The organism is Rathayibacter sp. VKM Ac-2928 (assembly GCF_022815545.1).
Taxonomy (GTDB): domain Bacteria; phylum Actinomycetota; class Actinomycetes; order Actinomycetales; family Microbacteriaceae; genus Rathayibacter; species Rathayibacter festucae.
This window is the reverse complement of record NZ_JALGRU010000006.1, coordinates 1-57,671: the sequence shown is the minus strand read 5'-3', so window position 1 is coordinate 57,671 and position 57,671 is coordinate 1. Positions and strand designations below refer to the sequence as shown.

Below are 57,671 nucleotides of genomic sequence, written 5' to 3'. Positions count from 1 at the left end.
ACCCTCGAGGAGGGCTACCTCGCCCTCGTCGACCGGTGCCGAGGAGGGCGGGAGTGATCGCGGGGCTGCAGGAGGGCGCTTTCCACCTGCGGCTGCTGCTCCGCAACGCCTACTTCGTTCAGGCCGCTCTGATCGCACCGGTCGTCTTCGTCGTCCTGCGCGTCGAGGCGGGTCGGGGCGGGCCGGCGCTGGGAGTCGATGGAGCCGTCGTCGGCGTGTGGACGGTGACCGCGGCGGCGGTCGGGATCCTCGGCTACCAGCGGTCGCAGGGGACGCTGGAGCAGATCGCGCTGACTCCTCGGCCGCTGGGCGGTGCGCTCGCGCCGATCTCACTCGCCTGCGCCGGCGTCGGGCTGCTGTCAGTCCCGGCCGCGGTCGTGGCCTCCCGACTCCTCGGCGTCGAACTCGCGCCGCACTCCCCCGCCCTCGTCGCGCTCGGCCTCGTCCTGCTCCTCGCCGCGTGCGGGACGACCGCGCTCGTGCTGTCCGGCCTCTTCGTGCTGACACCGCACGCGACGGTCTACGAGCCGGTCCTCGTCGCTCCCGTCCTCCTCCTCTCCGGCGCCGTCATCGACCGCGCGCAGCTGCCGGTGCCGCTGCAGCTGCTCGGGGTCGTCGATCCGCTGACCGGTGCAGTGCAGATCCTGCACGCCGGAGTCTCGGGTGGCGCGCCCGGCGACGTCATCGCGCTCTGGAGCGCGCAGGGGCTGATCACGTCTCTGCTCTCCTTGCTGCTCGCCCGCCTGATTCTGCGGACGGCCCTGCGGCGGGCGCGGCTCGCCGGGACGCTGGCGCTGTCGTGAGCGGGCTCGTGGCGGCGTCGATCGTGGTCGCGCTGCGGTCGTTCGACGCCACGCGGACGCGCCGGACGCTCCTGGTCGCGGTCGTGCTCGGGCCGGTGCTGCAGGTGCTGTACTTCGCGGCGGTGGCGGGGTCGCGCGGGTCGCCGTCGCTGGTGGTCGGCGCGGGTGCGAGCCTCCTCCTGGCCACTCTGACCGCGGTCGACAGCGTGACCGTGTCGCTCACCCGGATGCGGCACGACGCGGTGCTCGGGAGCGTCCTCCTCAGCGCCCGGCCGGCGGCCCTGCTCTGGAGCGGGGTCGCGCTCGCGGGGGCGGCGGTCGGGTTCGCCGCGGGTCTCGTCTCGCTGGTCTGGGCGCTCCTGCAGTTCGGGCAGGGCGTCTCGTGGCAGGTCGCCGCGGGCGTGATCGCGCTCGCCGGCTGCGCGGCTCTGGCCGGCGGCGGCTGCGGGTTCGCGGTCGGGGTGCTCGGCCTGCGCTCGCGCGACGGGCTGGCCTGGGTCGGGCCGTTCACGGCGGTCCTGACCGTCCTCGGCGGAGTCGTGGCGCCGGTGGCCGAGCTGCCGCCGGTCGTCGAGGCCGTCGCCCGGGTGCTGCCGCTGATGTACGCCACCGACGCCCTGCGGACACTGCTCGGCGAAGGATCGATCGGCGCGCTCGCGGTGCAGACCGGCGCTGTCGTCGTGCTCGGCGCCGCGTGGTTCGGGCTGGGGCTGCTCGGCTGGGGCCTCGCCCGCAGGACGCTGCGGCGGACGGGCGGCACGGATCTGCTGTGAGGCCTCCTGGCGCAGCGCATAGCAGGGCCGCGCCGATCCGGGCAGGGGGCTGCCGTCCCGCCGCGCCCCTGATGGGATGGCGTCATGTCCGACTCCGCTGCTCGCCCGTCCCAGGACGACGACCTCCGCTCCATCGTCTACGCGAGCCACACCGCCGCCGGCCTCGAGGAGGCGGACCTGCCCGCACTGCTCGAGCAGTGCCGCGCGAACAACGAGCGCCTCGGCCTGACCGGCATCCTGCTGTTCCGCGACGGCCGGTTCCTGCAGCTGCTCGAGGGGCCGGCCGCGACGCTGCGCGAGCGGATGGCGATCATCGCCGACGACCCCCGGCACGCCGGGCTGCGCGTGCTGCTCGAGGAGGCGCCGGCGCAGCGGCTGTTCCCCTCCTGGACGATGGCGTACGAGGCGATCACCGACTCGATGACGACCGAGCTGCCCGGCTACCGCAGCACCTTCGAGGACATCGACACCGACGTCGACGCGAGCGCGACGCTGCCGGCGCTGCGCGAGCTGATCCGCTGGTTCCAGGTGCGCCACTGACGCCGAGCGGTGCAGCGCGCTCGCTACAGTGACGGCGTGAACGAGGACGACGGGCGGGACGACGACGGCGAGCGCGAGGTCGCGGCCGAGTACCTGCGGGCCGAGCTGAGACCCCGGACGCTGACCTGGCTCCGGATGACGATCGACGCCCTGCTCGGCGGCGGCGTGATGACGACGCACGACCTCGTGGTCACCCGCCTCGACACCGGCGCCGAGGTCATCCGCACGCCCGCCGACATCGGCGACCCGTACGTCCTGCTCGAGCAGATCGAGCTGGAGCTCGAGACGAAGACCACCGCCGAGTTCCTCGAGGAGTGGCGACGGGAGTAGCACTCTCCTCCACAGACCCGATCTCGCGGAGTTGTCCGAGGGTTCCTCCCGGCGACCGCTCGGGTGTCGGTGGTCCCTGGTTCAATACGCGTATGGATGAGCACAGCGACCCGGGAGCGGCAGGACAGCCGAGCGCGCTCGCCGCCGTCGACGCGCTGACCGACATCGCCGCGGAGATCGGACGCACCTCCGCACAGCTTCTCCTCTCCCGCGCGCAGACCCTGCACCTCGCCTACCGCGCGGCGGTCACCGTCCCCGACGCGTTCGCCCGCGGCAAGTCACTCTCCCGCAGCGAGGCGCACTCCCTTGTCGAGCGGTCCATCCGGGCCGAGTTCGCGGTCAAGCTGCGCCAGTCCGAGCGGGCCACGGAGACGGTCCTCGAGCACGCCCGGCTGCTCGTCGAGGACCTCCCCTGCATCCGCGCCCTGCTGGCCGAGGGCCGGCTGCTGTGGGACTCGAGCGAGATCGTCTGCGCGACCGCCGCCACCCTGCCCGCCGCCTCCCGCGCCCGCTTCGACGAGCGCGCCGCCGAGGTCGCACCGGAGGTGACCCCGACGCAGCTGAGAAGAATCGTCGCCCGGCTCCGCGACGAGCTGCACGAGGAACCGCTCGCCCAGCGGCACGTCCGCGCCCGGCAGGACCGCGCCGTCTGGGTCTCGCCGGAGGTCGACGGCATGGCGACACTGTGTGCACTGCTGCCCGCGCCGGACGCGATGGGCATCGCCGAGCGCGTCGACCGCATCGCCCGGTCCCTCCGCGAGGGGGGCGATGAGCGCACGCTGGCGCAGCTGAAGGCCGACGTGCTCACGGATCTGCTGCGCGACGGCGACATCGCCGGCACCACCCCCGCAGGCGACGGACCTCAGGTGTCGGCGTCGTACGTGCCCGGGATCCGTGCGGAGGTGCGCCTCACCCTCGCTGCATCCACCGCCGTCGGTCTCGACGACGCGCCCGCGGACCTCGACGGCTACGGCCTCATCCCCGCCGACCTCGCCCGCGCCCTGGTCGCGACCGGTGCGTCCTTCACCCTAGTGCTCACCGATCCGGACACCCGCGCCGTGAGGTCGGTCGGCCGCACCTACCGGGTCCCGCCGCCCCAGATGCGTCTGCACCTCCAGCTGCGCGACCAGACCTGCCGCTTCCCCGGCTGCACCCGCACCGCGTCCCGGGCGGAGGCCGACCACACTCTCGAATGGCGCAACGGCGGAGAGACGTCCCTCGAGAACCTCGTCTCCCTCTGCACGTCCCACCACCACGTCCGCCACGGCGACCGTTGGACCTACGTCCCCCGCAAGGACGGCAGCATCGTCTGGACCACCCCCACCGGCCGCCGCATCACGATCCGCCCACCTGCACTCGCCGGCGCCCCACCGGGCCCGCGCTTCGAGGACGCACCGCCCCCGTTCTGACGGACGCCGGTCTCGATACGCGCCGCCTCATGCTGATCGAGTAGCCCTCCGAGAGGGCGTATCGAGATCCACCGTCGCCTGATGGGTGGGTCTCGATACGCGCTTCGCGCTACTCGACCAACATGGGTCGCTCATCCCTGCCCAGCACACCTGCCCTGATCCATGCTGATCGAGTAGCCCTCGCAGAGGGCGCATCGAGACCCACCATCACCCGACGGGTGGGTCTCGATACGCGCTGCGCACTACTCGACCAGCATGTTCGCGTCAGCCGCAGGTGCGGGCCGTGTACGGGGACTGCAGGGTGGCGCCGCCGGCCGTCGCGGTCAGCGTGCCCGCCGGGACGGACGTGGCGCGGGTGGTGAAGGCGTGGGTCGCGTTCGCGCCGGGGGCCGCGGTCAGCGTGGGCGAGGTGCCCCAGGCCGAGCGGATCACGACGGACAGCGGCGAGGTGCCGGTGTTCTTCACGACTCCGGTGACGACGACCTTGCCTGCTACGCAACGGGTGGACGACGTCAGGGTCGCCGTCGCCGCGGACACGACCACCGTCGCGGTCACCCGCACGGCCGTCGAACTGGAGAGCACGCGGTTCGGCGCGTTGTACGCGGTCGATCCGCCCGCTCCGACCCACTGGTTGTCGTTCGCGCCGATGGTGCGCACGACTCCGGTGACCGGGTAGCGGCCGGGAGCGGTGCCGACGGAGGACGTGTCCCAGGTCACCGGCTGCGAGGCGGTGCCGCGGTCGTAGGCGAGGACGACGTCGGCCCGGGCGGGCAGCGCGGCGACGGAGCCGACCTCGCCGAGGTCGGAGCGCACGGCGGTCGCGGCGTCGGCCGCGCGCACCTCGGTGTACTGACCGGCGGTGAGCGAGACGATGCCGCCGTGCTTGGTCGACGGCGCCAGCGAGAAGCCGGGGTCGTTCAGCTGGGTCCAGCCGGCGTCGAGGTCGGTGGTCACCATCGGCCGGTAGCCGGTCGAGGGGATGACGTCGACGTAGAGGTACCAGCGGTCGGCGTCGTGGTCCTTGAAGACCGCGGGCCCCTCCACTCCCCCGGCGTTGCCGCCGGCCCAGACGGCGCCGATGCGGTCCTGCAGCTGCGTCCACGCGGTGGACGGCAGCCACCACTGCTTCGCGGTCGTGGACTCCATGTAGATGCCGCGGCCGGTGCCGTTGTCCTTCGAGATGCGGTAGGTCGTGCCGCCGTCCTGGATCATCGTCGTGTCGATGACGTCGGCGCCGGTGTCGATGAAGGTGCCGCCGTAGGAGTACGTGGCCTGGGTGAAGTCGGTGGTCGCTCCCCAGAGCACCCGCGAGGCGCCGGTGCCGGGCGTGTGCGCGGCGTTCGGGTACACGGTCGAGGACCAGTAGACGACGAACGCGCCCTTGCCCGCTCCGTTGTAGTCGGCGACCCAGGTGGCCTCGGGCGCCCACATCATGCCGGCCTCGAGCTGCTTCGCGCCGGCCGCATCGAGCGCGACGTCGAACTGGCGCAGGTCGCTCCAGGAGACGAGGTCGCTCGACTCCCAGACGTTCATCTTCGTGCTGCCCTGCGTGGTCCAGTAGCACCAGGTGGTGCACGAGCCCGAGCCCTGGTCGCCGCCGAAGACGCGGAGGTCGGTGGCGATGATGTAGTACTTCTTCGTCTCGGGGTTGTAGGTGAGGTACGGGTCGCGGACGCCGGTCGTGCCGAGGTCGGACGCGAGGATCGGCTTCCCGCCGTTCAGCGGGTCCCACTTCTCCGGGTCGTCGCCGCGGGAGACGTCGAGGTAGATCTTCTCGGCGTAGCCCTGCGCGTCCTCGACGAAGTGCACCATCAGATAGCCGTAGGGGGTGTCGACGCCGACCTGCGGCTCGACGGTGACGGCGACGGCACGGGACTGCGCGACGCCGCGGATCGACGCGGTCGCGGTCAGCGACGACGTGCGGGCGGCCTGGCCCGCGGCGGGGCGATCGGTGGCGAGCGTGCGGCCGTCGGCGGAGACGCGGAGGGTGGGGTCGTTCGAGGCCCAGGTCACGGTGCCACCGTAGTCGGGCAGGTTCGTGGTCGATTCGTCGATGGTCAGCGCAGTGACGCCGTCGAGCACGGCCGCGGTCAGCGGCGCGAACGACGAGGCGTGCAGCTTCGCGTCGACGGTCGACACGGTCGCGACCTCCTCGCCGGTGAGGGCGCGGTCGTAGACGCGGAACGTCGACACCTCCCCCTTGAAGAAGGGGTCGGGGTAGGGCGCGCGGCCGATGGCGTTCAGCGACTGGTCCGCCACCGAGGCGGGCCGCAGCGCGGTGGGCGCGGAGGCGACGCGGGTGCCGTCGACGTAGAACGAGATCGTGCCGGCGGCGCCGTCGATCACCGAGCTGAGGCTGTACCAGCGGTCGGCCGCGATGCCGGACGCGCTGCGGGCGTTGTTCTCGCCGCCGCCGCCGGTGGTCGTGATCGCGGTGCGCACCTTGTCGCGCACAGAGGCGAACCAGTACTGCGAGGTGCTGTCGCTGCCGATGTTCCAGAGGAAGTGGAAGTTCGAGAGCATCGAGGCGTCGGCGCGGGTCTCGATCGTGACCGTCCCTGACGTCTTGCCCGTGAGCAGGTCGTCGGGCAGCTCGACCCAGGGGGCAGCGCTGGTCTTCGCGCCGCCGGTGAGACGGAGTGACGTGCCGGTCCAGAGCGCGTCCGTCCCGTTCACGACGCGCGCGGCTCCCACAGCTCCGCCCGCCGAGTTGGGGACGGTCGCGCCGGTCGTCTGGCTGAAGCGGTAGTCGGCGAGGAGGCCGGCGGTGGGGACCGCGGCGTCGGCGGCCGTCGCGGTGGGGGCGACGAGGCCGGCGGCGAGCACCGCCCCGAGGCCGAGGGCGGCGAGGGCCGCGCGGAAGGGCGCGCGGCGGGTGGGGGTGGGCATGGTGCTCCTTTGCACGGGGGGCGGGTGTGTGGTGGGTGGGTCTCGATACGCCCGCTGCGCGGGTTACTCGACCAGCAAGAAAAGGGGGCGCCCCATGCTGGTCGAGTAGCCGCGCAGCGGCGTATCGAGACCCCGGTCGTCAGCAGGTGATCGCGGGGTAGGCGGCCGACTGCGTGGCCGCGCGGCCCGCGTCGTCGACTCCGGCGCCCGTCACCGAGGCCGAGCCGGCGGCCAGCGCCGGCTGGCGCACCGTGAAGCTCGCCGTGGCGTTCTTCCCGCCGGCGACCGCCGGGAAGGTCTTGGTGCCGGAGGCGGTGGTGACGGTGATGTCGGCGGGCAGGTCGTCCGCGTTCTTCACGGTCGTGGTGAGCACCGGCTTGCCCGCGACGCAGCGCACCGACGAGGTGGCGGCGAGCTGCAGAGCGACCGGAGCGGCCGGCGCACCGAGCGAGACGCGGAAGCGCTGGCAGTCGTTGTTCAGCACGCTCCACTGGCCGATCCGGGTGCCGTTCTGGTCCGAGCAGTTCGACAGGTCGAGGGCCTTGCCGCTGTGCGCGGCGCGCAGCTCGACGGTGCCGTCGTTGCCCGGGCGGAGCCGCCAGCTGCTGCCGGTCACGCCACACGCGCCCTGCGTGACGGTCGCGCCGTCGGCGGTGGAGCCTCCGGTGACCGCGAGGCACTTGGCCGCGGCCGAGACGGGGTGCAGCTCGACGGCGCCGTCCGCGGCGGCCGTGAACGTCACGCGCTGGCACGGCGAGCCGAGCCACTCCCGCTGCTGCAGCACCGCGCCGTCGGCGGTGGAGCAGTTCGGCAGGTCGAAGGCCTTGCCGGTGACCAGCGAGGTGACGGCGACCGCGCCGACCGGGCGCAGCGCCCACTCCTGCGAGGCGGCGGCGCTCGGCGTCGACTGGCGGATCGCTCCGGAGACCGCGTCGAGCGCCTTCTCGCCCGTGCGGTTCGTCAGCGTCGAGTAGCCGCCGGAACCCGGAGCCACCCTCCACTGCTGGCAGGAGGTGGTCAGCCACGCGGACTGCTGCAGCGACGCACCCGAGGCGGTCGAGCAGCCGACCGGCCCGAGCGACTTCCCGCTGCTGGCGTTCACGATGCGCACGAAGCCGTCGCCGGTGCTGTCGAGCGTCCAGCTCGCGCGGGGCGTGGCGCAGGAGCCCTGCACGACGCCGGCGCCGTCGCCGCTCTGGGCGGAGGACACGGTGGCGCAGAGGCCGGTGCTGCGGCTGACCAGCTGCCAGGGCGCACCATCGACGCGGGCCGTGATCGGCGCGTTCTCGCCGCTGGGCACGGGGATCCGGGCGGCGGTGCCGAGCGGCGTGCCGAAGTCGGGCTCGCCCTCGGCGGTCCAGTCCACGAGGTGCGCGCGGGCCGAGCGCTGGCGGCTGCAGCCGTCGTTCGGGCCGGGGTTCGCGTGGTACAGGTTCCAGGTCTCGGTGCCGTCGGGCGAGTCGAAGAAGTCGTTGTGGCCGGTGCCGTACTCGCCGTTCGCCTTCGAGAAGACCGGGCCGTCGCTCTTGGTCCAGGAGGAGGCGAGCACGGGGTCGCCGGTGCCGTCGTACTCGAGGGTGCCGAGCTGGTAGTCCTCGGTGCCGCAGAAGCTCGCCGAGTAGACGATCCAGGTGCGGCCGTCCTTCTGCAGCGGGATCGGACCCTCGTTGACCGGCATGCCGATGGTCTCCCACGGCTCGACCGGCTCGGACAGCACGTTCAGCGGGCCGACCGCGGTCCACGGGTCCGACATCCGGGCGATGTAGTTGCTCTGCAGCCCGTTGCCCGGCTGGAACGCCGACCAGGTCATGAAGAGCTCGCCGTTCAGCTGCAGGTAGGCGCCGTCGATGTTCCAGGAGTCGACCGGGACCGGCCGGCCCTTGTAGCTGTACGGGCCCATCGGGTCGTCGCCCGCGCTCTCGATCACCTGGAGGTGCTGGCCGTCGAAGTTCCCGGCGGTCCCCATCGTGTACATCAGGTACCACCGCCAGCCGTTCGGGCCCTCGAGCCGCTGCAGCTCGGGCGCCCACATGTTCGCGTTCCGGCCCGGGTTCGTGTCGGAGTAGACGGTCACCGGAGTCGCGGTGCCGAGCGCCGCGAGCGTCGGCGCCTTGCGCATCACCACGCGGTTGTCCCAGGTCGTGGCGACGAGGTAGTAGTTCCCGTCGTGGAACTCGATCGTCGGGTCGGCCGTGTCCGGCTCGAGCGGATTCGTGAAGGTCGACTCGCCGATCGCGGCCGCGGGGCTCGCGGCGGCCAGCGGCAGCGCCACGATCGCCGCCAGCAGGATCAGGAGACCGGCGATCAGCCGGCGGCGCAGGCCCGGTGCGGGCGCGGTCAGGTGCATGGATGACTCCGTCGTCGATCGTGATGCGGGCGCCCCGTCGGGCCGCGAGAGCGCGGCCCCCAAGGCCGGGGCGAGAATTTGTTCACGGTAACAGCGGCAGTTGCGCAAGGTCAAACCCCTCCGAGCAGCCCTTCCCCGGCTCCTTCCCACCACTGGGGCGAAACGTTTCGCTTCCGCCCTTGATCCCTCCCGCACACCCCGCCTAGAGTCCGAGGCGAACGTTTCGTGCGATCGGAGATCCCCCATGTCAGCGCAGACCCTCTCCTGGCGCGCCGGGCCGCTCGAGCTCGAGTTCCGCCGCTCCCCCGACGCCCCCGTGAGCCTCGTGCGACTCGTCTCCGGCGAGCTCGAGATCCGCTTCGAGCACGCACTGCCGCTGGTCGGGATCCTGACCGCCGGCCGGGGCCACGTCACCTCCACCGACCGGCTCGTGCAGACCGCGATCGGCGACTCCCTCCGCTACGTCTCGCACGAGGCCGGGGGCGAGGGCGGGGGCGGGGCGACCGTCCTTCGGATCGTCTCGGCGAGCGCCGACGGCCTGCGCGCCACGACCACGATCGACGCGCTCGGCACCGCCCTCCGCGCGAGCACGACCGTCGAGAACGCGGGCACCGGGCCGGTGCTGCTCACCGCCGTCACCAGCTGGGCGATGCCGCTCGGCACCCGGCTGGACGTCGGCGCCGCCGCCGACCCGGCCGCGGACTGGGAGCTGCTCGAGGGCCGCAGCGAGTGGCTGGGCGAGGGCCGCTGGGAGGCCCGCGAGCTGCGCGCACTCCTGCCCGACCTCCATCCGGAGCACACCGAGCAGCCCCCGCGCGAGTCGGTCGTCCGCACCGCGACCGGCACCTGGTCGACCGGCGGCGCCCTCCCGCTCGCCGCGCTCCGCTCACGGCGGCAGGACGTCACCTGGCTCTGCGAGGTCGCGCACAACGGCCCGTGGCGCTGGGAGGCCGGCGAGCAGATCGGCGACGCCTACCTCGCCGCCTCCGGCCCCACGGACCGCGACCACCAGTGGTCCGTGCTCCTCGCGCCCGGCGAGTCCTTCACCTCGGTGCCGGCGCTCGTCGCCGTCGGCACCGGCCTCGAGCACGCCGCCGCGGCCCTCACCCGGGCGAAGCGGTCGGCCCGGCGCGCCCACCCCGACGACCGCCGCCCCGCGCTGGTCTTCAACGACTACCTGAACACCCTCGGCGGCGACCCGACGACCGCGAAGCTCCTGCCGCTGATCGCCGCGGCGGCCGAGGTCGGCGCCGAGGTGTTCTGCGTCGACGCCGGCTGGTACGCCGAGACCGAGTCCTGGTGGGACACCGTCGGCGAGTGGACGCCGTCGACCCGGCGCTTCCCGGGCGGACTCGGCGAGGTCGTCGACGCGATCCGCGGCCACGGCATGGTGCCCGGGCTCTGGCTCGAGCCCGAGGTGATCGGCACCGGCAGCCCGCTCGCCCGGTCCCTGCCCGACGGGGCGTTCCTCTCCCGCTCGGGGATCCGGGTGGAGGAGAGCGGCCGCCACCACCTCGATCTGCGCCATCCTGCAGCCCGTGCGCACCTCGACGAGACCGTGGACCGGCTCGTCCGCGAGTTCGGCATCGGCTACGTCAAGCTCGACTACAACATCGATCCGGGCCCCGGCACCGACCGCGACGCGACGAGCGCCGGCGCGGGACTCCTCGAGCACTCCCGCGCGCACCTCGCCTGGATCGACGGCGTGCTCGACCGCCACCCGCAGCTGATCCTCGAGAACTGCGCCTCCGGGGCAATGCGCGCCGACTCCGCGATGCTCTCCCGGCTGCAGCTGCAGTCGACCTCCGACCAGGAGGATCCGCTGCTCGCGCCGCCGATCGCCGCAGCGGCCCCGCTCTCGATGCTCCCCGAGCAGGCCGCGAACTGGGCCTGCCCGCAGCCGGAGATGAGCGACGAGGCGATCGCCTTCACGCTGGTGACGGGCCTCGCGGGCCGGCTCCTCCTCACCGGCCACCTGGATCGGATGACGGCGCAGCAGCGCGCGCTCGTCGCCGAGGCCGTGCGCACCGCCGGCGAGCTCCGGGCGCACCTGGTCGCGTCGGTGCCGCTCTGGCCGCTCGGCCTGCCGGGCTGGACCGACCGCTGGGTCGCCTCCGCGCTGCGCGGACCGGACGCGATCTCCCTCTCGCTCTGGGACCGCGGCGACGACGCGGGCGAGACGACCCTCGCGTTCCCGAGCCTCCTCGGCCGCGCCGTCGAGGTGAGCACGGCCTTCCCCGCCGGGCTCCCCGCCTGGCGCACGAGCTGGGACGCGGGGACCGGACTCCTCACCGTCCGCTCCGTCGCCGGCGAGCCGGGAGCGCGGTCGCTGATCCTGAGCGTCACCGGCTGAATCGCCCCGGAGCCGATCCCCGGGCCCGCTTGACTATGCTGAACGGACCCGCGATGTCGAGCCCTCGTCATCCCGCCGCACCGAGGGTGCCCGGCTCTCCCCTCAGGGGAGCGGAGGAGGTCCGCGCCATGGCCGATCGGCCCAACCTCCGGCATGTCGCCGCGGTCGCCGGCGTCTCGCACATGACGGTCTCCCGCGTGCTCAGCGGGCACCCGAACATCAAGGAGTCGACCCGGCAGAAGGTCCTCGAGGCCGTCTCCGAGCTCGACTACCGCCCCAACATCGCGGCGCGCTCGCTCGTCACCCAGCGCACCGACCGCATCGGCGTGATGATCGAGAGCGGCGCCGAGTTCGGCCCGTCCAGCACCCTCCGCGCCATCGAGCGGGCCGCGCGCGAGAAGGGCTACTCCGTCACCTCCGTCGCGCTGCGCGACGACCAGGACATGAGCCCCGTCGACGCGATCCGGCACCTCTCCGGCCTCGGGATCGACGCGCTCTGCGTGATCGCGCCGCGCTCCTCCTCCGTCGCGACGCTCCGCACCGTCGAGATCGGCGTGCCGACGCTCGTCGTGAAGTCCGACAAGGACGCGAACTTCCTCACCGTCTCGGTCGACCAGCAGGCCGGGATGAGCCAGGCGGTCGACCACCTGGCCTCGCTCGGCCACCGCGACGTGCTGCACATGTCCGGCCCGCTCGACTGGCTCGACGCCCGCGCCCGCGAGCGCGCCTTCCACAGCCGGGCGAAGGCGTGGGGGATGCGCGAGCGCCCGATCGTCATCGGCGACTGGACTCCGGACTCCGGCTACGAGTTCGCCCGCAGCCTGCAGTCGGTCCCGGAGTTCACCGCGATGGTCGTCGCGAACGACGAGATGGCGCTCGGCGTCATCCACGGTCTCGTCGAGCGCGGCATCCGCGTGCCGCAGGACGTCAGCATCGTCGGCTTCGACGACCTGCCCACCGCCCGGCACTTCCTGCCCCCGCTGACCACGGTGCGGCAGGACTTCGACAAGCTCGGCACCACCGTCGCCGAGGTGATCCACGCGCGGATCCGCGGCCAGGAGATCCCGCAGCGCACCCGCATCCCCACCGAGCTCGTGGTGCGCGAGTCGACGGCGCCGCCCCGCAGCTGACGCTCGCGACCGGCGCTCGCGTATCATCGGCGGCACCCCTGGCGCGACGCTCCCCCGGCGCCGCCCCGCACACGAACCGAGGACGGCACGTGTCAGTTCAGTCGACGACGACTCCCGCACGCCCCGGTCCCGCACGCCCGGACCCGGTCGTGGAGATGACGGGCATCCACGTCTCCTTCTCCTCCGGGCCCGCGCTGGCCGGTGCGCGGCTGCGCCTCGTGCCGGGCGAGATCCACGGCCTGATGGGCGAGAACGGCGCGGGCAAGTCCACGCTGATCAAGACGCTCACCGGGATCCACCAGCCCGACGCCGGTGAGATCGTCGTCGACGGCGTCGCCCGGCGCTTCAGCGGACCGGCCGACGCGAAGGCCGCCGGCATCACCGCGGTCTTCCAGGACGAGCGGCTGACCGACAACCTCAGCATCGGCGAGAACGTGATGATCGGGCACGAGATCCGCGGGCGCCTCGGCATCTCCTGGTCGCGCACCCACGCGCGGGCGGCCGAGATGCTGGCCGAGCTGGGTCTCGAGGACCTCGATCCGCGCCTCCCGCTGCGCTCGCTGTCGCCCGCGATCCGGCAGCTGGTCGCGATCGGCCGCGCGATGGTCGACCGGCCGCGGGTGCTGATCCTCGACGAGCCGACCTCGAGCCTGGACCTCGGTGATGTCGCCCGGCTCTTCACGGTGCTGCGGCGGCTGCGCGGCCAGGGCGTCGCGATCGTCTTCGTCTCGCACTTCCTCGAGCAGGTGCTCACCCTCAGCGACCGCATCACCGTGCTCCGCGACGGCTGCACCGAGGGCGAGTACCCGGCCGGGCGGATGGACCGGGCCGAGCTGATCGCGAAGATGATCGGCAAGGACATCGACGCGCTCCGGCAGATCGGCTCCGACCGCCGCGAGCACCGCCGCCAGCCCACCGGCCCCGCGATCTACCGCGCGGTCGGCATCGGCCGCCGGGGCGCCGTCTCCCCCACCGACATCGAGCTGCACCGCGGCGAGATCGTCGGCTTCGCGGGCCTCCGCGGCTCCGGACGCACCGAGCTGGCGTCGCTGCTCAGCGGCGTCGAGCGGCCGGACAGCGGCGAGGTGCTGATCGACGGCGAGCACGCGGACATCGTCGACCCGGTGTCGGGGCTGCGGAACCGCATCGCGCACTCCAGCGAGAACCGCCGCGAGGACGGGATCATCGGCGACCTGTCGCTGCGCGAGAACCTCGTGCTCGGGCTGCAGGCGCTGCGCGGCTGGGCGCACCCGCTGTCGGCGGCCGAGACCGACACGCTCGTCGCCACCTACGTCGAGGCGCTGAACATCACGCCGGCCGACCCCGACCTGCCGGTGAAGTACCTCTCCGGCGGCAACCAGCAGAAGGTCGTCCTGGCGCGCTGGCTCGCCACCCGGCCGCGCCTTCTGGTGCTCGACGAGCCGGCCCGCGGCATCGACGTCGCCTCGAAGGTCGAGATCCAGGCGCACATCGCCCAGCTCGCCAAGGAGGGCGTCTCCATCGTCTACATCTCCTCCGAGCTGGAGGAGGTGGTGCGCCTCAGCGACCGCATCGTCGTCTTCAAGGACCGCGAGAAGATCGGCGAGGTCAGCAACGGCCCCTGGCTCACCGTCGACACCATCGTCGAGATGATCGCCGCCGACACGACGGACGACGACGCCACCGACGACGGCTGGTGACCCGGGGTCTCGATACGCCGCTACGCGGCTGCTCGACCAGGGTGGGTGAGTCGGCCGGGCAGGTGGTTGACCCCTGTGAAACGTCTCACGTAGGGTGGCGCGGGACCGGGGAAAGCGCATTCCTGCATCCCGGACCATCGATGCCGAGGGATTCAATGCCGAATTCACGTCCGTTCCGTCCGACCACCGCCGCCGGGGCGCTCCGCTCCGGCCTCGGCCTCGCGCTCGCCGCGGGGCTCGCGCTGACCGGCGCATCCGCTGCCGCAGCGCAGACCACCGCGCCGCCCGCCGTCCCCGCCAACCCCGTCCTCACCGCGCAGCTCGAGGACCTCGACCGCGGTGTCGTCGCGCTCGCCTCGCCCGACGGCGGCGTCTTCGTCAGCTGGCGGCTGCTCGCGACGGAGGTGACCGGCTCCTCCGACAGCGGGATGGTCGGCGCCGACTTCGCCGTCTACCGCGGGGCGGAGCGGATCGGCGTCGTCACCGACAGCACCAACCTGCACGACCCGGTGGGCGCGCCCGGTGACGAGTACCGCGTCGTCCCGCTCGTCGACGGCGAGCCCGGTGAGCCCAGCGCGCCGGCCGTCGCCTCCGCCGACGCGTTCGAGACGCTGCCGCTGCAGAAGCCGGCCGACGGCGTCACCCCGGCCGGCGAGGCCTACACCTACAGCGCCAACGACATGAGCGTCGGCGACATGGACGGCGACGGCGACTACGAGTACGTCGTGAAGTGGTACCCCTCGAACGCGAAGGACGTCTCGCAGAAGGGCTACACCGGCAGCACCTACCTCGACACCTACGAGGCCGACGGCACGCTGCTGCACCGCATCGACCTGGGCGTGAACATCCGCTCCGGCGCGCACTACACGCAGTTCCTCGTCTCCGACTTCGACGGCGACGGCCGCTCCGAGATCATGACGAAGACCGCGCCGGGCACGACGATCCTGCCCGGCGGCGACACCGCCCGCGCCGAGTCGATCACGCTCCTCCCCGAGGACGTCGCCGCGGGCGTCACCCCGCAGGACGACTACCGCCTCTCCGCCGCCGGCTACCGCGAGCACCTCATCGAGGTCTTCGAGGGCTGGGGCACCCGCGAGGAGGTCACCTCCGGCCAGTGGCCCGCGACGCTCGAGGAGGCGTTCGGCATCGCGCCGACGCACGCCTACCCCCTCGACCGCGCCGGGGCGACGGAGCTCGCCGACTACTTCATCGACGTCTACGCGCCGAGCCGGAGCGACCGCAACGACCTCACCACCTTCGAGGGCTTCATCCTGACCGGCCCCGAGTACCTCACGGTGTTCGACGGCGAGTCCGGCGAGGAGCTGCAGACCGTCGCCTACGAGCCGGCCCGCGGAGACGACGGCCTGCTCTGGGGCGACTACGCCTACTCCCGGATCGAGCCGGGCAACCGCAACGACCGCTTCCTCGCAGGCGTCGCCTCCTTCGACGGCGAGACGCAGTCCGCCGTCTTCGCCCGCGGCTACTACACCCGCGCGGTCGTCGTCGCCTACGACTGGGACGGCAGCGAGCTCTCGCAGCGCTGGGTCGCCGACAGCGGTCACGTCCCGCTGACCAACCCCTTCAACGACACCCCGCACGGCCGCGAGGGCACCAGCCCGGAGTGGGCGACGCTCACCACGCAGGGCTTCCACTCGCTCAGCGCGGCGGACGTCGACGGCGACGGCCGGCAGGAGATCGTCTACGGCTCCGCCACCCTCGACGACGACGGCAGCCTGCTCTACAGCTCCTACGACACCCTGCCCGAGGGCAGCAGCGCGCCCGGCACCGAGGCCAAGCTCGGCCACGGCGACGCGATGCACGTGACCGACATCGACCCGGCGAACCCCGGGCTCGAGATCTTCTCCGTGCACGAGGGCGGAGTCGGCGCCCCCTACGGCTACGCGCTGCGCGACGCTGCGACCGGCGAGGTGCTCTTCGGCGCCTACTCCGGCAAGGACACCGGCCGCGGGATGATCGGCGACATCGATCCCGCGATCCCCGGCCAGGAGGTCTGGGCGATCGGAACGCTCTCGGCGAGCGGCGAGCCGCTCGACGGCGGGGACCCCGCCGAGCAGCCCGGCACCAACCAGAGCATCCGCTGGGCCGCGGACATGACCACGCAGATCGTGGCCAGCACGACGATGCAGGACGCGACGCCCGTCACTCCGACGATCGTCACCGGTGACGGCACGGTGCTGCTCTCGGCCGAGGGCACGGTGACGAACAACGGCACGAAGGGCAACCCGTCGCTCGTGGCGGACGTGCTCGGCGACTGGCGCGAGGAGCTGCTGCTGCCGACCGCGGACTCGAGCGCGATCCGGATCTACTCGAGCACCGAGGTCACCGACCGCAAGCTGACCACGCTGATGCACGACCCGCAGTACCGGGTCGAGGTCGCGCGCCAGCAGACCGCCTACAACCAGCCGTCGTACACCTCGTACGGCCTGGCGAGCGACATCGACTGGTCGACCGTGCCCGTGCTCGCGCAGGAGGGGACGGAGCCGGTGCCGACGCCGACGCCGACGCCGACGCCGGAGCCGACCGCCACCGCCACCGCGACGCCCGTGCCGATGCCGACCGAGACCGCGCCGCCCGTGGTTCCGGCGCCGGGCGATCCCGCGCCCGGCCACCCCGCGCCGCACGAGCCCGCGCCCGTCGCCGGCCCCGACGGCGACCTGGCCGCCACCGGCACAGACCTGACGCTGCTGCCGCTCGGAGCGCTCGCGCTCCTGCTCGGCGGCGGGGCGCTGCTCCTGCGCCGTCGCGCGACGCTCAGCGCGTAGCGAGCCCCTGCTGGTCGAGTAGCCGCGCAGCGGCGTATCGAGACCCCACCCTCTGCACACGGTGCATCTCGATACGCCCGCACGCGGGCTACTCGATCAGCATGAAGCGGGCACCCTCAGGGAGTTGCGCGGCGGGCTAGCCGGCGAGCAGCTTCAGCGACGGGGCACGGCCCTTCTCGATGTGGGTGAAGGCGATCGACTCGGCGAGACGGTCGTTCCCGGAGAGGATCGCCTCGAGCAGTCCCTGGTGCTCGTCGGACTGCTGGTGCTGGTCGCGCGCGGAGGTCAGATAGAACAGCCACGTCATCCGCCCGCTGACCGCCCGCATCAGCGAGCCGAGCAGTGCGCTGCCGGCGATGTCGACGATCGCCTCGTGCACGATCGTGCTGGTCTCGGCGACGAGCAGCCAGTCCTCGCTGTCGAGCGCCCGGTGCTCGGCTGCGATGGCCTCGTGCAGCGGCTCGGGTGACACGCCCTCTGCGACGCGCCGGGCGGCCAGGCGGGCGGCGAGCGTCTCCAGGCTCAGGCGCACGTCGAACAGCTCCGTGACATCGGCGGTGGTCCACTCCGTGACGCGCGAGCTGCGCCGCGGCAGGGTGCGCACGAAGCCCTCGTTCTCGAGCTGCGGCACCGCCTCGCGGATCGGCAGCCGCGACACCTTCAGCTCGCTCGCCAGCGTCGACTCGACCAGCCGCGACCCCTGCGGATACCGGCCCAGGATGATCTCGCGGCGGAGCGTGCGATAGGTCTGCGCCGTCAGCGACTCCTCGGGGGCGATGCCGGTCACGCGGGCCTCCTTCGCTCGGCTCCCCCTATTCAACCGGGTCGGCGGCGCGACCGTCACCGGACGGCCCGCGTCTCGACCTCGACACCGAGGGCCGCGCGCTCAGCCCGGGCGAGCACGTGGGCGCCCGCAGCCAGATCCTGCAGGCCGATGCCGACACTGTTGAAGACGGTCACATCGTCGCGCGACGAGCGGCCCCCGGTCCGGCCGGTCAGCACCTCCCCCAGCTCCGCCACGTCGGCGGGCCGGAGACCGGAGCGGCGCACGTTGTCCGACTCGGAGAAGGCGATCCCGCGGGTGTCGACCACGACCCGGTCCGCCCGCGCGAAGACGTCGGCGCCGAGCTCGCGGTAGCCGTGTCGAGGCGGCGACCCGACCGCGTTGACATGCACGCCATCGGTGAGCCAGGCCGCGTCGAGCAGCGGCTCGACCGACGGCGTCAGCGTGCACACGACGTCGGAGCCGCGCACCGCATCCGCCAGACCCTCGGGAGCCGTCGCCGACACGCCGTTCGCGACGAGCTCCGCGGCGAGCGCCGTGGCGCTGGAGCCCGACGGCGACCAGACCCGCACCTCCTCGAGCTCGACCACCGAGCCGAGGGCGAGCGCGTGCTCGCGGGCGAGCGGACCGGCGCCGACCAGGGTGAGGATCCGGGAGTCGGGACGGGCCAGGGCCGAGGTCGCGAGCGCCGAGACCGCCGCCGTCCGCAGGCGCGTCAGCGCGCGGCCGTCGATCAGTGCCAGGCACTCCGCGGTGTCGGCGGAGTAGAGCGAGACCGTCGAGCGCTGCGGCGGCAGCCCGCTCGCGCGGTTGCGCGGGGCGTCGATCAGCAGCTTCACCGAGGCGAGACCGAGGTACGGCGCGAAGGCGACCATCGGGACGGCGGCGGGGCCGTCGGCGCTGGCGTCCCCCGGGATCCGCAGGGCCTCGGGGACGGGCTGCACCGCGCCGCCACTGGCGAGCGCCCGGTGGGCGTCGGCGAGTGCGGCGATCAGACCGGGCCACTCGGTGAGCGCCTCGCACTCCTCCGACGTGATGATGCGTGTCGACATGTGATCCTCCTGCGCTCATTCTGTATGCACTGACCGCCCGACCGCATCATCGTGATCAATCGCAGGCGTCGTCCTTTTGGTATCCAGAACGAGTGGCAACGCACCAAATACCGGCTTTTAGGCACGTTTCGGAGGTCGGAAGGATACTAATCGGCGCAAAAGTGTTTACACCCCGGAAACCTCCGGAGACGCGCACGAAACAGAGAAGGCGCAATTCTGTATACCGACAGCACCACGGACACCCACTCGAACGGAGGCGGCGCGATGGGCCCCTACCTCGTCAGACGACTCGCCCAGGGTCTCGCGACGATCTTCGCCGTCGTCACGATCGCGTTCGGCCTGGGCCGCCTCAGCGGCAGCCCCGCGGCGCTCCTGCTCACCGAGAACGCGACACCCGAGCAGATCGCCGACCTGAACCAGCGCCTCGGCTTCGACCTGCCGCTCTGGCAGCAGTACCTCCGCTACCTCGGCGGGCTCCTCACCGGCGACTTCGGCGACTCCTACCGTCAGGCGGGCGTCTCGTCGATGCAGCTGGTGCTCGAGCGGCTGCCCGCATCGCTCTCGCTCGGCGCGGTCGGCCTGCTGCTCGGGCTGGCGCTCGCACTGGTCGCCGGAGTCGTCATCCAGCTCACCCGCTCCCGCGGGCTCCGCGCCCTCTCGCTCGGCCTCGGCTCGACCCGCCAGGCGATCCCCGACTTCTTCTTCGGCCTGCTGCTGGTGCTGGTGCTGTCGGTCTGGCTGGGCCTGCTGCCCTCGCTCGGCAACCGGGATCCGCTGGCGATCATCATGCCGGCGCTCACCATCGCGACGGGTCAGTTCGTGCTCTACACGCGCCTGCTCGACAACGCGCTGACCGAGCAGTCGACGCAGGACTACGCCCGCACCGCCTTCGCCCGGGGCGAGAACCGCTTCCGTGTGGTCGTCGGCGAGCTGCTCCCGAACGCGTTCCTCCCCGTGCTCACGGTCGCCGGCATCAGCCTCGGCTCGTTCCTCGGCGGCCTGGTGATCGTCGAGAACGTCTTCGCCTGGCCCGGGATGGGGCAGCTGATGCTCGGCGCGGTGTACTCCCGCGACTTCCCGGTCGTCCAGTCGGGTCTGATCGTCGTCGCCCTGCTGTTCATCCTCGCCAACCTGCTCGTCGACGTCGTCTCCGGGCTCATCGATCCCCGAGTGAGGCTCGCATGACCACCACCGAGATCATCCGCACCGGCGCCCTGCGCGCCGGCATCACCACGGCCTTCGCCCGCGGTCGCCGCGTTCCCGCGCTGCAGGTCCTCGGGGCGGCGATGGTCGGCTCGATCGTCCTCTTCTCGCTCGTGTATCCGCTGCTGCCGGGCTACGACCCGTTCGCGCAGGACCTCTCGAGCGTCCTCGCCGCGCCGGGCGCGTTCGCCGAGCACTGGCTGGGCACGGACGCGCTCGGGCGGGACGAGGCCAGTCGGCTCGCGCTCGCCGGCCGGGTCACCCTCGGGATCGTCCTGCTGATCGTGGTCGTCAACAGCCTCGTCGGCATGGCCGTCGGCACCTGGTCGGGCTACGTCGGCGGCAGGACCGACAATGTGCTGATGGGGCTCGCCGACATCCAGCTCGCGATGCCCGTGATCCTGGTGCTGATCGCCCTCGCCGCCTCGCTCGGCCCGAGCGTCTGGCTGATGATCACGGTGCTCGCCGCCACCTATTGGGTCGGATACGCGAGGGTCGCCCGGAGCACCGCGATGGCGCTGCGCGACCGCGACTTCGTGCTCGCACCGCGCCTGCAGGGAGCGGGCGGGCTGTGGACCGTGCGGCGGCACATCGTGCCGAACGTCGCGGTGCAGATGATGATCCTCGCCTCCAGCGACATCGGCGCGGTCATGCTGCTGACCTCCTCCTTCGACTTCCTCGGTCTCGGCGTGCAGGCGCCGACACCGAGCTGGGGCCTGATGATCAGCGAGGGCCAGGACTACGTCCGCCAGGCGCCGCACCTCGCGATCATCCCCGGCGTCGCGATCTTCCTCACGGTCGCCGGCACCAACCTGCTGAGCCAGCGCTTCACCGCCGAGGGCTCGGCCACCACTGTCCGACGCACGTCACGACGATCCGTGAAGCGGAGCCTCCGATGACCACCACCGCCTCCCCCGAGGACCGTGCGGTCCTCCTCGACGTCCGGAGCCTCAGCGTCGGCTACACCGATGAGCACGGCGACACCGTCGTCCTCGTCGACCGCGTCTCCTTCACCCTGCACGAGCGGGAGGTGCTCTGCCTCGTGGGCGAGTCGGGCTCGGGCAAGAGCGTCACGATGCTCGCCGTGCTCGGCCTGCTGCCCGAGGGCCTGGAAGTGCTCGACGGCACCGTGCACTACCGCGGCCGCGACGTCCTCGGGATGCCGGAGCCCGAGCTGCGGGGTCTGCGCGGCAGCGAGCTCGCGATGATCTTCCAGGACCCGATGACGGCGCTCAACCCGGTCAAGCGGGTGGGCGGTCAGATCGGGCGGGCCCTCCGGGTGCACGACCGCGCGCTCGGGCGCGCCGAGGTGCGCCGCCGCGTGACGGGACTGCTGACCGATGTCGGGGTCCCCGAGCCGGAGCAGCGCGCTCGCCAGTACCCGCACCAGTGGTCGGGAGGCATGCGGCAGCGCGCCGTCATCGCGATGGCGATGGCGAACGAGCCCTCGGTGCTCATCGCCGACGAGCCGACGACCGCGCTGGACGTGACGATCCAGGCGCAGATCATGACCGTCCTCGGCACCGTGCGGGCGAAGACCGACGCGGCGATGGTGCTCATCACGCACGATCTCGGCCTCGTGGCCGAGGTCGCCGATGCGGTCTGCATCCTCTACTCCGGTCGCGTGGTCGAGCGGGGCTCGGTCTGGGACGTCTTCGGCCGGCCCGCGCACCCGTACACGGCGGGGCTGCTCGGCAGCCTGCTCTCGGCCGAGCGCGACTCCGGCGATCGGGTCTACGCGATCCCGGGCTCGCCGCCGTCGCCGCAGAACCGCCCCCGCGGCTGCCCTTTCGCTCCGCGCTGCGAGCTGCCCGCGAAATCCGAGCTCTGCACACAGCTCGAGCCGCTGCTCGAGGACCTCGGCCGCGACCGCTGGGCCGCCTGCCACTACGCGCAGCAGACCCCGCGCTTCGCCGCGGAGGTGACCGCGTGAGCGCCCCGGCACTGAAGGACGCCGTGCTGAAGGTCGACGACCTGCACGTGCGGTTCACCCAGCGCACGGGCCTGCGCTCGCGCCGCGTGATCGAGGCCGTCAAGGGCGTGTCGTTCGAGCTCGCGCGCGGCGAGACCCTGGGGCTGGTCGGCGAGTCCGGCTGCGGCAAGTCGACCCTCGTCCGCACGGTCTTCGGCCTGAACCCGGTGGCGAGCGGCTCGATCGAGGTGCTCGGGCGCCGGCTCGACACCCTCTCCAGCCGCGAGCGCCGGAGCGTGCAGAACCGGATGCAGCTGGTGTTCCAGGATCCGTACTCGGCCCTGAACCCGAGGCTGACGGCGCACGAGATCGTGGCGGAGCCGTTGCGCATCGCCGGCCGCTACTCCCGCGACCGCGTGGTCTCGCTCCTCGACGACGTCGGCCTCGGGACCGACGCGCTGGAGCGGCGTCCCGGCCAGTTCTCGGGCGGACAGCGCCAGCGGATCGGCATCGCCCGTGCTCTGGCGCTCGAGCCCGACGTGCTGGTGCTCGACGAGCCCGTCTCCGCCCTGGACGTGTCGGTGCAGGCGCAGGTCATCAACCTGCTCAAGGACCTGCAGGCCGCCCGCGGGCTCTCCTATCTCTTCATCGCCCACGACCTGGCGGTGGTGCGCTACCTCTCCGATCGGGTCGCGGTGATGAACCGCGGCGAGTTCGTCGAGGTCGGCACCCGCGATCAGGTGTTCGGCGCCCCCGCGCACCCCTACACGCGCTCGCTCCTCGACTCCATCCCTCTCTCCGATCCCCGGCAGCGGCCGAACGCGCCGGCCGCCTCCCCTCAGCCCGTCTCCACCCTCAGCGAAGGAACCCACCGCTCATGACCCGGAACCGCGCCACCTCGACCCTCGCCCTCACGACGATCGCCCTCGCGATCGCCGCTCTCACCGGCTGCTCGGGAGCCTCGAGCGCCTCGGCCGACCGCGACCTCGTCATCGGCCAGGTGGCCGAGCCGGAGAGCGCGCCCGACCCGATCATGGACGGGTCGCTCGCGGGCTACAACTACTACTACAACGTCTTCGACCAGCTGACGAAGCTCGATGCGGACGGGGCGATCGAGCCCTCACTCGCCACCGAGTGGACGCCGAGCGAGGACCTCACGACGTGGACGTTCACGCTCCGCGACGACGCGACGTTCTCGAACGGCGACCCGGTCACGGCCGGCGACGTGGCGTTCACGTACAGCACGATCCTGGCCTCGCCGGACTCCGACAACCTCGGCTACATGGGCGTCCTCCAGTCGGTCGAGGCGACCGACGACACCACCGTCGTCTTCACCCTGAACGCCCCGTTCTCGCCGTGGCCCTCGATCACCACCGCGATCTCGATCGTGCCCGAATCGGTCTACACCGAGCTCGGCTCCGAGGGCTTCGCCGCCGCTCCCGTCGGCAGCGGGCCGTTCCGCTTCGTCAGCTACACCCGCGGCGTCGAGTACGTCATCGAGCGGAACCCCGACTACTGGGGCGAGGAGCCCGAGGTCGAGAAGGTCACCTTCCAGACCGTCGGCGACTCCGACGCACGGCTGAACGGCGTCTCGTCGGGAAGCCTCGACATCGCCCTCATCTCGCCCAACCAGGTCGACTCGCTGAGCGGGAGCGGTGTCGACGTCGCCTCGCGCACGGCGAACGGCGTCACCTTCCTCGGGATGAACTCGAGCACCGGAGTGCTCGCCGACCCCCGCATCCGCCAGGCGATCGGGCTGGCCATCGACAAGCAGTCCCTGGTCGACGGCGTCCTCAGCGGCCGCGCGGTCCCGAACGACCAGATCGTGGCGCCGGACGTGGCGGGCTACGCCGACCTCGACGCCACCGAGTACGACCCCGACGCCGCGAAGGCGCTGCTCGCCGAGGCCGGCTACTCGGGCGAGACCATCCCTCTCCAGTACGCGACGGAGGGGCGCATCCCCCTGTCGTCCGAGATCGCCCAGGCGATCGGCGGCTACCTCGAGGCGGCGGGCATGACGGTCGAGCTGAAGGGCACCGACCAGGCGAGCCTGTCGAACATCATCTACGGCACCGTCTCGGTCGAGGGGCTCTATCTCAACACCTGGGCGCCGTCGACGATGGACGGCGACATGCCGGCCACGAACCTCTTCGCCGGCGGCCAGAACGACTACGCGAAGTCGCCCGAGCTCGCCGCCCTGGTCGAGGAGCAGCGGACCGTGACCGGCGACGAGCGCACCGCGGTGTTCGGCGAGATCGCGCAGACCAACATCGACAACGCCTTCATCGCACCACTGTTCACCCCGGACGCCGACTACGCGGTCGCCCCCGGCCTCGACTGGACGCCCCGCGCCGACGGCGAGTACGTGCTGAGCGACGTGACGTTCGCCGACTGACCCGTGACCACCACTCCTCGCATCCGAAAGGCTCCGCCCATGCCGCACTCCACGCTCCTCCGCGACGTCCGCCCCTGGGGCGGCGAGGCACGCGACGTCGTCGTCGACGAGACCGGGATCGTCGCGATCACCGCGGTCGGCGAGGGGGCACCCGGCGAGGTCGACGCGGTGATCGAGGGGCGTGACGGGATCCTGATCCCCTCCTTCTCCGACGTGCACGTGCACCTCGACTCGACGCGGCTCGGCTTGCCCTTCCGGCCGCGCACCGGCGAGGAGGGACGCTGGGGCCGGATCATGAACGACCGCGCGCACTGGCGCAGCGCCGAGGCGCCGGTCGCCGACCGCGCGACCGCGACCCTCCGGACGATGATCGAGAAGGGGGCGACCCGGGTCCGCAGCCACGCCCAGGTGGACGCCGACTCCGGGCTCGAGAAGTTCGAGGGCGTGCTCGCCGCCCGCGAGGCGCACCGCGACCGCAGCGACGTCGAGATCGTGGTCTTCCCCCAGGTCGGCGTCTTCGTCGAGCCCGGAGTGGTCGAGCTGCTCGACGAGGCCCTCTCCCTCGGCGGCGACCTGATCGGCGGCATCGACCCGTGCGAGATCGACCGCGACCCGGTCCGCCACCTCGACGCCGTCTTCGCCCTCGCGGAGAAGCACGACGTCGGACTCGACATCCACCTGCACGAGCGCGGCTCCCTCGGGCTCTTCTCGATGGACCTGATCGCCGAGCGGATCCGCGCACACGGACTCCAGGGCAGAGTCTCGATCTCGCACGCGTTCGCCCTGTCGTCACCCGCCCGGGGAGTGGCCGCCGCCATCGAGACACTCGCGTCGCTCGATGTGGCGCTGACGACGATCGCGCCCGGCCACGGCGCCGAGCTCCCCCTGCTCGACCTCCTCGCCGCCGGGGTGCGCGTCGGCCTCGGCATGGACGGCCAGCGCGACTACTGGTCCCCGTGGGGCAACGGCGACATGCTCGAGCGGGCGTTCCTCCTGTCCCACGGCCAGGGCTTCGACAACGACATCGACATCGAGCACGCGCTCGCGGTCGCGACCTGGGGAGGCGCGTCGGTCATCGACGGCGGGCTGCACCGGCTCGCCTCCGTCGCCGACCGCCCGGGACTCGCGGTGGGCGACCCCTCCGAGCTCGTCGTCCTGCGGGGCGACACTCCCACCGCCGCTGTGATGGACCGCGACCCGGACCGCCTGGTCCTGCACCGCGGTCGGCTCGTCGCCTCGGGCGGCGCCCTCGTCTGACCCCTGCGGGGGCGCACCCCTGCCGGTCGAGCAGCCGCGGAGCGGCTTCCTCATGGCCCGCCCCCTCCTCCGGGAGGCGGCGGGTCCTCGGCGTTAATGCACGATCGTTACCGAAGTCGCTCCGGCGCTGTTGCGTCACAAGAATTGTTCACGGTAACATTTTGCCCAGGACGCACCCGGACGTGTCACTGCACGACGGGCGTCCACCGCACATCCTGCACTCACTGCACCTCGGGCGCCAGGCCCGCACTGCACTCATCACATCCGGGCCCCTGGGCCCGCACCCACGGGCGCTCCCGCGCGTCCGTGATCTCAAGGAGGAGATCCATGTACAACACGAGGCGTTTCGGCCAGTTCCTCGGTTTCGCAGCAGTCGGCGCACTCGCGCTCGGCCTCGCCGGCTGCTCCGGCGGCTCGGACACCGCCGCCGGCGGCGGAGGCGACGACGTCACCACCATCGGCTTCGTGGCCGTCGGCCCCGAGGGCGCGTGGCGTCAGGCGAACGAGACCAACATCGAGGAGACGTTCACCGCCGACGCGGGCTACGACCTCAAGTACGCCCCCGCCACCAACGGCGACCAGAAGTCGCAGATCGACTCCTTCACGTCCTTCGTGGACGAGGGCGTCGACATCATCCTGCTGTCGGCCACGGAGGGCTCCGGCTGGGAGGACTCGCTCGAGCGCGCTCAGGAGGCCGAGATCCCGGTCATCCTGATCGACCGCGGCATCGAGCCGGACAACAGCGACCTCTACGTCACCCGCATCGCGCCGGACAACATCGCGGTCAGCACCTCGGTCGCCGACTGGGCGAAGAGCGCCTTCCCCGACGGCGCCAAGTACTTCACCCTCGAGGGCCCCGCCGGTGTCTCGGTCGTCAACGAGCGCAACGAGGGCTGGGACGAGGTCATCGGCGCCGACTCCGCCTTCACCAAGGTCGGCGCGCAGACCGCCAACTGGTCCACCGAGGAGGCCAAGAGCGTCTTCGAGACCGTCCTGAAGTCGAACAACAACGACGTCCAGATGGTCTTCGCGCAGAACGACGAGATGGGTCTCGGCGCGGTCCAGGCCGTCCAGGAGGCCGGCCTCACCCCGGGCGTCGACGTCAAGATCGCCACGATCGACGGCACCAAGAACGCCCTGCAGGCCCTCGCCGACGGTGAGCTCAGCTTCGTCGCCGAGTACAACCCGCTCTTCGGCGAGACCGCCCTCGACGCCGTCGAGAAGACCCTCGCCGGCGAGACCGTCGAGTCCTCGATCGTCGTCCCGAGCGAGACCTTCGACTCGCCCGAGGCCGCGGCGACCGCCCTGCCCGACCGCAAGTTCTAGGCACCACCCCCCTCCGGAGCGACCGGGACCCCACCGCGGGTCCCGGTCGCTCCCACCTCCGGCGCAGAGCAGCGCCACTCGAGAACGGAACGACGCGACATGGCGGATTCGCCTCCGATCGTCGAGATGAAGAACATCTCGATCAGCTTCCCCGGCGTCAAAGCCCTCGACGGTGTCGACTTCCGCCTGTTCCCGGGCGAGGTCCACACCCTCATGGGCGAGAACGGCGCCGGCAAGTCCACCCTCATCAAGGCGCTGACCGGCGTCTACAAGATCGACAGCGGCGAGATCGTCGTCGGAGGGACGCCCCGGCGCCTCGCCGGCACCGCGGACGCGCAGGCGGCCGGCATCTCGACCGTCTACCAGGAGGTCAACCTCTGCACCAACCTCAGCATCGGCGAGAACGTCATGCTGGGCTACGAGGTGCGCGGTCCCTTCGGCATCAACTGGCGGGCGACCCACGACGCCGCGAAGCGCGCCCTCGAGCGCCTCGGCCTCGGCCACCTCGACCCGCGCCGCCCGCTCTCCTCGCTCTCCATCGCGATGCAGCAGCTGGTCGCGATCAGCCGCTCCACGGTGAGCGACTCGCGCGTGCTCATCCTCGACGAGCCGACCTCGAGCCTGGACGCGAACGAGGTCGAGAACCTCTTCGTCGTCATCCGCCGCCTCCGTGCGGAGGGCGTCGCGATCCTCTTCGTCTCGCACTTCCTCGACCAGGTCTACGCGATCAGCGACCGCCTGACCGTGCTGCGCAACGGCACCTACGTGGGCGAGTACCTCACCCACGAGCTGGACCGCACCTCGCTGATCTCCAAGATGATCGGCAAGGACATCGCCGCCCTGCGCTCCCTCGACTCCGAGCGCGCGGACAGCGACCACCTCTACCGCGAGGCCCCGCTCTACACCGCGAAGGGCCTCTCGAAGAAGGGCTCCATCGAGTCCACCGACCTCACGCTGCACCGCGGCGAGGTCGTCGGCTTCGCCGGTCTCCTCGGCTCCGGCCGCACCGAGCTCGCCCGCCTGATCTACGGCGTCGACAAGCCCGACACCGGCGAGATCACGCTGCACGGCAAGAAGATCGACGTCCCGACGCCGACCGCCGGCCTCGCGCACAAGATCGCCTTCTCGAGCGAGAACCGCCGCGACGAGGGCATCATCCGCGACCTCTCGGTCCGGGAGAACCTCATCCTCGCCGTCCAGGCCAAGCGCGGCTGGGCCCGCCCCCTCTCCAAGAAGGAGAAGGACGAGATCGTCGCGAAGTACCTCGTCGAGCTCAACGTGCGCCCCGCCGACCCGGACCGCCCGATCAGCAAGCTCTCCGGCGGCAACCAGCAGAAGGTGCTCCTCGGGCGCTGGCTGGCCACCGCCCCGGAGATCCTCATCCTCGACGAGCCGACCCGCGGCATCGACGTCGGAGCCAAGGCCGAGATCCAGGAGAAGGTCGTCGCCCTGGCCGGCGAGGGCGTCGCCGTGGTCTTCATCTCGTCCGAGCTCGACGAGGTCGTCCGCCTCAGCGACCGCATCATCGTCCTCAAGGACCACCGCGTGATCGCGGAGATCCTCAACGGACCCGCTGTCACTGCGGAGTCGATCGTCACTACCATCGCCGCAGAGGGAGTCGTCGACGAGGACGTCGTCGTTCTCGAAGGCGCCACGCAGGAGGCCGCATCATGAGCAGCGACACGCGACCGGACCGGGGCTCGCTCCTCGCGAGCCTGATCCGCCGTCAGTACTTCTGGGGAGCGGTGGCCATCGTGCTGCTGCTGCTCGTCAACGTCGTCAAGGACCCGAGCTACCTCGGCGTCACCGTCAGTCCGACCACGGGCTACCTCGTCGGCAACGTGATCGACATCGCCCGCGCCGCCGCCCCGATCCTGATGATCGCGGTCGGCATGTGCCTGGTGGTCGCGACCGGCGGCATCGACCTCTCGGTCGGCTCGATCATGGTCGTCGCCGGCGCCGTCTCGATGGAGTTCCTCAACGCCCAGGGCGCGCCGGACTCGCTCGGCGCCGCCGCGGCCGCCTTCGGCCTCGCGCTGCTGGTCGCCGGAGTGCTGGGCGCGGTGAACGGCATCCTGGTCTCGGTGGTGGGGCTCCAGCCCTTCATCAGCACGCTCGTCGTGATGCTCGCCGGCCGCGGCCTGGCGAAGGTCATCACGGGCGGCCAGAACACCGCCGCGACGAACGAGCCGTTCCGCTGGCTCGCCAACGGCTACGTCTTCGGACTCCCCGTCGTCTTCCTGCTCGCCATCGCGATCGTCGTGGTCGTCGGGGTCCTGGTGCGCCGCAGCGCGCTCGGCCTGATGATCGAGGCCATCGGCATGGACCCGAAGGCGGCCCGCCTCGCCGGCATCAACCGCCGCGGCCTGCTGATGACCGCCTACATCGGCTCCGGCGTGCTCGCCGGCGTCGCGGGCGTCTTCGCCACCGCGAGCGTGATGACGGTCGACGTCTCGCGCACCGGCTACCAGCTCGAGCTCGACGCGATCCTCGCGGTCGTGGTCGGCGGCACCTCCCTCGCGGGCGGCAAGTTCAACATCACCGGAGCGGCCGTCGGAGCGATCCTGATCGCCACCCTCGACAAGACGGTCGTCTTCCTCGGCGTCTCGTCCTCGGCGACGCCCGCCTTCAAGGCGATCGTCATCGTCGCCCTGTGCCTGCTGCAGTCGGAGCGGGTCCGCTCCGCCTTCAAGAACCGTCGCGAGGCGCGCCGCAGCGTCCCGCAGAAAGAGGCGATCCCCGCATGAGCGCCGTGCTGACCCGACCCGCCCCGCCGGCGAAGTCGAACCGCTCCTCCGCCACCTCGTGGCTGAGCCAGCACCTCGACAAGCTGCCGACCCTCGCCGCCCTGGTCATCTTCCTGGGCATGATCGTCTACGGCGAGGTCGCCTACGGGCGCATCCTGCAGGCGAGCACGATCTCGAACCTGCTGATCAACAACGCGCACCTGATCATCCTCGCCGTGGGCCTCACCTTCGTGATCCTCACCGGCGGCATCGACCTCTCGGTCGGCGCGGTGATCGCCTTCAGCAGCGTGAGCGGCGTGCTGCTCATCAACAGCGGCTGGAACCCCTGGCTCGTGATGCTGCTGATGGTGCTGATCGGCTCCGCGTTCGGCCTGATCTCGGGCGTGCTCATCCAGTACTTCAACGTCCAGCCGTTCATCGCGACCCTCGCGATGATGTTCCTGGCCCGCGGTCTCGCCTCGATGCTGAGCACGGTCCCGGAGCGCCTCCCCGAGGACTCGGCCGTGCTGTCGCTCGCGACGCCGATGAAGCTGATCGACGGACCGAAGGTCAACGACTTCGTGATCAGCCCCGGCGTGATCATCGCCGTGCTCGTCGTCGCCGCCGCGTTCTTCGTGCTGCACCGCACCCGCCTCGGCCGGACGGTCTACGCGATGGGCGGCTCGGAGCCGTCGGCCGCGCTGATGGGCCTGCCCGTCGTCCGGACCAAGCTGCTCATCTACGTGATCAGCGGCACCCTCGCGGGCCTCGCCGGCGTGGTCTACACCGCCCGCCTCGGCAGCGCGCAGAACATCACCGGCACCGGCTGGGAGCTCGACGCCATCGCGGCGACCGTCATCGGCGGCACGCTGCTCACCGGCGGCGTCGGCTTCGTCCTCGGCTCGGTGATCGGCGCCCTGGTCCTCGGCCTGATGAACGTCCTGATCACCCGCGACGGCGGCATCCCGCCCGAGGCGACCACCATCATCACCGGCGGCATCCTGCTCGTCTTCGTGCTCCTGCAGCGCGCAGTGATGGCCCGCAACCGGACCTGACGCCCGCCGCCCGACGCCCCGCGCCAGCCTTCGACCATACCCCCTTGTCTGCTTTGACAAGGGGGTATGGTCCGCTACCGTGGTCAAGGAAGTCAAGCAGCGCGAGGTCGAGCGGTTCCTCGAGTCCTGCGGATGGCGACTCCTCCGCGAGAAGGGTCCGCACAACGTCTGGGGCTCCCCGGACGGCACGCAGGTCCTCGCGATCCCGCGGCACGGCAAGGTGTCTCCGGGAGTCGTCCGCCAGGTCATCAGGGCCCAGCCGGGCAGTCCGGCGGGCTGGCGATGACGGACCGCAACAGGAGCGAACGGCATCGCGGGGAGAGGAGGAGGGCGTCATGACCAGCACGGACCTGCTGCGCACCACGGAGCGCTCGTTCGACGCCGTGGTGACCCGGGAGGGCCGCTGGTGGATGATCCACGTCCCCGCCCTCGACGCGGTGACGCAGGCGCGGTCGCTCCGAGAGGTGCCCGTCATGGCGACCGGTGTCGTCTCGGCCCTCCTCGACGTCGAGGAGGAGGATCTGACGATCCGCCTCTCCTACGAGCTGCCCGCCGAGGTCGCGACCACGTGGCACGAGGCGGAGACTCTGCGCTCGCAGGCCGAGGAGGCCGAGGACCGCGCCGCTGCCCTGCGTCGGGAGGCCGTCCGCACCCTCCTCAGCACGACGCACATGAGCCAGGCCGACGCCGGCGTGATGCTCGGCCTCTCGAAGCAGCGCGTCCAGCAGCTCGCATCCTGAGCGCCGCTCGGACCCCGCTGCGCCGCGCTCGGCGCGCGATCGAAGGGCGTGAAACGCGCGAGGAATGCCCGTCGCGTTGACGTCAACATCGTGTTACCGTGAACATCTCCGGTGCACGCCGGACCCTTTCCCTTCAGCAATGGTGCCGAACCAGGAGTTAGTGCGATGAAGCCCTTCCTACGACCGGTCGTCCTCGTGACGGCGCTCGCGCTCACCGTCCCGCTGCTGACGGCGCAGTCCGCCGCAGCCGCTCCGGCCGACGATCTCGTCCTCCGCTACGCGCTCGACGCGACCAGCGGCACGACCGCCGTCGACAGCTCCGGCAAGGGCCGCGACGGCGTCCTCTCCGGCGGCGCGGTCGCCTCGGGCGCCGCGGGCGTGACGCTCGACGGCGTCGACGACTTCGTCAAGCTGCCCGACGACGTGCTGGCCGGCCTCAGCTCGATCACCGTGAGCACCGAGGTCCTGGTGAAGCCCTCGCAGGGCACCCCGTACTTCATCTGGGGCCTCGGCAACACCACGAACAGCGCCGGCAACGGCTACCTGTACACGACGGGCAACAGCTACAAGGCCTCGATCGCCACCGGCAACTGGACCACCGAGCAGACCGTGAACTCGGGCGCCGACCTCGCCCGCGGGGTCTGGAAGACGCTCACCTACACGCTCGACGACGCCTCCGACACCGCGCGGCTCTACCTCGACGGCACCCAGGTCGCGCAGCAGACCGGCGTGACCATCACCCCCGGCGAGATCGGCGCCGGCAGCACCACCGCGAACGCGATCGGGCGCTCGGTCTACACCGGCGACAAGTTCCTGGCCGGCTCGGTGCGCGACTTCCGCATCTACAGCAGCGCGCTCAGCGCCGCCGACGTCGCGACCCTCCAGGCGAGTGACGCCACCCGCACCACCCGCGACGCCGCCGCGCTGACCCTCGGCGACCTCTCCGCCGTCACCGCGAACCTGACCCTGCCGACCACCGGGCCCAACGGCTCCGCGATCGCCTGGTCCTCCAGCAACGCCGCCGTCGTCTCCTCGAGCGGAGTCATCACCCGGCCCGCCACGGGCAGCGCCCAGGCCGTGCTCACCGCGACCGTCACCCGCGGCTCCGCGACGCAGACCCGCACCTTCACCGCGACCGTGCCCGCGCAGGACGCGAACGCCGACGCGCAGAAGGCGCTCGACGCGCTGAGCATCGTCAACGCCGGCGACGTCCGCGGCAACGTGACGCTGCCCGCGAAGGCCGGCTCCTACGACGTGACCTGGGCCTCCTCGAACGCCGCCGTCGTGAGCACCACCGGCGTCGTGAAGCGCCAGGCCGCCTCGACCCCCGTCACCCTCACCGCGACCGTCGCCGGCACCACCGCCACCCGGCAGCTCCCGGTCACCGTGACCGCCGCGCCCGCGGACCTCGACACCGCGTACGACGCCGGCTACCTCTGGACCCACTTCGCCTCGACCGACTACGAGAAGATCTACTTCGGCTCCAGCACCGACGGCCTGCACTGGTCGAAGCTCAACAACGACAAGGCCGTGCTCGCCAACCTCGCCGGAACGCTCGGCGTCCGCGACCCGCACCTCGTCCGCTCCCCCACCGGCGACGAGTACTGGATCCTCGGCACCGATCTGCACGCCGAGGGCACCGCCGGCGGCGGCTCCTGGGACCAGGTGAACGCCAGCCAGAAGCTCGTCGTCTGGCGCTCCACCGACCTCGTGACCTGGGGCCAGCAGAACCTCGTCTTCGCCGGCGCGCCGAACGCGGGCAACGTCTGGGCGCCCGAGGCGATCTGGGACGAGGCCACCGGCCAGTACTACGTCTACTGGTCCGGCCGCGACAAGACGCAGGTGAGCACCGACGACTGGGCGCTGCGCGTCTACGTCTCCACCACCCGCGACTTCCAGACCTTCTCCACCCCGAAGGTGTGGCTCGACGAGAACTCGTCGACGAACAACGCCGACGGCCCGAACATCATCGACACCACCATCGCCGTCGAGAACGGCGTCTACTACCGCTTCTCCACCTCCGACTGGCGCACCGTCGTCGACAAGGCCTCGAGCCTCGCCGGCCCGTGGACCCGCGTGATCGCCCGCGGCGAGGAGACCTCCCGCGGCCTCGCCGACCACCTCGAGGGCCTCACCGTCTACCAGCTGCCCGACGGCCGCTGGGTCGTGATGGGCGACTCGTTCGGCTACTCCGCGTACGTCACCGACACCCTCGCGGACATGCGGTTCACCGCGCTGCCGGTGGGCGCGACCGGAGCGAACACGTACTCGTTCTCCAAGCCCTTCCGCCACGGCTCGGTGCTGCGGCTCTCCAGCGCCGAGGAGGCCCGCCTGACCGCGGCCTACGGCGGCACGACCACCGGGCCGACCCCGAAGCCGGTGAACGCGAAGGGCGAGATCCTCCGCTACACCTTCGACGGCGGCTCCGGCACGACCGTCACCGACAGCTCGGGCAACGGCCAGAACGCGACGATCGTCTCGGGCGGCGCCTGGCAGACCGGCTCGGTGAAGCTCGACGGCACCGACGACTACATCGAGCTGCCGGACAACCTGCTCGCCGGCGTCACCGACGTCACCGTGCAGACCGAGGTCTGGATCGACCCCGCGCAGAGCGGCGCGTACTTCCTCTACGGCCTCGGCAACACCACCAACGGAGCGGGCGACGGCTACCTCTTCACCTCCGGCAACAACTACCGCACCAGCCTCACCACCGGGAACTACACCACCGAGCAGACCGTCTCCTCCGGCTCGGCCGTGCCCCGCGGGCAGTGGGCGCAGCTGACCTACACGCTCTCCGGCACCACCGCGACGCTCTACCTCGACGGCGTCCGCGTCGGCGGCGGCACCGTCACGGCCGACCCGAAGGACATCGGCGGCGGCACGACCACGGCGAACTCCATCGGCCGCTCGAACTACGACGCCGACAACCGCTTCCGCGGCCAGGTCCGCGAGTTCGCCCTCTACAACCGGGCGCTGAGCTCGGCCGAGGTGCTCGCCTCCTCCGGCAACACCACCGTGCTGGCCGATGTGACGCTCACCGGCGACGTGCTGAAGACCGCACCGATCGTCGACCAGGCGACCCGCACCGTCACCCTCCCGGTGAAGCCCGGCACGGACCGCTCGAAGCTGACCGCCACCTACTCGACCGCCGCGGGCGTCACCGCGAGCCCCGCCTCCGGCACCGTCCGCGACCTGCGCACCCCGCAGACCGTCGTGCTGACCCCGGCCGGCGGCGGAGCGACCACCACCTGGACGCTCAAGGCCGTCGAGATGAAGAGCCCCGTCCTCCCGGGCCTCTACGCCGACCCGAACATCGCGGTCTTCGGCGACACCTACTACCTCTACGCGACCTCCGACGGCTTCCCCGGCTGGGGCGGCAAGACCTTCTACGCCTGGTCGTCGAAGAACCTCGTCGACTGGACCCGCTCCGCGCAGCCGATCCTCACCCTGGACGGCGCGAACGGGAACGTCCCGTGGGCGACCGGAAACGCCTGGGCGCCGACGATCATCGAGAAGGGCGGGAAGTACTACTTCTACTTCTCCGGCCACAATGCCGCGCTCGACCGCAAGACCATCGGAGTCGCGGTCGCGTCGAACCCGATGGGCCCGTTCACCGCGCAGCAGTCCCCGATGATCACCAACGGCGAGTCCGTGAAGTCCGGCCAGGCCATCGACCCGGCCGCGTTCACCGACCCGGCCACCGGCAAGAGCTACCTCTTCTGGGGCAACGGCGCACCCGTGTACGCCGAGCTCTCGGACGACATGCTCTCGGTCAAGGCGGGGACCATCAAGACGATCTCGGGCCTCACGGACTTCCGCGAGGGCGCGTTCATGAACCACCGCAACGGGCTCTACCACCTGACCTACTCGATCGACGACACCGGCTCCGAGAACTACAAGGTCGGCTACGCCACCTCGACGAGCATCGACGGACCGTGGACCTACCGCGGTGTGATCCTGGAGAAGGACCCCGCGCAGGGCATCCTCGCCACCGGCCACAGCTCGATCATCAATGTTCCCGGCACCGACGACTGGTACATCGCCTACCACCGCTTCGCCATCCCCGGCGGAGACGGCCAGCACCGCGAGACCACCATCGACAAGGTGACCTTCGACCCGGCGACCGGCCTGATGCAGAAGGTCGTCCCGACCCTCACCAGCGTCAGCCCGCAGACGGTGCCGACCGCGGCCCCTGCCATCACGGCGACCGCTACGGCGTCGACCCGCTGCGTGCAGGGCAAGGTCGTCCTCTCGGTCGTCGCGACGAACCCGAACGCCTTCCCGGTGAAGATGGTCGTCACCTCGACCTCGGGCTCGAAGACGTTCGCGGAGGTGGCGGCCGGCAAGTCCGTCACCCACTCCTTCACGACCCGCACCGCCGAGCTGCCCGCCGGCTCCGCGACCGCCACGGCCACCGCGTTCGTCGCCGGCAAGCCGGCCACCGCGACGGCCACGGCGCCGTACGCGGCGGCGAGCTGCGGCTGACGCGCTCGCGCCTCCCACCGACCACACTGACCACCCGACACCACCGACCCCACACCACTGAACCGGACGGCGACGACGCCGTCTCGAGAACGGAGAACACCCGCTATGAACACCCGCTCCTTCCTCCTCCGCGGAACCGCCGGCATCGCCGGAGGCCTGCTCCTGCTCGGCGTCGCCGGCACCGCCTTCGCCGACGAGCAGCAGGGCGCCGACGACGTCGACGTCAACGTGCAGATCGCGCCGCTCACCACGCCCGGCTCGCTCTCGATGACCGTCGCGAGCGACTCCACCGCCCTGACCGAGAACGGCTCGAACAGCGTGGCTCGCCAGTTCACGGGCACCCTCCCCACGGTCACCGTCACCGACACCCGCGACGCCGCCGACATCCCGGCCGGCGCCGGCTGGTACGTCCTCGGAACCGCCAGCGACTTCACCTCGTCGACCGGCGACACCATCGGCGCGGAGAACCTCGGCTGGGCGCCGAACCTGATCGACGGCGGCGACTCCGGCCTCGTCGCCGAGGGCGACGTCGTCGACACCGCCCTCGACGGCGGCCCCGACGGCGTCGGCCTCGTCGACCAGGAGCTCCTCGCCATCACCAACGACTCCGCCGGCGTCGCGGAGGAGGGCTCCTGGACCGCGAACGCGGCGCTGACCCTCAAGACGCCGACCACCGTCGACGCGGGCGACTACAGCTCGACGCTCACCCTCTCCCTCTTCGAGTGACCATGGTGGTCGAGTAGCCGCCATGGGCGGCGTATCGAGACCCGGCGTGCTGGACACGGTGGATCTCGATACGCCCGCTCCGCGGCCTACTCGATCAGCATGAGGCGGCCCCGCCCCGCGGGCTGCTCCTGCAGGGGTTCCACGCGGCGGCCTGCGCTGCCCATGCTGGTCGAGTAGCCGCCCCTGGCGGCGTATCGAGACCCACCCCGTGAGAACCTGGACTCCCCATGACCTCCGTGCTCCGCGCCCTCCTCGCCGTCCTCGTCGGCGCGCTCGCGCTCTCCGCCGCTCCCCCGGCCCTCGCCGCCGCCGCGACCGATCAGATCACCTGGGCGGTCAGCCCCGCGACCGACGGCGCCGTCGACAAGCGCTCCTGGGTCGAGCTCGACCTCGATCCCGGCGCGACCGCCGAGGAGCAGGCCGCGGTCCGCAACCTCAGCGACCAGACCGTCACCTTCCGCATCGACGCGGCCGACGGCTACTTCACCGACAAGGGCCGCTTCAACATGCTCCCCTCGGACCAGGAGTCCGTCGACGCCGGCACCTGGATCACCGCTCCCGAGACCGTCACCGTCGAGCCCGGCGGTACCGGCATCGTCCCCTTCACCGTCTCCGTGCCCGACGACGCGGAGCCCGGCGACCACGCCGCGGGCCTCGCCGCCTCCCTCGTCTCCGTCGGCACCGACGTCGGCGGCTCCTCCGTCGGCGTCGAGAGCCGCATCGGCTTCCGCGTGATGACCCGCGTCACCGGCGACGTCGCCCCCGCCGTCGCCGTCGAGAACCTCGCCGGCGACTACCGCCTCTCCTGGAACCCCTTCCAGCCCGGCGCCCTCACCGTCACCGCCGACATCGTCAACACCGGCAACGTCCGCCTCCTCCTCGACGGCAGCGCGACCGCCCAGGGCGCCTCCGCACCGCTCGTCGCCGCCGACGCCGCCCAGCAGGAGCTGCTCCCCGGCGACCGCCGCGCCGTCACCCTCCCGCTCGACGACGTCTGGCCCCTCTTCGCCGTCGGCATCGACCTCACCGTCGCCCCCACCGTCGTCACTCCCGACGGCCTCGACCCCGTCGACATCGCCCCGCTCACCGAGTCGACCACCACCACCGCCGTCCCCCTGCCCCAGCTCGCCGTCCTGCTCGGCCTCGCGCTGATCCTCGCCGCGCTCCTCGCCGGCCGCACCCGCTCCCGCCGCCGCGTCGCCGCCCTCGTCGAGCAGGCCAAGGAGGAGGGCCGCCGTGAGGCCGCCCACCAGCCCTCCTGACCCCGGCCCCGTCCGTCCCCCTCCGCGAGATGCCACTTGTGCACGCTTTTCACGGCGTGTCGCGCTCATAAGTGGCATCTCGCGAGAACTCACACGTCAGCCGGGTGGGCGTGGGACCATGCTCGTATGGGTCAGAGGATCGAGCCTCTCATGGCAGGCGCGCCGGAGGAGGACGAGTCGCAGGTCGAGACCGCGTATCTGCTCCACTCCCCGGAGAACGCTCGCCGACTCCTCTCGGCGGTCGCGAGCGCACACTCCGGGGACACCCTGGACCGTGGCCTGCACGAAGCATGACCCGCCTCCTCACCAGGACGACCGTCGACGTCGACGAGGTCTCCCTCGACGGCGCTCATGTCGCTGACCCCGACCGCGAGATGCCACTTGTGCACGCTTTTCACGGCGTGTCGCGCGCGCAAGTGGCATCTCGCGGAAGGGGGGGCTACTGGTACGTGATCAGGTCGGGGAGGGGGGCGACCTCGGACATCGTCTGGGCGGGGGTCAGCATCGGGAGGTCCTCGTCGTAGAAGTTCTTCCAGCCCCAGGCGATGCCCTCGGGGGCGCCCTCGTGCAGGGCGTTCCAGGTGGCCTGCTTGTCGGGCTGGCCGCCCTGGCCGTCGACGTGGATCAGGAACTCGAGCTCGGGGCGGTCGCGGCGGATGCTGTCGCGGTCCTGCAGCATCGACAGCCGGAACTGGTGCAGCACGAACATCTTCGGCGGCAGGCCCTCGCGCTGCACGAGGTCCGCGAGCCAGCTCGAGACGCTGTCGACCTCGGCGGCCTGGACGCGGCCGATCTGCGCGAGCGGCACCTCGTCGGGCGCGAGCCGCCACTCCGGATCGAGGGCGAGGCCGACGTTCGGGAGGCGCAGCAGCTCCTCGTAGGCCTGCGCCTGAGTGAGGAAGTCGGAGCGGCCCGGCTGCAGGTCGAGCACGACGTACATGCCCGCCGCGGCGGCCGCGTCGATGTAGGGGCGTATGCCCGCTGGGTCGAGCTCGTTGGAGTAGTCGCCGTCGCCGCCGGCGCTGCCCGCCGCGACCGTGGTGATGATCTCGAGGCTCGGCACCACCTGCAGATCGGTGAGCGAGCGGTACGGCTCGGCCACCGCCTCCGCCCGCGCGATCGTCGCGTCGAGACCCTGCTCGCCGAGCACGCCGAGGACGGGTGCGCCGGGCGTGCCGTAGATCGCGACGTAGAGGTGCCCGCCGAAGAGGCGCTGCCCGCCGCCGGGCAGCTGCCAACCGCTCGCCGCGGCGCGCACCGACCACTCCGGCAGCGACTGCGCGGCGAGCACCGGTCCGAGCAGCAGGGTGCAGGAGGCGCCCGCGTCGGCGATCGCGGTGACGGCCGGCCCCGAGGCGAGGAGGTCGGTCACGGAGTCGCCGACGAGGGTCACCGGGACGCCGACGGCGCGCGCATTGGCGACGGCCGCGACATCGGCGGACTGGGCGAGGGCGGTCACCCCGGCGGGCGGTTCGGCCCGCGCCGGCAGCGCGCCGAAGGGCGGCTCCGCGGGGGCACCGGGCGCGAGGGCGACGAGGGAGGCGACGTCGAGCGGGCCGACCGCGACTCCGGTCGCCTCCTCGATCGCGGCGGCCTCGGCGGCGGCGGTCACGGTGTCGACACCCGCGTGCTCCGCGACGGCGCCGACGGCGACGACACGGGTGGTGCCGAGCCGGGAGAGCTCGGCGTCGATCGACGAGTCGGACGGCGAGGCCGAGGCCGTCGCGGTCGACGTGGATCCGGCACTCTCCACCAGCAGCGGCACGCCCCAGGCGATGCTCACCTGCGCGGCGAGCAGCACCGAGGCGGGTACGTCCTCCACCACGACGACGAGCGGCGCCGCGGTGAACAGCAGGGCGCTCGCACTCGCGGCGTCGGCGGCGAGCGCCACGGGACCGGCGGGTGCGGCGGCCTGCGTGCGCGGCGCCTCCTGCGGCTCGGAGTCCGAGGGGGACGCGGAGTCGAAGGTGCAGGCGCTCAGCAGCGGCAGGACGGCGAGGCCGCCGAGCACGACGCCGCGGCGGGTGAGGCCGCGGCGGGTCAGCCGATCGACGGCGGGGACGTCGGGGATCTCGGGGGGCATGCGCGGACCTCTCCTCTCGGAGCCGGCGGGCTCACTGGTGCGCGGTGGGTCTCGCTCCAGTGTCGCAGGCGCTGCCCCCCTCCCGCGGGACAAGGGGTCGGACAGACCGCTCGGTCAGACCGTGCGCGGGGCCTTCGCGAGGTTGGCCTCGAGCTCCTCGCGGTTCTGCCGCACCACGTAGGCGGGGCGGTCGCGCTCGACGCGCCAGGACTCGCTCAGCGGCGTGATCGCGACGGTGTCGAAGCCGAGGCGGTCGTAGAGGTCGGTGACGAAGTGCACGGCCTCGGGGTAGTCGCTCGACGTGGCGAGCGCGCGGCGGTCCTCGGTGCCGGCCGGGGTGCCGTCGGTCGTGATGTCCGCGGCCATGATGTGGTTGAACGCCTTGACGACCTTCGACTCCGGGAGGTGCTTCTGCAGCATCTCGCTCGTGGTCGTCTCGCCCTTGTCGAGCGCCTCGATGCGGCCGTCGCGCTCGAAGTAGTAGTTGTTCGTGTCGAGGACGATCTTCCCGGCGAGCGGCGCGACCGGCACCTGCTCGAGGTTCTTCAGCGGCACGGTCACGACCGCGATCTCCGCGGCCTCGGCCGTCTCCTGCGCCGTGGCGGCGCGCGCCTTCGGGCCGAGCTCCGCGATGAGGTCGGCGAGGGTCTCGGGACCGCGCGAGTTCGCGATCACGACCTCGTCGCCCTGGGCGAGGACCGCGCGCGCGACCTGGCTGCCGATGTTGCCTGCTCCGATGATTCCGTAAGTGGTCATGGGGAAGGGAACGCCCGCAGAGGGGAGGAATTCCGTCCTGGGGCGCACTCCCACGCCGCGTCCAGGCACCGCGGACGCGCGTCGCCGCGATAGGTTCGAGCGTCCGCTGACGAACGACCCCGGAGACCGCGATGCCGCAGTTCGACCTCCCGCTCGAGCTCCTCGAGCAGTACCAGCCCGACCTGCCGGAGCCCGAGGGCTTCGCGGACTTCTGGCGCGAGACCATCGCCGAGGCCCGCGGCCTCGCGACCGAGCCCGTCTTCGAGCCCGTCGACGCCGGCTTCCCGCTCCTGGAGATGTTCGACGTCACCTTCTCCGGCTTCGGCGGCCACCCGATCCGCGGCTGGCTGATCCTCCCCCGCGGCGTCGAGGGGCCCCTCCCCGCGCTGGTCACCTACATCGGCTACGGCGGCGGCCGCGGCCTGGTCGACGAGTGGACCGCGATGAGCGCCGCCGGCTACGCGCACCTGGTGATGGACACCCGCGGCCAGGGCTCCGGCCACCGCGGCGGCGACACCCCCGACCCGGTCGGCAGCGGCCCGCACGTCAGCGGCTTCATGACCCAGGGCATCGAGTCGCCCGCGGACCACTTCTACCGCCGCGTCTTCACCGACGCGGTGCTCGCGCTCGACGTGCTGCGGGCGCACCCCGCCGTCGATTCGGCGCGCGTCGCGATCTCGGGCGGCAGCCAGGGCGGCGGCATCTGCCTCGCCGTCGCCGGCGTCCTGGGCCTGCTCGGCGAGTCGGAGTCGGCGCGCGCCGCGATCATCGACGTCCCGTTCCTCAGCCACATCGGCCACGCCGTGCGGATCGTGGAGTCCATGCCCTACGGCGAGGTCGTGCGCTACCTGCGCACCCACCGCGGCTCGGAGTCGTTCGTCTTCGACACGCTGTCCTACTTCGACGGCACCTCGTTCGCCCCGCACGCCGAGGTCCCGGCGATGTTCTCCGTCGCCCTGCTCGACGAGATCTGCCCGCCCTCCACCGTCTACGCCTCCTACAACCGCTACGCCGGCCCGCGCGAGATCCGCGTCTACCCGTTCAACGGCCACGAGGGCGGCGAGGTGTTCCAGATCCGCGAGCACGTGCGCTTCCTGGCCCGCGAGCTGGCGTAGCGGGCGAGCAGCTCGGCCGGCTCAGCCCGACTGCGCGTCGAGCATCGCCGTGCCGATGCGGTCCTCCAGGTCGGCCAGCTCGTCGAGGACGTCGACGGCCACCCAGGCCTGGTCCCGCTTCCGGTCGGTCAGCGCCGTCAGCACGCCGACGGCGACGAGCTGCCCGATCGCCGCGCCGACGCTCGAGGGCGCCCGTCCGGTCAGCTCGACCGCGCGGGCGGTCGTGACGAGCGGGTGGTCGAGGAGCCCGTCGAGGAGGAGCGCCGCCGCACTCCCCGCGCGCGGCCGGACGGCGGCCCACCACGCGGCCGGGAGCGCCTCGAGGACGGCGGCCGTCCGGGCCGATTCCGGAGCCGCGACCGCGCAGGCCCGCGCGAGCTCGTCGACGAAGGGCGCGAGCGCCCCGTCCCGGCAGTCGTTCACCAGCTCGAAGTAGCGCTCGCGATCCGCGACCAGCGCCGACGCCACCGGGACGACCGTGGTCCTCGTCAGCCCGCGACGGCGGAGGATCGCGGTGATCAGCGCGCGGCCGATGCGCCCGTTGCCGTCGGTGAAGGGGTGGATCGACTCGAACTGCGCGTGCGCGATCGCGGCCTGCACGATCGGGTCGAGGTCGCTCCGATTCGAGAACCGGATCAGGTCGGCCATCAGCGCCGGGACCGTCTCGGGCGGCGGGGGGACGTGCACCGCACCGCGCGGGGAGTGGTCGCTGCCGCCGATCCAGTTCTGCATCGGCCGGTAGGCCCCGGCGGACCGGGCGTCCACCGGGTCGTCGGCCATCAGGACCCGGTGCGCCGTGAGGATCGCCGCCTCGTCGATCAGGCCCGTCCGGCCGGCGGCGTCGACCATGCCCGTCATCGCCTCGGCCGCGGCCACCATCGACGTCGCACTGGAGTTCGCCCGGATGCCGATGGTCGCGCGGGCGCAGTCCTCCAGGCTCGCGTCCTCGTCTTCGATCTTGGAGGAGGAGACCGCCTCGGTGCGGAGGAGGAGCCGGCCGAGCACGCCGAGCCGGTTCCCGTACTCGGCGTCCAGGGCGATGACCGCGTGTCTGGCGTCGTCGAGGGCCGGCCGGGAGGCGGGCGGCGGCTCCCAGGAGGACTCCGCGATCAGCGGCGGCAGGGCGACCACGACCTCGCTGAGCATCCGGTCAGCGCGCGTGCCGGCCCGGACGGTCTGTCGCCAGCGGCGCGTCTCGTACTCGTGCGCCGGCCACTCGGACGTCATCGGGCTCCCTTCGACAACCCGAATCAGCGGGTGCGTTGTATCGGGTTAAAGCTACAACCCGAATCAAGGGCGAAGCTGATTCGGGTTGCGGGTGCAGTCCGACGGGCATCGCTTTGTGACGTCGTGCGACGACAGCGGTGCCGATTCCCGGCCACTCTGGGCACGATCGGGGGATGACTCGTCAGATCCGCTTCAACGCTTTCGACATGAACTGCGTCGCTCACCAGTCCTCGGGCATGTGGCGCCACCCTCAGGACCAGTCCTGGCGCTACAAGGACCTCTCCTACTGGACCGATCTGGCGAAGCTGCTCGAGCGGGGCACGTTCGACGGCATCTTCATCGCCGACGTCCTCGGCACCTACGACGTCTACGGCGGCTCGAACGAGGCCGCGATCCGGCACGGCGCGCAGGTCCCGGTGAACGACCCGATCCTGCTCGTCTCGGCGATGGCCGCCGCGACCGAGCACCTCGGCTTCGGCATCACGGCCGGCACGGCCTACGAGCACCCGTACCCGTTCGCGCGCCGCATGTCGACGCTCGACCACCTGACCAAGGGCCGCGTGGGCTGGAACGTCGTCACCGGCTACCTGCCCAGCGCCGCGCGCAACATGGGCCACGAGGACCAGCTCGAGCACGACGACCGCTACGACGTCGCCGACGAGTACCTCGAGGTCCTCTACAAGCTGTGGGAGGGGTCGTGGGAGGACGACGCCGTCATCCGCGACCGCGAGTCCGGCGTGTTCACCGACCCGGCGAAGGTGCACGAGATCGGCCACCGCGGCAAGAACTTCACCGTGCCCGGCATCCACCTCTCCGAGCCGTCGCTGCAGCGCACCCCCGTCATCTACCAGGCCGGCGCGTCGCCGCGCGGGATCCGCTTCGCGGCGGGCAACGCGGAGGCGATCTTCGTCGCGTCCTCGACCAAGGCGGGCCTGAAGGCCACCGTCTCGCGGATCCGCGACGCGCTCGAGGCGGCCGGCCGCGACCGCCACTCCGCGAAGATCTACACGCTGCTGACGATCATCACCGACGAGACCAGCGAGAAGGCGCACGCGAAGCACCGCGACTACCTCTCCTACGCGAGCGAGGAGGGCGCGCTGGTCTTCATGTCCGGCTGGATGGGCATCGACCTCTCGCAGTACGACCTCGACGAGCCGATCGGCAACGTGAAGAGCAACGCGATCCAGTCGACCGTCGCCAACTTCCAGGAGGCGAACGAGGACGGCAGCGAGTGGAAGGTCCGCGACATCGCGAAGCTCGGCGCGATCGGCGGCCTCGGCCCGTTCATCGTCGGCTCGCCCTCCGAGGTGGCCGACCACCTGCAGGAGTGGGTCGAGGACACCGACGTCGACGGCTTCAACCTCGCCTACGCGATCACCCCGGGCACCTTCGAGGACGTCGTCGAGTTCATCGTGCCGGAGCTGCGCCGCCGCGGCGCCTACCCCGACGAGTACGTCGAGGGCACGCTCCGCCAGAAGCTGCACGGCCGCGGCGACCGCCTGCCGGAGGAGCACCTCGGCGCCGGCTTCCGCTACCGCGCGGACGCCTGACCCCGGGTCTCGATACGCCGCGTCCCGCGGCTACTCGACCAGCATGGGGTCGCCGTCGCCGGCGTCGGCGCGCACAACCTCAGCTGAGAGCACCCGGCCTCCTCTGTCAGCGGAGGGACCCCCTTCTCAGCTCATGTTGTGCGCGGGCACGTGCTCGGGATCCGCCCGCCGGACGCAGAAGCACCCCGCCGCAGTGCGCGACGGGGTGCTCGTGTGCGTGGGCGAGGAGCGTCAGCCCTCGAAGGTGGCGTCGAGGGTGATCTCGACTCCGGTGAGCGCCTTGCTGACGGGGCAGGTGTTCTTCGCGTCCTCGGCGGCCTTGAGGAAGGCGGCCTCGTCGATGCCGGAGACCTCGCCGCTGACGACGAGGGCGATCTTGGTCAGCTTGAAGCCGCCGGCCGAGTCCGGGCCGAGGGAGACGTCGGCGCGGACGTCGAGCGCCTCGACGGTGCCGCCGGCCTGGCCGAGGACGGCCGAGAACTGCATGGCGTAGCAGGCCGAGTGCGCGGCGCCGAGGAGCTCCTCGGGGCTGGTCGAGCCGTTGGCGTCGTCGGCCGCGCGCTTGGGGAACGAGACGTCGTAGGTGCCGAGCTTCGAGCTCGAGAGCTCGACCTGGCCCTCGCCGGTCTCGAGCGAGCCGTTCCAGGCGGTGCGTGCAGAACGAGTGGGCATGGTTCCTCCTTCGGGGCGGGGAGCACCTGCCGTGCCGGCGCTCTCCCTGGGATTCCGAGCCTAGGGGAACGATCGTTCTCCTGCAACGCGCTGGCGCGGAACGTCGCCTGGGAAAGCGCCGACTCAGTGCAGCAGCTTGAGCCCGATCACGCAGCCGACGATCCCGAGGACCAGCAGCGTGCGGACGAGCGAGAAGCCCTCGCCGCCGAAGAACATGCCGTAGAGCACGGTCAGCGAGGCGCCGATCCCGACCCAGACGGCGTAGGCCGTGCCGGTGGGCAGGTCGCGCATCGCGTAGGCCAGCCCGGACAGGCTGGCGACGACGCCGACCCCGAAGATCACGGACGGCCAGAGGCGGGTGAACCCCTCCGACTTGCCGAGGGCGGTGGCCCACACGGCCTCGAGGACACCGGAGACGATCAGGACGATCCAGGACACGACGACTCACTCCTTCGAGTCAGTCTTGTCGTGCTGCCGGGTACTGCTCCCTCGTCCGGTTCGCCGTCATCGGCTCCCGCCAGCCTGTCACCGCGCCCTGGGCAGGCCCTGGGCAGCGGCGGCGGGCGCGGGGCGGGGCAGCGCCGCTAGGCGAGGACCCGGTGGCCGCCGCCGCGCTGCCGCGCCATCTCGGCGCCGAGGCGCTCCGCCTCCTCGCGGGAGTCGTGGCGGGTGAGCGGGACGGCGGCGCCCGCGATGCGGTTGTGCCAGCCGGCGTCGTCGGCGTAAGTCTCGATGGCGGCGATGCGGTCGCCGCTCCTGCTGGTGTGCGCGGTCAAGGGCGCCCTCCGTCTCTCCCGCGTCTCGGAGTCGAGCGGGCCCACCAGACAACCCCGCGCAGCGGCGTCCGCTCCAGGGGTTGACGCTTCCGAGCAGGGAGGCGAAGGTCTCAGCCCGCGACGGAGGCGGCGGGATCGAGGTGGTCGGCCAGCGCGTCGATCGCCTGGTCCCAGCCGTCGTAGAACGAGTCGTCGCCCTGCTCGCCGTCGACGCCGGCCAGCTCGAAGGTCAGGCGCGTCAGCTCGCCGGCCGAGCGGATCGACACGGTCACGACGGGCGCGTCCGCGTCGCCGGGCTCGCCCCAGGTGAAGACGAGCTTCTCGGGAGCCGTGATCTCGCGGTAGACACCGCCGGTCGGGTAGGTCTCCTCGCTCGCGGTCGAGACCATCGTGTAGGCGTAGCGGCCGCCGACCTTCAGGTCGACCTCGACGGTGTCGCGCGGAGTGGTCAGCCCGCGGGGGTGCCACCACTGGGCGAGCTCGTCGGGGTCGGTCCACGCGCTCCAGATCTCCTGGGGCGTCGCGTCGAACAGCCGGGTGAGGGTGAAGCCCTGAGCGTCGTCGGTCATGGTCGTACTCCTTGCTGAGCGTCGGAAGGGGTGCGCGCGAGCGTACTCCGGGGGCCTCCGAGGCTCCTCCACTCGGTCCCCCGCGCGCAACCCGGACCGTGCTGGACGAGGGAGAGGACGCGCCGCGCCCCTTTTCTTGCTGGTCGAGCAGCCCCGCAGGGGCGTATCGAGACCCGACGTCATCAGCAGGGCGGGGCTGCAGACTCGCGTTCTGACGGTGGTGGATCTCGATACGCCCGCTGCGCGGGCTACTCGATCAGCATGAGAGGGCCCGATCCGCGGGCCGCTCGCTCAGCACGGACGCGGGTCAGCTGCCGAGGCGGCCCGTCAGGCGGCGGTGGAAGCCGGTGCTGCGCTCGTCGAGGCCCTCGATGGTGACGGTGGCGCCGTGGTCGCGGTACTTCGTCTCGATGGAGTCGAGGGCGGCGACGGTGGAGGCGTCCCAGATCTGGGCGCGGCCGAGGTCGATGACGACGGCGGCCGGGTCGTCGGAGTAGGCGAAGCGGTCGACGAGGTCGTTGCTGCTGCCGAAGAAGAGCGGGCCGGTCACGGTGTAGCGGACGGACGCGCCGTCGGCGGCGAGGGCGCGCTCGACCGCGATGACGTGGGCGACGCGGCGGGCGAAGAGGATCATCGCCAGGATCACGCCGACCAGCACGCCGAGCGCGAGGTTGTCGGTCGCGACGACGACGACCACGGTGACGACCATCACGAGCGTCTCGGGCACGGGCATCCGGCGCAGGGTCGAGGGGCGGAGGCTGTGCCAGTCGACGGTGCTGATCGCGACGATCATCATCACCGCGGCGAGCGCCACCATCGGGATGCGGCCCATCACCGAGCTGAGGCCGGTGACCAGCGCGAGCAGGAAGACGCCGGCGACGATCGTCGAGATCCGGGTGCGCGCGCCGCCGGTCTTCACGTTGAGCACGGTCTGGCCGATCATCGCGCAGCCGGCGATGCCGCCGTAGAAGCCGGCGAGCAGGTTCGAGACCCCGAGCGCCCAGGACTCGCGGCCCTTGTGCGAGGGGGTGCCGGTCATCTCATCGACGAGCTTGGCGGTGAGCAGCGTCTCCATCAGTCCGACGAAGGCGACGCTGAGCGCGGTCGGCAGGATCAGCTGCAGCGTCGCGAGGTCCAGCGGCACCAGGAACGGCGTGATGCCGGGCAGCTGCCCGGTCAGCGGTCCCTCGTCGGCGACGTCCGGGACGGCCAGGTTCGCGAGGATGACGACGGCCGTCACGACGACGATCGCGACGAGCGGAGCCGGCACCGCGGTGGTGAAGCGGGGCAGGACGAAGATGATCAGCAGGGTCGCGGCGAAGAGGGCGTACGCGATCCAGGGCACTCCTATGACATGGGGCACCTGCGCCAGGAAGATCAGGATCCCGAGCGCGTTGACGAAGCCGATCATCACGGAGCGCGGGATGAACCGCATCAGCCTCGCGAGACCGGCGAAGCCGAAGACGATCTGGATGACCGCGGCGAGGATCACCGTCGGCAGCACGTACTCGACGCCGTGCTCCGAGACGAGCGGCGCGATGACGAGCGCGACGGAGCCGGCAGCCGCGGTGATCACACCGGGGCGCCCGCCGAGGATCGACATCGTCAGCGCGAGGACGATCGACGCGACGAGGCTCACCATCGGGTCCACTCCCGCGACGACCGAGAAGGAGATCACCTCGGGCACGAGCGCGAGGGTCGTCACCATGCCGGCGAGCACCTCGCGGGAGAGCTGGCGCGGCGAGCGGAGGGCGTCGAGGACGGTGATCGCGCGGTTCGCGACGGCGGGGCGGGGCCCGGGCAGGCTGGTCGGGCTGGTGGGGACGGACACGACGGACCAACCTACCGTAACGTGAGGGTTGACGGAACGGAGTCGAGATGACGGACGAGCACAGCACCGAGCTGACGGCCGAGGAGGTCGAGGCGACCATGCGCATCGGCGAGCTCGCCGACCGGTCGTCGCTGTCGCTGCGGACGATCCGGCACTACGACGAGGTCGGGCTGCTCCGGCCGAGCGGCCGCACCGAGGGCGGGTTCCGCCTCTACACCGAGCGCGACTTCGACCGCCTGCTGCTCATCCGCCGGATGAAGCCGCTCGGCTACACGCTCGACGCGATGACCGAGCTGCTGCGCGTCGTCGACAGCCTGGAGCAGGCGGAGACACCGGAGGAGACCGCCGCGATCCGCGCGCGGCTGGCCGCCTTCGAGGAGGAGGCGTCGCTCCGCCGCGCGAAGCTGCAGGACCAGCTGGCGATGGCCGACGAGTTCCTCGCCCTGCTCCGCGCGCGCTGAGGCGGCGAGCAGGGCGAGGCGATCGGCCTGGCCCGGCTACAGGATGAAGAGCATCTCCTGGTAGGTCGGCAGCGGCCACAGGTCGTCGGCGATGAGCCCCTCGATGGTGTCGGCCGCCTCGCGGACGGCCGCCATCGCCGGGATCAGCGCGGCACGGGCGTGCTCCGCCTCGGCGAGGGCCGTGTGGCCCGGCTCCGCGGCGAGCGCGTCCTTCAGCGTGGCGAGCGCCGTGCGCAGGTCGGCGATCGGCGCGCTCACCTCGTGCAGCGGCGCGAGATCCGGCTCCACTCCGGCGGCCTTCAGCGCGCCGACGTTCAGCGCGACCTCGGTCTGGTGCCGCACGGCGGCCGGCAGGATCGAGGTCGTGCCCATCTCGAGCGTCAACCGCGCCTCGACGCCGACCGACAGCGCGTACTGCTCGAGGCCGATCTCGTAGCGGCTGTGCATCTCGCGGTGGTTGAAGACCCGGTACTTCTCGAAGAGCTCGAGGGCGGAGTCGGTGATCAGCTCGGGCAGGGCGTCGAGCGTCGTGCGCAGGTTGGCGAGCCCGCGCTTCTCGGCCTCGATCGGCCAGGCGTCCGCGTAGCCGTCGCCGTTGAAGACGACCGCGCCGTGCTCGGTGATGATCGCGGTCAGGAGGTCCTGCACCGCGGTGTCGAAGTCGGTGCCGGCGGCGACCGCGGTCTCCAGCTCGGTCGCGGCGAAGTCGAGCGACTCCGCCATGATCGTGGCGATCGTCACCATCGGGCCGGCGACCGACTGCATCGAGCCCGGCGCGCGGAACTCGAAGCGGTTGCCGGTGAAGGCGAACGGGCTGGTCCGGTTGCGGTCGCCCGGGTCGGTCGGGAGGATCGGCAGGGTGTCGACGCCGATCTGCATCGCGCCACGCCCCTTCGACGAGGTCGCCGGGCCCTTCGCGAGCTGCTCGAAGACGTCGGCGAGCTGGTCGCCGAGGAAGATCGAGATGATCGCGGGCGGGGCCTCGTTGGCACCGAGGCGGTGGTCGTTCGAGGCGGAGGCGACGGAGGCGCGCAGCAGCCCGCCGTAGCGGTGCACCGCGCGGATGACCGCGGCGCAGAACACCAGGAACTGCGCGTTCTCGTGCGGGGTGTCGCCGGGGACGAGGAGCGAGCCGAGCTCGCTGTTGCCGAGCGAGAAGTTGACGTGCTTGCCGGAGCCGTTGACCCCGAGGAAGGGCTTCTCGTGGAAGAGGCACTCCATCCCGTGCTTCTTCGCGACCGACTTGAACGTGGTCATCAGGAGCTGCTGGTGGTCGGCGGCGATGTTGCCGCGCTCGAACATCGGGGCGATCTCGAACTGACCGGGAGCGACCTCGTTGTGCCGGGTCTTCGCGGGGATGCCGAGCTTGAACAGCTCGCGCTCGGTGTCCATCATGAAGCCGAGCACGCGCTCCGGAATGGCGCCGAAGTAGTGGTCGTCGAACTCCTGGCCCTTGGGCGGCTTGGTTCCGAAGAGGGTGCGGCCGGCGTTCAGCAGGTCGGGGCGGGCGAGGAAGAAGTGCCGGTCGATCAGGAAGTACTCCTGCTCCGGTCCGCAGAACGAGACAACGGGCTTCGGCGCGACGTGCCCGAAGAGCTTCAGGATGCGGACGGCGTGCTCGCCCATCGCCTGCTGCGAGCGCAGCAGCGGCGTCTTGTGGTCGAGGGCCTCGCCGGTCATCGAGACGAAGACGGTCGGGATGCAGAGGGTGTTGCCGTTCGGGTTCTCGAGCACGTAGGCCGGGCTGGTGACGTCCCAGCCGGTGTAGCCGCGGGCCTCGAAGGTGTTGCGGAGCCCGCCGTTGGGGAAGCTCGACGCGTCGGGCTCGCCCTGGACCAGGGTCTTGCCGGCGAACTCGGCCAGAGCCGAGCCGTCGCCGACCGGCTCGAAGAAGCTGTCGTGCTTCTCGGCGGTGAGCCCGGTGAGCGGGTAGAAGACGTGCGCGTAGTGGGTGGCGCCCTTCTCGAGCGCCCAGTCCTTCATCGCCGAGGCGACGGCGTCGGCGACCAGCGGGTCGAGCACGGCCCCGTGCTCGATGGTGGCCATGACCGACTTGAAGACCGACTTCGGCAGGCGCTGCCGCATCACGATCGTGCTGAAGACGTTCGAGCCGAAGATCTCGCCCGGCGCCTCGGTCTGATCGAAGACGACCGCGGGCGGGACGTAGGCCTCGACGTCCTTGATCGCGTCGCGGCGGACCGTGTTCCCACTCATGTGTGCCCCGTTCAGCGGCGTCGTGCTCCGCGCCGACCGCGGAGACCGTGGCCAGGCTAGGGAGCGCAGATGCCGGGGCTGTTTCGGGGCCGTGACGTTCTCCCCCGGCCTGTCGCTCCCGCGCGTCTGCTTGCATGGGGGGATGAGCCTGCAGCGGACCGATGTGCTGGTCGTCGGCGGCGGACCGGTCGGCGTGCTGCTGGGCGCGCTGCTCGCCCGGCGCGGGGTCGACGTGCAGGTCTGGGAGCGGCGGACCGCGGTGCCCGCCGGGTCGCGGGCGATCGGCATCCATCCGCCCTCGCTCGACGCGATGGCCGAGGTCGGTGCCACCGAGCGGATCCTCGCCGAGGGCGTCCGGGTCGCGGAGGGCGTCGCGGTGAGCCGGCGCCGGGTGCTCGGAGCGCTGTCGTTCGCACGGGCCTCGCGCACGCATCCGTACGTCGTCACCCTCGATCAGCACCGGACCGAGTCGATCCTGCGGGAGCGGCTGGAGGCTGCGGCGCCCGGCGCGCTGCGCTCGGGTGTCTCGCTGACCGGGCTCGCTCGCGGGCGTGACCACGTCGACGCGACCGGGGCGGACGAGCACGGCGCTCCGGTGGCGGTACGCGCCGCCTTCGTCGTGGGTGCGGACGGGGCGCGCAGCGCGGTGCGCGAGCTGCTCGGGATCCGCAGCACGGGCCGCGACTACCCCGACTCCTACGTGATGGGCGACTTCGCCGACCCGGAGCCGGCCGCGCGGGCGTCGTCGGCGCTCGTCGACGTCGGGCCGGACGGCGTGATCGAGTCGTTCCCGCTGCCGGGCGGGCGGCGGCGCTACGTGGCGCTCGCGGGTGACGATCTGGTGGCGCCCGCGTGGCGGCCGGACGCGGCGCCCGATCCGGCGTCCGCCCTGGCGCTCAGCACCGTGGTGCGGGCGCGGACCGGCGCGGAGCCCGACCCGGCGACCTGCACGATGCTCAGCGGCTTCCAGGTGCGGCGGCGCGCGGCCGAGCGGATCGGCGTCGGGCGGGTGGTGCTGATCGGGGATGCGGCGCACGAGATCAGTCCGATCGGCGGGCAGGGGATGAACCTGGGCTGGCTGGACGCGGCCGAGCTCGCGCCGCTGCTCGTGGACGCGGTGCGCAGCGGTGCGGCGGGGCCGTTCCCCTCGTTCGCCCGGCGGCGGATGCGGGTGGCGCGGCGGGCGGCGCGGCAGGCCGAGCTGAACATGGCGGCGGGGCGGCCGACCGGCGGCGCGGGGCTGCTCGGGCGCGAGGGACTGCTGCGGGCGCTGCTGGCGCTGCCGACCTCGGACCTGCTCGCGCGGGTGTACTCGATGCGTTGGTCGTAGGGCCGGCGGTCGGGCTGCTCGGGCTGCCGGGGCTGCTCAGGCCACGAGTCGCGCGCCCGCCAGGCCGAGCTCGACGACGAGGACGAGCGAGGAGGCGATCACCAGGCGGAACAGCGTGCGGGTCGGCGGGCCGGTGAGCACCAGGCGGATGCCGGCGGCCGCGAGGACGAGGACCGCCACGGTCGCGACCACGGCGAGGACGATTCCCGGGCCGCCGACCGGATCGTCGCCGGCGACCTGGCCGAGCAGCACGAGCACCGCGCCGAGCATCAGCGAGCCGAACGCGACGACGCCGGAGAGGCGCAGCCCGAGGCGGTGCGGGAAGCCGCGGACGCCGGTCGCCTCGTCGTCGACGAGGTCGGGGAGCACGTTGGTACAGTGGATCGCGACGCCGAAGACCGCACCCGTGGCGACCGCCCACCAGGCCGGCAGCTGGCCGCCACCCGCCGCGACGGAGACGACGGGGAGCAGCCCGAAGGCGACGAGGAACGGGACGACGGAGAACGCGGTGCGCTTGAGTCCGGCGTCGTAGGCCCAGCCCGCGGCGACGAGGACGAGGTGGGCGACGGCGGCGACCGTCCCGAGCAGGAGCGAGAGCACGACGGCGACGGCGGCGGTGCCGAGTGCGGCGGCGCGGACCTCGCCGACGCTGATCCGACCGAGCGCGACGGGCTTGTCGGTGCGGCCGACGGCGCGGTCGCGGTCGGCGTCGATCCAGTCGTTCGCCAGCCCGATCGAGAGCTGCCCGGCGAAGACGGCGAGCGCCACGAGGACGACGATCCCTGGTGCGTGCCCGGACGCCGCGGCGAGCACGGTCGCCAGCACGGTGACGGTGACGGTCGGCCCGGGATGCGACGAGGCCAGCAGGAGGCGCACCCGGGACGTCATCCGGCCAGCCTACGGCGGGCGTGCGCGCGGCGCCGTCCCGGCCCGGTGGCGAGGGAAGGGAAGGACCCGCCTCTCTCTCATGCTGGTCGAGTAGTCCCGCAGGGACGTATCGAGACCCACCCCTCCGTCACGGGGGCCGATCGCCTCCCGCTCCGACACCGGTGGATCTCGATACGCCCGCTCCGCGGGCTACTCGATCAGCAGGGGACGCGGTGCCGCTGCGCTGGTGTGGGTGGTGGTGATCATGCTGGTCGAGTAGCCCGCAGGGCGTATCGAGACCCGCCATCGCCAGGCCGAGGGTCCTCCGCTTCATGCGGGTCGAGTAGCCCCGCAGGGGCGTATCGAGACCTTCCCCGTCGGCGCAGTGCCTCCTCCACAGCCCCAGTTCGGCCCCCGATCGTCCCTTTGCGCCCTTGAGCCGGCCCGCGTGACGGTAGTCCTTGATTCAATACTCGTATGACGGAGTTCGGATCGACGGAAGAGGCGCTCGCGCACCTGCGCGCACTCAGCGATCGCGCCGCCGCGAGCGCCCGCGCCGCCGCCCATCCGCGTCTCGCCGAGGCCCGATACCTCTACGACTTCCACCGCACCGCCCTCGCCCACCCGGACGCGTTCGCCCGCGGCGCGACCCCCGGTGAGACCCGCGATCTCGTCGAGCGCTCCATCCGCGCGGAGCTCGCCGTCGCGGAGGGTCTGTCGGAGCAGGTGATCGCCCGGCGTCTCGAGAACGCGCAGCTGCTCTTCGAGCACCTGCCGCTCACGCGCGCCCTCCTCGCGCAGGCGCGCCTGCACTGGGAGGAAGGGGAGGCGATCTGCGCGACCGCCAGCAGCCTCCCCGAGGGGTCCCGCGCCACTCTCGATGAGCGCGTCGCGGAAGCGGCGCCGTCGATGACGCTCACGCAGCTGCGCCGCGCCCTGCGCCGCTGGCGGGAGGAACTGCACCAGGAGTCCCTCGCGGCGCGCCACGCCCGCGCCCGGACGGACCGGGCCGTGTGGGTCACGCCGGATGTGGACGGAATGGCGACGCTGTGCGTGTACGGGCCGGCCCCTGCGGTGATGGGGGCTTACGACCGCGCCGACCGGATGGCCCGTTCTCTGCGCGATGCGGGAGATGAGCGCACGCTCTCGCAGCTTCGCGCGGACGTCGCCGTGGATCTCCTCTGCGACGGCGACATCATCGGCACCACTCCCGACGCCGAGGACCGCCCCGACCCGACGTTCGTTCCCGGTGTCCGGGCGGAGGTGCGGCTCACGCTCGCGGCGTCCACGGCCGTGGATCTCGATGACGAGCCCGCGGAGTTGGACGGCTACGGCCCCGTCCCTGCCGACGTCGCGCGGGAGCTGATCCGGACGGCGGCGTCGTTCACCCGGGTGCTCACCGAACGGGACACCGGTGCCGTCGTCTCCGTCGGCCGGACCCAGCGCGTCCCGCCGTCACGGATGCGGCTGCACCTGCAGCTGCGGGATCAGACCTGCCGCTTCGCCGGCTGCTTGCGCACCGCCGCACGCAGCGAGGCCGACCACACCCTCGAGTGGCGCAACGGCGGCGAGACCTCCCTCGAGAACCTCGTCTCGCTCTGCACGGCGCATCATCACCTCCGGCACGGCGACCGATGGACCTACACGAAAGGTGACGACGGAACGATCGTGTGGACGACGCCGACCGGGCGGCGCGTCAGCAACCGGCCGCCCCCGCTGCCGGGGCGGCCGCCGGACCTGCGGCCGCGACCGCATTTCGTCGACACACCGCCGCCGTTCTGACGGTGGTGGATCTCGATACGCCCGCGATGCGGGCTACTCGATCAGCATGCAGCTCGCGCAGACCACTTCGGGCGGTTCGGCACGGGCTCGCGCTTGCTGGTCGAGTAGCCAGCGGGGCGTATCGAGGCCCACCGCGATCGGGCGCGCCTCCGCCGAGGCGCACAGGGGAACCCCAGAAAGGTGCCAGGCGGCGCATCGGGTCGGAGCCGTAGGCTCGGAGCGTTCTGAAACCGCTCCCACACCCCGGGGGCGGCGACCCCCACGACGCCAAGGACGACGCCGATGAACCGCATGCCGAGCAACCGCACCACCGTGATCACCGCGCTGGCCTGCGGCCTGCTGCTCTCGACCGGAGTGGCCGCCCAGGGCGCCGCCGCCGACACGGCCGCCGCGTCGCTCGAGGACCACCTCGGCCCGGAAAGCGCCGCGGGCGACACGCTGCTGGTGAACGGGCGCGCATACCCGCTGCAGTAGCGCGGACCACAGGGCGATCCGGCTCATCGTCGCGCCGCCCAGGACGAGAAGCGATGGTTCGCGGGCGGGGGCGACGGAGACCTGATGTCTCTTCGCTGTCGGATCCTTCCGCTCGGCGCAGCTCCGTGTCCCCGGGGCAAGGACGCAGGGCGAGATCAGGGCGAGTAGTTCCGCTCTGATTCCTCCGAGAGGCCATCCGGTTCACCGCGGAACCAGGGGCCGGTCGGGAGGCACACCCCAGTAACGACGCGGAAACAGCGGCGACCGTCCTCGAGAAGAGGACAAAACGGACCCCCCGAAGTGGGTCATTTGCGGACCCTGTGAATCTCATCACACTGAGCTGCCTTCGCAGGACCGCAGATCCATGGACGACCAGCAGGCGCAGCACCATCACCCGAATCGCCGCTCGTCTTGGAGTCCCCATGCCCTCACCTCAGCCTGCCCGTTCCCGCCTCCTGGCGCCTTTGACCGCCCTCGCCGTGGGCTTCGGACTGCTGGTCGCGCCGGCAGCCGCAGCATCGGCGGAGGAGCAGCCGCAGACGACCATCGCGGGGACGTGGCACACGGAGGGGCCTGTCGTCGCGACTCCTCCGAGCTCGTCCGCTCGCCAGACCGGCGCCGCAGCAGCTCCTCCGATCAACGACGACCGGGCGAACGCGACGACCATCCCGTCGCTGCCCTACTCGTCCTCGGGGGCCCCCTACGACGGTGCGACTCTCGAGCCGGGCGAGGAAGCGAACTGCCGCACGACCGACCCCGATGGCTCGGAGTACCCGACCGACGGCTACGACTCGATCTGGTACAAGTACACCTCCGACAAGCGCCAGACGCTGAGCTTCTCGGCCGCGATCACCGGGCAGTACAGCCTCGTCAGCGCCTACGTCGACGGACCCGTCACGCCGGCCACCCGCATCAGCTGCAGTGAGACCGACTACCGCCGCACGAACTATCTGCAGGCTCAGGCAGGAGTGACCTACTACTTCCAGGTCAGCGCGCGCGAGTCGTGGGACGGCAATGCTCCCTCGGGCACGGCGAGCCTCACCGTCACCTCGAGCGCCGCGATCCCGAACACGACCTACTCCACTGCGACGGCCGTCACCGCTCTGCCCGCCACCATCACCACCACGAACGCGAAGGTCGACTTCAACTGGTACCAGCCCTACTCCGGCTGCGACTACAACGCGTTCATGGGGTCGCTCTGGTACAAGTACACGCCCACCACCACGGCGTCCGTCCGCGCCGACGTCGGCAGCAGCGCCATCGAGGCGAACGTCGGCGTCTATCCCTCCGACGGCACGACTCCAGGGCAGCTCCTCGAGTGCCCGGTGGGCCAGTCGGTGGAGGCGGACGGCTACAGCTTCTCGCGGGATCGCGCGAACACGCACTTCGTCGCCCAGGCCGGCAAGACCTACTTCATCCAGGTGTCCGGCTTCGAGTTCAATTCGGGCCCCATCACGCTCCAGCTCACCAAGGTCGGGACACTGACGTCGGCAGCTCCGACGGTGACCGGGTCCGGCGCGGTCGGCGACACTCTCACCGCGGTCCCCGGCACCTGGGGACCCCAGCCCGTCGAGCTCAGCTACCAGTGGTTGAGCGGGACCTCTCCCATCAACGGGGCGACCGAACCGCAGTTCGTCGTGCGCGACAACGAGCTCTACAACGGTGAGGTCAGCGTCCGCGTCACCGGCACGAAGGCCGGGTACGCCCCGTCCGCGCGGGTCAGCGCTCCGGTACCCGTCACCGAAGGCTCGCTCACGAACTCGGTGCCGACCGTGACCGGGTCCGCTGCGATCGGCGGGACGCTCACCGCGAACCCCGGCAATTGGGGCCCCGAGCCCGTCAACCTGGCGTACCAGTGGAAACGCAACGGCACCGCGATCGCGGGCGCGACGGGGAGCAGCTACGTCGTCACCTCCGCCGACTCCGGCACCGCGCTGACCGTCAGCGTCACCGGCACGAAGTACGGGTACACGACTGCGACCCGCACGAGCTCGGCCACCCAGGT

The 57,671-nt window shown here is 71.9% G+C and carries 44 protein-coding genes, 1 pseudogene and 1 riboswitch; of the genes and pseudogenes, 31 read left to right on the top strand and 14 right to left on the bottom strand.

Annotated features, from left to right (window positions below; translation table 11 throughout):
- Window positions 1-53 precede the first annotated feature (53 nt).
- From MT350_RS18755 to MT350_RS18735, 5 genes are all read left to right on the top strand, one after another.
- Window positions 54-803 carry an ABC transporter permease gene (locus MT350_RS18755; protein WP_243599736.1) on the top strand — a complete coding sequence of 250 codons (750 nt, stop codon included), beginning with the start codon at window positions 54-56 and terminating at the stop codon, window positions 801-803.
- Window positions 800-1,576 carry an ABC transporter permease gene (locus MT350_RS18750; protein WP_243599735.1) on the top strand — a complete coding sequence of 259 codons (777 nt, stop codon included), beginning with the start codon at window positions 800-802 and terminating at the stop codon, window positions 1,574-1,576. Before MT350_RS18755 ends, MT350_RS18750 begins: the two co-directional genes overlap by 4 nt.
- A gap of 84 nt (window positions 1,577-1,660) precedes the next feature.
- Complete coding sequence (locus MT350_RS18745) at window positions 1,661-2,116, top strand: BLUF domain-containing protein (protein ID WP_123446522.1); 456 nt, start codon at window positions 1,661-1,663, stop codon at window positions 2,114-2,116.
- A gap of 36 nt (window positions 2,117-2,152) precedes the next feature.
- Complete coding sequence (locus tag MT350_RS18740; protein WP_243599734.1) at window positions 2,153-2,446, top strand: hypothetical protein; 294 nt, start codon at window positions 2,153-2,155, stop codon at window positions 2,444-2,446.
- A 92-nt stretch (window positions 2,447-2,538) separates the two neighbouring features.
- The gene (locus MT350_RS18735) at window positions 2,539-3,855 is read left to right on the top strand and encodes an HNH endonuclease signature motif containing protein (protein ID WP_243616419.1); all 1,317 of its coding nucleotides are present in this window, start codon (window positions 2,539-2,541) and stop codon (window positions 3,853-3,855) included.
- Window positions 3,856-4,119: 264 nt separating this feature from the next.
- Here the strand turns inward: MT350_RS18735 and MT350_RS18730 are convergent, their stop codons facing one another.
- Complete coding sequence (locus MT350_RS18730; RefSeq protein ID WP_243599732.1) at window positions 4,120-6,744, bottom strand: LamG-like jellyroll fold domain-containing protein; 2,625 nt, start codon at window positions 6,742-6,744, stop codon at window positions 4,120-4,122.
- A 139-nt stretch (window positions 6,745-6,883) separates the two neighbouring features.
- Entirely contained in the window at window positions 6,884-9,091 is a 2,208-nt protein-coding gene (locus tag MT350_RS18725) for an RICIN domain-containing protein (RefSeq protein ID WP_243599731.1), read from the bottom strand.
- Window positions 9,092-9,335: 244 nt separating this feature from the next.
- On the opposite strand from MT350_RS18725, the gene MT350_RS18720 reads away from it, so the two are divergent.
- The 4 genes from MT350_RS18720 to MT350_RS18705 all read left to right on the top strand — a co-directional run bounded on the left by MT350_RS18720 (window position 9,336) and on the right by MT350_RS18705 (window position 17,036).
- The gene (locus MT350_RS18720; protein ID WP_243616418.1) at window positions 9,336-11,444 is read left to right on the top strand and encodes a glycoside hydrolase family 36 protein; all 2,109 of its coding nucleotides are present in this window, start codon (window positions 9,336-9,338) and stop codon (window positions 11,442-11,444) included.
- Between the two features lie 128 nt (window positions 11,445-11,572).
- On the top strand, window positions 11,573-12,574 hold the full coding sequence (locus MT350_RS18715; protein ID WP_165908983.1) for a LacI family DNA-binding transcriptional regulator: 1,002 nt from the start codon (window positions 11,573-11,575) through the stop codon (window positions 12,572-12,574).
- Between the two features lie 155 nt (window positions 12,575-12,729).
- Window positions 12,730-14,253, top strand: coding sequence for a sugar ABC transporter ATP-binding protein (locus MT350_RS18710; RefSeq protein WP_243616459.1), 1,524 nt, complete (start codon window positions 12,730-12,732; stop codon window positions 14,251-14,253).
- A 155-nt stretch (window positions 14,254-14,408) separates the two neighbouring features.
- Entirely contained in the window at window positions 14,409-17,036 is a 2,628-nt protein-coding gene (locus MT350_RS18705) for a rhamnogalacturonan lyase (protein WP_243616417.1), read from the top strand.
- 136 nt (window positions 17,037-17,172) lie between these two features.
- Here the strand turns inward: MT350_RS18705 and MT350_RS18700 are convergent, their stop codons facing one another.
- Window positions 17,173-17,823, bottom strand: a complete 651-nt coding sequence (locus MT350_RS18700) for a GntR family transcriptional regulator (protein ID WP_160086803.1) — start codon at window positions 17,821-17,823, stop codon at window positions 17,173-17,175.
- Window positions 17,824-17,876: 53 nt separating this feature from the next.
- Window positions 17,877-18,872 carry an ornithine cyclodeaminase family protein gene (locus tag MT350_RS18695; RefSeq protein ID WP_243599728.1) on the bottom strand — a complete coding sequence of 332 codons (996 nt, stop codon included), beginning with the start codon at window positions 18,870-18,872 and terminating at the stop codon, window positions 17,877-17,879.
- A 264-nt stretch (window positions 18,873-19,136) separates the two neighbouring features.
- Here MT350_RS18695 and MT350_RS18690 point away from each other — a divergent pair, with 264 nt between their 5' ends.
- The 15 genes from MT350_RS18690 (at window position 19,137) to MT350_RS18620 (ending at window position 37,959) form a co-directional block, all read left to right on the top strand.
- Window positions 19,137-20,057: an ABC transporter permease gene (locus MT350_RS18690; RefSeq protein ID WP_160086799.1), complete on the top strand. Its 921-nt coding sequence runs from the start codon at window positions 19,137-19,139 to the stop codon at window positions 20,055-20,057.
- A complete protein-coding gene (locus tag MT350_RS18685) occupies window positions 20,054-20,974 on the top strand; it encodes an ABC transporter permease (protein ID WP_160086797.1) in 921 nt (306 codons plus the stop codon). The genes MT350_RS18690 and MT350_RS18685 overlap by 4 nt, the downstream gene beginning before the upstream one ends.
- Entirely contained in the window at window positions 20,971-22,008 is a 1,038-nt protein-coding gene (locus tag MT350_RS18680) for an ABC transporter ATP-binding protein (protein ID WP_160086795.1), read from the top strand. The genes MT350_RS18685 and MT350_RS18680 overlap by 4 nt, the downstream gene beginning before the upstream one ends.
- Entirely contained in the window at window positions 22,005-22,868 is an 864-nt protein-coding gene (locus tag MT350_RS18675; protein ID WP_208543728.1) for an ATP-binding cassette domain-containing protein, read from the top strand. The genes MT350_RS18680 and MT350_RS18675 overlap by 4 nt, the downstream gene beginning before the upstream one ends.
- A complete protein-coding gene (locus MT350_RS18670; protein ID WP_160086793.1) occupies window positions 22,865-24,382 on the top strand; it encodes an ABC transporter substrate-binding protein in 1,518 nt (505 codons plus the stop codon). Before MT350_RS18675 ends, MT350_RS18670 begins: the two co-directional genes overlap by 4 nt.
- A gap of 39 nt (window positions 24,383-24,421) precedes the next feature.
- On the top strand, window positions 24,422-25,639 hold the full coding sequence (locus tag MT350_RS18665) for an amidohydrolase family protein (RefSeq protein ID WP_173233556.1): 1,218 nt from the start codon (window positions 24,422-24,424) through the stop codon (window positions 25,637-25,639).
- A gap of 327 nt (window positions 25,640-25,966) precedes the next feature.
- Entirely contained in the window at window positions 25,967-26,965 is a 999-nt protein-coding gene (locus MT350_RS18660) for an ABC transporter substrate-binding protein (RefSeq protein ID WP_123734653.1), read from the top strand.
- A gap of 99 nt (window positions 26,966-27,064) precedes the next feature.
- Window positions 27,065-28,639, top strand: coding sequence for a sugar ABC transporter ATP-binding protein (locus MT350_RS18655; RefSeq protein ID WP_243599726.1), 1,575 nt, complete (start codon window positions 27,065-27,067; stop codon window positions 28,637-28,639).
- Window positions 28,636-29,712 (top strand): ABC transporter permease, encoded by a 1,077-nt coding sequence (locus MT350_RS18650; protein WP_127888177.1) that lies wholly within the window; start codon window positions 28,636-28,638, stop codon window positions 29,710-29,712. The genes MT350_RS18655 and MT350_RS18650 overlap by 4 nt, the downstream gene beginning before the upstream one ends.
- Entirely contained in the window at window positions 29,709-30,746 is a 1,038-nt protein-coding gene (locus MT350_RS18645; RefSeq protein WP_123446514.1) for a sugar ABC transporter permease, read from the top strand. The genes MT350_RS18650 and MT350_RS18645 overlap by 4 nt, the downstream gene beginning before the upstream one ends.
- A 79-nt stretch (window positions 30,747-30,825) precedes the next feature.
- On the top strand, window positions 30,826-31,032 hold the full coding sequence (locus tag MT350_RS18640) for a type II toxin-antitoxin system HicA family toxin (RefSeq protein ID WP_243616416.1): 207 nt from the start codon (window positions 30,826-30,828) through the stop codon (window positions 31,030-31,032).
- Between the two features lie 49 nt (window positions 31,033-31,081).
- Window positions 31,082-31,486, top strand: a complete 405-nt coding sequence (locus MT350_RS18635; protein ID WP_159986236.1) for a hypothetical protein — start codon at window positions 31,082-31,084, stop codon at window positions 31,484-31,486.
- A 165-nt stretch (window positions 31,487-31,651) separates the two neighbouring features.
- Window positions 31,652-35,971 (top strand): family 43 glycosylhydrolase, encoded by a 4,320-nt coding sequence (locus MT350_RS18630; protein ID WP_243616415.1) that lies wholly within the window; start codon window positions 31,652-31,654, stop codon window positions 35,969-35,971.
- A 105-nt stretch (window positions 35,972-36,076) separates the two neighbouring features.
- Window positions 36,077-36,697, top strand: coding sequence for a hypothetical protein (locus MT350_RS18625; protein WP_243616414.1), 621 nt, complete (start codon window positions 36,077-36,079; stop codon window positions 36,695-36,697).
- A gap of 227 nt (window positions 36,698-36,924) precedes the next feature.
- Complete coding sequence (locus tag MT350_RS18620) at window positions 36,925-37,959, top strand: WxL protein peptidoglycan domain-containing protein (RefSeq protein WP_243616413.1); 1,035 nt, start codon at window positions 36,925-36,927, stop codon at window positions 37,957-37,959.
- Between the two features lie 439 nt (window positions 37,960-38,398).
- Here the strand turns inward: MT350_RS18620 and MT350_RS18615 are convergent, their stop codons facing one another.
- On the bottom strand, window positions 38,399-40,042 hold the full coding sequence (locus MT350_RS18615) for a hypothetical protein (RefSeq protein ID WP_243599720.1): 1,644 nt from the start codon (window positions 40,040-40,042) through the stop codon (window positions 38,399-38,401).
- Window positions 40,043-40,156: 114 nt separating this feature from the next.
- Window positions 40,157-40,798: an NADPH-dependent F420 reductase gene (locus MT350_RS18610; protein WP_243599719.1), complete on the bottom strand. Its 642-nt coding sequence runs from the start codon at window positions 40,796-40,798 to the stop codon at window positions 40,157-40,159.
- Window positions 40,799-40,929: 131 nt separating this feature from the next.
- Between MT350_RS18610 and MT350_RS18605 the strand changes: the two genes are divergently transcribed.
- Window positions 40,930-41,913 carry an acetylxylan esterase gene (locus MT350_RS18605; protein ID WP_243599718.1) on the top strand — a complete coding sequence of 328 codons (984 nt, stop codon included), beginning with the start codon at window positions 40,930-40,932 and terminating at the stop codon, window positions 41,911-41,913.
- A gap of 21 nt (window positions 41,914-41,934) precedes the next feature.
- On the opposite strand, the gene MT350_RS18600 is transcribed toward MT350_RS18605, so the two are convergent.
- Entirely contained in the window at window positions 41,935-43,140 is a 1,206-nt protein-coding gene (locus MT350_RS18600) for a Fic family protein (protein WP_243616412.1), read from the bottom strand.
- A gap of 173 nt (window positions 43,141-43,313) precedes the next feature.
- Here MT350_RS18600 and MT350_RS18595 point away from each other — a divergent pair, with 173 nt between their 5' ends.
- Window positions 43,314-44,690, top strand: a complete 1,377-nt coding sequence (locus MT350_RS18595; protein WP_123705756.1) for an LLM class flavin-dependent oxidoreductase — start codon at window positions 43,314-43,316, stop codon at window positions 44,688-44,690.
- 231 nt (window positions 44,691-44,921) lie between these two features.
- Here the strand turns inward: MT350_RS18595 and MT350_RS18590 are convergent, their stop codons facing one another.
- The 5 genes from MT350_RS18590 to MT350_RS18570 form a co-directional block, all read right to left on the bottom strand.
- Window positions 44,922-45,362 carry an OsmC family peroxiredoxin gene (locus MT350_RS18590; protein WP_123444486.1) on the bottom strand — a complete coding sequence of 147 codons (441 nt, stop codon included), beginning with the start codon at window positions 45,360-45,362 and terminating at the stop codon, window positions 44,922-44,924.
- Between the two features lie 123 nt (window positions 45,363-45,485).
- Window positions 45,486-45,800: a multidrug efflux SMR transporter gene (locus MT350_RS18585; protein WP_123444485.1), complete on the bottom strand. Its 315-nt coding sequence runs from the start codon at window positions 45,798-45,800 to the stop codon at window positions 45,486-45,488.
- 13 nt (window positions 45,801-45,813) lie between these two features.
- Window positions 45,814-45,879: riboswitch (guanidine-III (ykkC-III) riboswitch) on the bottom strand.
- A 67-nt stretch (window positions 45,880-45,946) separates the two neighbouring features.
- Window positions 45,947-46,138, bottom strand: a complete 192-nt coding sequence (locus tag MT350_RS18580; protein ID WP_243599715.1) for a DUF2188 domain-containing protein — start codon at window positions 46,136-46,138, stop codon at window positions 45,947-45,949.
- Between the two features lie 110 nt (window positions 46,139-46,248).
- Window positions 46,249-46,707: an SRPBCC domain-containing protein gene (locus tag MT350_RS18575; protein ID WP_243616411.1), complete on the bottom strand. Its 459-nt coding sequence runs from the start codon at window positions 46,705-46,707 to the stop codon at window positions 46,249-46,251.
- Window positions 46,708-47,014: 307 nt separating this feature from the next.
- Window positions 47,015-48,511, bottom strand: a complete 1,497-nt coding sequence (locus tag MT350_RS18570) for a SulP family inorganic anion transporter (RefSeq protein ID WP_243616458.1) — start codon at window positions 48,509-48,511, stop codon at window positions 47,015-47,017.
- A gap of 74 nt (window positions 48,512-48,585) precedes the next feature.
- Here MT350_RS18570 and MT350_RS18565 point away from each other — a divergent pair, with 74 nt between their 5' ends.
- The gene (locus tag MT350_RS18565; protein ID WP_160086759.1) at window positions 48,586-48,999 is read left to right on the top strand and encodes a MerR family transcriptional regulator; all 414 of its coding nucleotides are present in this window, start codon (window positions 48,586-48,588) and stop codon (window positions 48,997-48,999) included.
- Between the two features lie 36 nt (window positions 49,000-49,035).
- Here the strand turns inward: MT350_RS18565 and MT350_RS18560 are convergent, their stop codons facing one another.
- Complete coding sequence (locus MT350_RS18560) at window positions 49,036-51,213, bottom strand: glutamine synthetase III (RefSeq protein WP_127888167.1); 2,178 nt, start codon at window positions 51,211-51,213, stop codon at window positions 49,036-49,038.
- 142 nt (window positions 51,214-51,355) lie between these two features.
- On the opposite strand from MT350_RS18560, the gene MT350_RS18555 reads away from it, so the two are divergent.
- Complete coding sequence (locus tag MT350_RS18555) at window positions 51,356-52,543, top strand: NAD(P)/FAD-dependent oxidoreductase (protein WP_243616410.1); 1,188 nt, start codon at window positions 51,356-51,358, stop codon at window positions 52,541-52,543.
- 36 nt (window positions 52,544-52,579) lie between these two features.
- Here the strand turns inward: MT350_RS18555 and MT350_RS18550 are convergent, their stop codons facing one another.
- Window positions 52,580-53,431, bottom strand: a complete 852-nt coding sequence (locus tag MT350_RS18550; RefSeq protein ID WP_243616409.1) for a UbiA family prenyltransferase — start codon at window positions 53,429-53,431, stop codon at window positions 52,580-52,582.
- Between the two features lie 456 nt (window positions 53,432-53,887).
- On the opposite strand from MT350_RS18550, the gene MT350_RS18545 reads away from it, so the two are divergent.
- The 3 genes and pseudogenes from MT350_RS18545 to MT350_RS18535 form a co-directional block, all read left to right on the top strand.
- Complete coding sequence (locus MT350_RS18545; protein WP_243616408.1) at window positions 53,888-55,192, top strand: HNH endonuclease signature motif containing protein; 1,305 nt, start codon at window positions 53,888-53,890, stop codon at window positions 55,190-55,192.
- 282 nt (window positions 55,193-55,474) lie between these two features.
- The gene (locus tag MT350_RS18540; protein ID WP_243599710.1) at window positions 55,475-55,666 is read left to right on the top strand and encodes a hypothetical protein; all 192 of its coding nucleotides are present in this window, start codon (window positions 55,475-55,477) and stop codon (window positions 55,664-55,666) included.
- Between the two features lie 422 nt (window positions 55,667-56,088).
- Window positions 56,089-57,671 (top strand): annotated as a pseudogene (locus MT350_RS18535) (hypothetical protein); the annotation flags it as partial.

Excerpts from the sequence above, each read along its gene's own strand:
- MT350_RS18745 (WP_123446522.1), top strand. The coding sequence starts at position 1,661 with ATGTCCGACTCCGCTGCTCGCCCGTCCCAGGACGACGACCTCCGCTCC.
- MT350_RS18735 (WP_243616419.1), top strand. The coding sequence starts at position 2,539 with ATGGATGAGCACAGCGACCCGGGAGCGGCAGGACAGCCGAGCGCGCTC.
- MT350_RS18730 (WP_243599732.1), bottom strand. The coding sequence starts at position 6,744 with ATGCCCACCCCCACCCGCCGCGCGCCCTTCCGCGCGGCCCTCGCCGCC.
- MT350_RS18725 (WP_243599731.1), bottom strand. The coding sequence starts at position 9,091 with ATGCACCTGACCGCGCCCGCACCGGGCCTGCGCCGCCGGCTGATCGCC.
- MT350_RS18720 (WP_243616418.1), top strand. The coding sequence starts at position 9,336 with ATGTCAGCGCAGACCCTCTCCTGGCGCGCCGGGCCGCTCGAGCTCGAG.
- MT350_RS18715 (WP_165908983.1), top strand. The coding sequence starts at position 11,573 with ATGGCCGATCGGCCCAACCTCCGGCATGTCGCCGCGGTCGCCGGCGTC.
- MT350_RS18710 (WP_243616459.1), top strand. The coding sequence starts at position 12,730 with ATGACGGGCATCCACGTCTCCTTCTCCTCCGGGCCCGCGCTGGCCGGT.
- MT350_RS18705 (WP_243616417.1), top strand. The coding sequence starts at position 14,409 with ATGCCGAATTCACGTCCGTTCCGTCCGACCACCGCCGCCGGGGCGCTC.
- MT350_RS18695 (WP_243599728.1), bottom strand. The coding sequence starts at position 18,872 with ATGTCGACACGCATCATCACGTCGGAGGAGTGCGAGGCGCTCACCGAG.
- MT350_RS18690 (WP_160086799.1), top strand. The coding sequence starts at position 19,137 with ATGGGCCCCTACCTCGTCAGACGACTCGCCCAGGGTCTCGCGACGATC.
- MT350_RS18685 (WP_160086797.1), top strand. The coding sequence starts at position 20,054 with ATGACCACCACCGAGATCATCCGCACCGGCGCCCTGCGCGCCGGCATC.
- MT350_RS18680 (WP_160086795.1), top strand. The coding sequence starts at position 20,971 with ATGACCACCACCGCCTCCCCCGAGGACCGTGCGGTCCTCCTCGACGTC.
- MT350_RS18670 (WP_160086793.1), top strand. The coding sequence starts at position 22,865 with ATGACCCGGAACCGCGCCACCTCGACCCTCGCCCTCACGACGATCGCC.
- MT350_RS18665 (WP_173233556.1), top strand. The coding sequence starts at position 24,422 with ATGCCGCACTCCACGCTCCTCCGCGACGTCCGCCCCTGGGGCGGCGAG.
- MT350_RS18660 (WP_123734653.1), top strand. The coding sequence starts at position 25,967 with ATGTACAACACGAGGCGTTTCGGCCAGTTCCTCGGTTTCGCAGCAGTC.
- MT350_RS18655 (WP_243599726.1), top strand. The coding sequence starts at position 27,065 with ATGGCGGATTCGCCTCCGATCGTCGAGATGAAGAACATCTCGATCAGC.
- MT350_RS18650 (WP_127888177.1), top strand. The coding sequence starts at position 28,636 with ATGAGCAGCGACACGCGACCGGACCGGGGCTCGCTCCTCGCGAGCCTG.
- MT350_RS18645 (WP_123446514.1), top strand. The coding sequence starts at position 29,709 with ATGAGCGCCGTGCTGACCCGACCCGCCCCGCCGGCGAAGTCGAACCGC.
- MT350_RS18635 (WP_159986236.1), top strand. The coding sequence starts at position 31,082 with ATGACCAGCACGGACCTGCTGCGCACCACGGAGCGCTCGTTCGACGCC.
- MT350_RS18630 (WP_243616415.1), top strand. The coding sequence starts at position 31,652 with ATGAAGCCCTTCCTACGACCGGTCGTCCTCGTGACGGCGCTCGCGCTC.
- MT350_RS18625 (WP_243616414.1), top strand. The coding sequence starts at position 36,077 with ATGAACACCCGCTCCTTCCTCCTCCGCGGAACCGCCGGCATCGCCGGA.
- MT350_RS18620 (WP_243616413.1), top strand. The coding sequence starts at position 36,925 with ATGACCTCCGTGCTCCGCGCCCTCCTCGCCGTCCTCGTCGGCGCGCTC.
- MT350_RS18615 (WP_243599720.1), bottom strand. The coding sequence starts at position 40,042 with ATGCCCCCCGAGATCCCCGACGTCCCCGCCGTCGATCGGCTGACCCGC.
- MT350_RS18610 (WP_243599719.1), bottom strand. The coding sequence starts at position 40,798 with ATGACCACTTACGGAATCATCGGAGCAGGCAACATCGGCAGCCAGGTC.
- MT350_RS18605 (WP_243599718.1), top strand. The coding sequence starts at position 40,930 with ATGCCGCAGTTCGACCTCCCGCTCGAGCTCCTCGAGCAGTACCAGCCC.
- MT350_RS18600 (WP_243616412.1), bottom strand. The coding sequence starts at position 43,140 with ATGACGTCCGAGTGGCCGGCGCACGAGTACGAGACGCGCCGCTGGCGA.
- MT350_RS18595 (WP_123705756.1), top strand. The coding sequence starts at position 43,314 with ATGACTCGTCAGATCCGCTTCAACGCTTTCGACATGAACTGCGTCGCT.
- MT350_RS18590 (WP_123444486.1), bottom strand. The coding sequence starts at position 45,362 with ATGCCCACTCGTTCTGCACGCACCGCCTGGAACGGCTCGCTCGAGACC.
- MT350_RS18575 (WP_243616411.1), bottom strand. The coding sequence starts at position 46,707 with ATGACCGACGACGCTCAGGGCTTCACCCTCACCCGGCTGTTCGACGCG.
- MT350_RS18565 (WP_160086759.1), top strand. The coding sequence starts at position 48,586 with ATGACGGACGAGCACAGCACCGAGCTGACGGCCGAGGAGGTCGAGGCG.
- MT350_RS18560 (WP_127888167.1), bottom strand. The coding sequence starts at position 51,213 with ATGAGTGGGAACACGGTCCGCCGCGACGCGATCAAGGACGTCGAGGCC.
- MT350_RS18555 (WP_243616410.1), top strand. The coding sequence starts at position 51,356 with ATGAGCCTGCAGCGGACCGATGTGCTGGTCGTCGGCGGCGGACCGGTC.
- MT350_RS18550 (WP_243616409.1), bottom strand. The coding sequence starts at position 53,431 with ATGACGTCCCGGGTGCGCCTCCTGCTGGCCTCGTCGCATCCCGGGCCG.
- MT350_RS18545 (WP_243616408.1), top strand. The coding sequence starts at position 53,888 with ATGACGGAGTTCGGATCGACGGAAGAGGCGCTCGCGCACCTGCGCGCA.
- MT350_RS18540 (WP_243599710.1), top strand. The coding sequence starts at position 55,475 with ATGAACCGCATGCCGAGCAACCGCACCACCGTGATCACCGCGCTGGCC.